Annotated in this window: 42 protein-coding genes; 16 read left to right on the top strand and 26 right to left on the bottom strand. The window is 70.7% G+C overall.

From position 1 onward, the window contains the following. The first annotated feature begins 511 nt into the window (after positions 1-511). On the top strand, positions 512-1,033 hold the full coding sequence (locus KGQ19_RS20625) for an AAA family ATPase (protein ID WP_212010834.1): 522 nt from the start codon (positions 512-514) through the stop codon (positions 1,031-1,033). A 41-nt stretch (positions 1,034-1,074) separates the two neighbouring features. Here the strand turns inward: KGQ19_RS20625 and KGQ19_RS20620 are convergent, their stop codons facing one another. From KGQ19_RS20620 to KGQ19_RS20605, 4 genes are all read right to left on the bottom strand, one after another. After that, positions 1,075-2,136 (bottom strand): threonine aldolase family protein, encoded by a 1,062-nt coding sequence (locus KGQ19_RS20620; protein WP_212010833.1) that lies wholly within the window; start codon positions 2,134-2,136, stop codon positions 1,075-1,077. A 90-nt stretch (positions 2,137-2,226) separates the two neighbouring features. Further along, positions 2,227-2,940, bottom strand: a complete 714-nt coding sequence (locus tag KGQ19_RS20615) for an SDR family oxidoreductase (RefSeq protein ID WP_194892569.1) — start codon at positions 2,938-2,940, stop codon at positions 2,227-2,229. A gap of 69 nt (positions 2,941-3,009) precedes the next feature. Then, positions 3,010-5,148, bottom strand: a complete 2,139-nt coding sequence (locus tag KGQ19_RS20610; protein ID WP_212010832.1) for a DUF6421 family protein — start codon at positions 5,146-5,148, stop codon at positions 3,010-3,012. Positions 5,149-5,384: 236 nt separating this feature from the next. Next, positions 5,385-6,368 carry an NADP-dependent oxidoreductase gene (locus KGQ19_RS20605; protein ID WP_212010831.1) on the bottom strand — a complete coding sequence of 328 codons (984 nt, stop codon included), beginning with the start codon at positions 6,366-6,368 and terminating at the stop codon, positions 5,385-5,387. A 71-nt stretch (positions 6,369-6,439) separates the two neighbouring features. Between KGQ19_RS20605 and KGQ19_RS20600 the strand changes: the two genes are divergently transcribed. Then, the gene (locus KGQ19_RS20600; protein ID WP_212010830.1) at positions 6,440-7,477 is read left to right on the top strand and encodes a GlxA family transcriptional regulator; all 1,038 of its coding nucleotides are present in this window, start codon (positions 6,440-6,442) and stop codon (positions 7,475-7,477) included. Positions 7,478-7,497: 20 nt separating this feature from the next. Here the strand turns inward: KGQ19_RS20600 and KGQ19_RS20595 are convergent, their stop codons facing one another. The 3 genes from KGQ19_RS20595 to KGQ19_RS20585 all read right to left on the bottom strand — a co-directional run bounded on the left by KGQ19_RS20595 (position 7,498) and on the right by KGQ19_RS20585 (position 12,080). Continuing rightward, entirely contained in the window at positions 7,498-9,297 is a 1,800-nt protein-coding gene (locus tag KGQ19_RS20595; RefSeq protein ID WP_212010829.1) for an ABC transporter ATP-binding protein, read from the bottom strand. Position 9,298: 1 nt separating this feature from the next. After that, entirely contained in the window at positions 9,299-11,008 is a 1,710-nt protein-coding gene (locus tag KGQ19_RS20590) for an ABC transporter transmembrane domain-containing protein (RefSeq protein WP_212010828.1), read from the bottom strand. Between the two features lie 127 nt (positions 11,009-11,135). Continuing rightward, positions 11,136-12,080, bottom strand: coding sequence for a hypothetical protein (locus tag KGQ19_RS20585; protein WP_212010827.1), 945 nt, complete (start codon positions 12,078-12,080; stop codon positions 11,136-11,138). A 342-nt stretch (positions 12,081-12,422) separates the two neighbouring features. Between KGQ19_RS20585 and KGQ19_RS20580 the strand changes: the two genes are divergently transcribed. The 5 genes from KGQ19_RS20580 to KGQ19_RS20560 are packed head-to-tail and all read left to right on the top strand — an operon-like array spanning position 12,423 to position 18,539. Continuing rightward, a complete protein-coding gene (locus tag KGQ19_RS20580; protein WP_212010826.1) occupies positions 12,423-14,948 on the top strand; it encodes a sensor histidine kinase in 2,526 nt (841 codons plus the stop codon). 45 nt (positions 14,949-14,993) lie between these two features. Then, a complete protein-coding gene (locus KGQ19_RS20575; protein WP_212010825.1) occupies positions 14,994-15,431 on the top strand; it encodes a roadblock/LC7 domain-containing protein in 438 nt (145 codons plus the stop codon). Then, on the top strand, positions 15,431-16,018 hold the full coding sequence (locus KGQ19_RS20570) for a GTP-binding protein (protein ID WP_212010824.1): 588 nt from the start codon (positions 15,431-15,433) through the stop codon (positions 16,016-16,018). The genes KGQ19_RS20575 and KGQ19_RS20570 overlap by 1 nt, the downstream gene beginning before the upstream one ends. Continuing rightward, on the top strand, positions 16,018-17,286 hold the full coding sequence (locus tag KGQ19_RS20565; RefSeq protein WP_212010823.1) for an ABC transporter substrate-binding protein: 1,269 nt from the start codon (positions 16,018-16,020) through the stop codon (positions 17,284-17,286). The genes KGQ19_RS20570 and KGQ19_RS20565 overlap by 1 nt, the downstream gene beginning before the upstream one ends. A 38-nt stretch (positions 17,287-17,324) precedes the next feature. After that, positions 17,325-18,539: an FAD-dependent monooxygenase gene (locus tag KGQ19_RS20560; protein WP_212010822.1), complete on the top strand. Its 1,215-nt coding sequence runs from the start codon at positions 17,325-17,327 to the stop codon at positions 18,537-18,539. Positions 18,540-18,566: 27 nt separating this feature from the next. Here the strand turns inward: KGQ19_RS20560 and KGQ19_RS20555 are convergent, their stop codons facing one another. From KGQ19_RS20555 to KGQ19_RS20545, 3 genes are all read right to left on the bottom strand, one after another. Beyond that, positions 18,567-19,505 (bottom strand): beta-ketoacyl-ACP synthase III, encoded by a 939-nt coding sequence (locus tag KGQ19_RS20555; RefSeq protein WP_212010821.1) that lies wholly within the window; start codon positions 19,503-19,505, stop codon positions 18,567-18,569. 215 nt (positions 19,506-19,720) lie between these two features. After that, complete coding sequence (locus KGQ19_RS20550) at positions 19,721-20,545, bottom strand: tetratricopeptide repeat protein (protein ID WP_212010820.1); 825 nt, start codon at positions 20,543-20,545, stop codon at positions 19,721-19,723. Between the two features lie 169 nt (positions 20,546-20,714). Beyond that, positions 20,715-21,302 carry a PadR family transcriptional regulator gene (locus KGQ19_RS20545; protein WP_212010819.1) on the bottom strand — a complete coding sequence of 196 codons (588 nt, stop codon included), beginning with the start codon at positions 21,300-21,302 and terminating at the stop codon, positions 20,715-20,717. A 107-nt stretch (positions 21,303-21,409) separates the two neighbouring features. On the opposite strand from KGQ19_RS20545, the gene KGQ19_RS20540 reads away from it, so the two are divergent. Further along, positions 21,410-22,321, top strand: a complete 912-nt coding sequence (locus KGQ19_RS20540; protein WP_212010818.1) for an alpha/beta fold hydrolase — start codon at positions 21,410-21,412, stop codon at positions 22,319-22,321. A 68-nt stretch (positions 22,322-22,389) separates the two neighbouring features. On the opposite strand, the gene KGQ19_RS20535 is transcribed toward KGQ19_RS20540, so the two are convergent. Both KGQ19_RS20535 and KGQ19_RS20530 read right to left on the bottom strand, forming a co-directional pair. After that, complete coding sequence (locus KGQ19_RS20535; RefSeq protein ID WP_212010817.1) at positions 22,390-23,091, bottom strand: SIMPL domain-containing protein; 702 nt, start codon at positions 23,089-23,091, stop codon at positions 22,390-22,392. Between the two features lie 36 nt (positions 23,092-23,127). Then, a complete protein-coding gene (locus tag KGQ19_RS20530; RefSeq protein WP_194892553.1) occupies positions 23,128-23,409 on the bottom strand; it encodes a metal-sensitive transcriptional regulator in 282 nt (93 codons plus the stop codon). A 135-nt stretch (positions 23,410-23,544) separates the two neighbouring features. On the opposite strand from KGQ19_RS20530, the gene def reads away from it, so the two are divergent. After that, the gene (gene def, locus KGQ19_RS20525) at positions 23,545-24,144 is read left to right on the top strand and encodes a peptide deformylase (protein WP_212010816.1); all 600 of its coding nucleotides are present in this window, start codon (positions 23,545-23,547) and stop codon (positions 24,142-24,144) included. 62 nt (positions 24,145-24,206) lie between these two features. On the opposite strand, the gene KGQ19_RS20520 is transcribed toward def, so the two are convergent. Continuing rightward, a complete protein-coding gene (locus KGQ19_RS20520; protein WP_212010815.1) occupies positions 24,207-26,501 on the bottom strand; it encodes a transglycosylase domain-containing protein in 2,295 nt (764 codons plus the stop codon). Between the two features lie 287 nt (positions 26,502-26,788). Here KGQ19_RS20520 and nicT point away from each other — a divergent pair, with 287 nt between their 5' ends. Together nicT and KGQ19_RS20510 are read left to right on the top strand one after the other, a co-directional pair. Beyond that, a complete protein-coding gene (gene nicT / locus KGQ19_RS20515; protein WP_230419036.1) occupies positions 26,789-27,985 on the top strand; it encodes a Nickel transporter NicT in 1,197 nt (398 codons plus the stop codon). A 9-nt stretch (positions 27,986-27,994) separates the two neighbouring features. Further along, positions 27,995-28,459 (top strand): DUF4442 domain-containing protein, encoded by a 465-nt coding sequence (locus KGQ19_RS20510; RefSeq protein WP_212010814.1) that lies wholly within the window; start codon positions 27,995-27,997, stop codon positions 28,457-28,459. A 207-nt stretch (positions 28,460-28,666) separates the two neighbouring features. On the opposite strand, the gene KGQ19_RS20505 is transcribed toward KGQ19_RS20510, so the two are convergent. Both KGQ19_RS20505 and KGQ19_RS20500 read right to left on the bottom strand, forming a co-directional pair. Then, the gene (locus KGQ19_RS20505; RefSeq protein WP_212010813.1) at positions 28,667-29,080 is read right to left on the bottom strand and encodes a PaaI family thioesterase; all 414 of its coding nucleotides are present in this window, start codon (positions 29,078-29,080) and stop codon (positions 28,667-28,669) included. A 40-nt stretch (positions 29,081-29,120) separates the two neighbouring features. After that, the gene (locus KGQ19_RS20500; RefSeq protein ID WP_212010812.1) at positions 29,121-29,546 is read right to left on the bottom strand and encodes a DUF1801 domain-containing protein; all 426 of its coding nucleotides are present in this window, start codon (positions 29,544-29,546) and stop codon (positions 29,121-29,123) included. Between the two features lie 77 nt (positions 29,547-29,623). Between KGQ19_RS20500 and KGQ19_RS20495 the strand changes: the two genes are divergently transcribed. Beyond that, positions 29,624-30,265 carry a TetR/AcrR family transcriptional regulator gene (locus KGQ19_RS20495; RefSeq protein WP_212010811.1) on the top strand — a complete coding sequence of 214 codons (642 nt, stop codon included), beginning with the start codon at positions 29,624-29,626 and terminating at the stop codon, positions 30,263-30,265. Positions 30,266-30,422: 157 nt separating this feature from the next. On the opposite strand, the gene KGQ19_RS20490 is transcribed toward KGQ19_RS20495, so the two are convergent. The 6 genes from KGQ19_RS20490 to KGQ19_RS20465 all read right to left on the bottom strand — a co-directional run bounded on the left by KGQ19_RS20490 (position 30,423) and on the right by KGQ19_RS20465 (position 35,230). Beyond that, the gene (locus KGQ19_RS20490; RefSeq protein WP_212010810.1) at positions 30,423-31,106 is read right to left on the bottom strand and encodes an ATP-binding protein; all 684 of its coding nucleotides are present in this window, start codon (positions 31,104-31,106) and stop codon (positions 30,423-30,425) included. 363 nt (positions 31,107-31,469) lie between these two features. Continuing rightward, a complete protein-coding gene (locus KGQ19_RS20485) occupies positions 31,470-32,318 on the bottom strand; it encodes a helix-turn-helix domain-containing protein (RefSeq protein ID WP_212010809.1) in 849 nt (282 codons plus the stop codon). Positions 32,319-32,337: 19 nt separating this feature from the next. Beyond that, positions 32,338-32,844 carry a DUF6879 family protein gene (locus KGQ19_RS20480; RefSeq protein ID WP_329956338.1) on the bottom strand — a complete coding sequence of 169 codons (507 nt, stop codon included), beginning with the start codon at positions 32,842-32,844 and terminating at the stop codon, positions 32,338-32,340. Between the two features lie 8 nt (positions 32,845-32,852). Then, entirely contained in the window at positions 32,853-32,999 is a 147-nt protein-coding gene (locus KGQ19_RS53460) for a hypothetical protein (RefSeq protein WP_212010807.1), read from the bottom strand. Between the two features lie 268 nt (positions 33,000-33,267). After that, positions 33,268-34,449 carry an S-adenosylmethionine:tRNA ribosyltransferase-isomerase gene (locus KGQ19_RS20470; RefSeq protein ID WP_212010806.1) on the bottom strand — a complete coding sequence of 394 codons (1,182 nt, stop codon included), beginning with the start codon at positions 34,447-34,449 and terminating at the stop codon, positions 33,268-33,270. Position 34,450: 1 nt separating this feature from the next. Then, a complete protein-coding gene (locus KGQ19_RS20465; RefSeq protein WP_212010805.1) occupies positions 34,451-35,230 on the bottom strand; it encodes an SDR family NAD(P)-dependent oxidoreductase in 780 nt (259 codons plus the stop codon). 169 nt (positions 35,231-35,399) lie between these two features. On the opposite strand from KGQ19_RS20465, the gene KGQ19_RS20460 reads away from it, so the two are divergent. Together KGQ19_RS20460 and KGQ19_RS20455 are read left to right on the top strand one after the other, a co-directional pair. After that, a complete protein-coding gene (locus KGQ19_RS20460; protein ID WP_212010804.1) occupies positions 35,400-36,593 on the top strand; it encodes a GAF domain-containing sensor histidine kinase in 1,194 nt (397 codons plus the stop codon). After that, positions 36,577-37,296, top strand: coding sequence for a response regulator (locus tag KGQ19_RS20455; RefSeq protein WP_212010803.1), 720 nt, complete (start codon positions 36,577-36,579; stop codon positions 37,294-37,296). The genes KGQ19_RS20460 and KGQ19_RS20455 overlap by 17 nt, the downstream gene beginning before the upstream one ends. 55 nt (positions 37,297-37,351) lie before the next feature. On the opposite strand, the gene KGQ19_RS20450 is transcribed toward KGQ19_RS20455, so the two are convergent. After that, positions 37,352-38,428: a glycoside hydrolase family 113 protein gene (locus KGQ19_RS20450; RefSeq protein WP_212010802.1), complete on the bottom strand. Its 1,077-nt coding sequence runs from the start codon at positions 38,426-38,428 to the stop codon at positions 37,352-37,354. A gap of 87 nt (positions 38,429-38,515) precedes the next feature. Between KGQ19_RS20450 and KGQ19_RS20445 the strand changes: the two genes are divergently transcribed. Then, positions 38,516-39,130, top strand: a complete 615-nt coding sequence (locus KGQ19_RS20445; protein WP_212010801.1) for a TetR/AcrR family transcriptional regulator — start codon at positions 38,516-38,518, stop codon at positions 39,128-39,130. A 19-nt stretch (positions 39,131-39,149) separates the two neighbouring features. On the opposite strand, the gene KGQ19_RS20440 is transcribed toward KGQ19_RS20445, so the two are convergent. From KGQ19_RS20440 to KGQ19_RS20425, 4 genes are all read right to left on the bottom strand, one after another. After that, entirely contained in the window at positions 39,150-39,737 is a 588-nt protein-coding gene (locus tag KGQ19_RS20440; protein WP_212010800.1) for a GNAT family N-acetyltransferase, read from the bottom strand. Continuing rightward, complete coding sequence (locus tag KGQ19_RS20435) at positions 39,734-42,115, bottom strand: acyltransferase family protein (RefSeq protein WP_212010799.1); 2,382 nt, start codon at positions 42,113-42,115, stop codon at positions 39,734-39,736. Before KGQ19_RS20435 ends, KGQ19_RS20440 begins: the two co-directional genes overlap by 4 nt. Positions 42,116-42,316: 201 nt before the next feature. After that, positions 42,317-42,760 (bottom strand): glycosyltransferase family 2 protein, encoded by a 444-nt coding sequence (locus KGQ19_RS20430; RefSeq protein WP_212010798.1) that lies wholly within the window; start codon positions 42,758-42,760, stop codon positions 42,317-42,319. Between the two features lie 44 nt (positions 42,761-42,804). Then, positions 42,805-43,590 (bottom strand): hypothetical protein, encoded by a 786-nt coding sequence (locus tag KGQ19_RS20425; RefSeq protein ID WP_307856462.1) that lies wholly within the window; start codon positions 43,588-43,590, stop codon positions 42,805-42,807. Between the two features lie 215 nt (positions 43,591-43,805). Between KGQ19_RS20425 and KGQ19_RS20420 the strand changes: the two genes are divergently transcribed. After that, a partial coding sequence (locus KGQ19_RS20420) for an MFS transporter (protein WP_212010835.1) occupies positions 43,806-44,351 on the top strand: 546 nt, incomplete at its 3' end.

The following is a 44,351-nucleotide window of genomic DNA, read 5'->3' as shown; positions in this document are numbered from 1 at the left end:
CGTCCCCCTCACCGAAGCAGCCTGACCCAGCCCCCACCCGCCACAACCACAAACCTTCCGGGCAGCCGGAACACTCCACCCTGCCATCGGCACCTCCATTTTCCGGCTAGCCCTTGACCTTGACCTTGACCTTCAGCTCTTGACCTTCAGCTCTTGATCTGGCCTGTGGCTGTTGATCTTGTCTGTGCCCGTGCTCTGACTTGCTGGAGTTGAAGAGGCCTGAGGTGCGGCGGGGTTGTGAACGCGCGAACCGGCAGCCGACACACAGACTCGCCGACCCGAACCCCGAACCGGCACAACTATGACCGAAGGCCGTAAAAAGCTTTGAAACCCACACCCCAACCGCAACCCGGCCCGCAAACTCCAGCCCCCAACAAGCTCCACCCGACAACGGATCCCGCCCGCCGACCGACACGTCACGGACCACGTCGCAAACCACCTCACGAACCACCTCACGAACCACGTCGCAAACTCCCGGCAAGATTGCCTGACACGGCATTAAGTTCAGCAAGTGGAAAACATCGATGTACTGTTCCTGCACGGATCGCCGGGTTCCGGAAAGACGACCCTGGCCCGGGCCGTCTCCGAAGTCCTTCGGGAGGCCGACGTGCCCCACGGGGTGATCGATCTGGATGAGATCTCCCTGGTGTTCCCGGGCCAGGATCATTCTTTCGCGCGCGCGAATCTTAAGGCGATCTATCCTCACTACGCCGCGATTCCCGGTCTCAGGCTCCTGCTGTCCGGCGTCATCGAGGACGAGAAGGAGTTGGCGCTTCTGCGCGAAGCGGTGCCTGGCGCGAGCCTCGCCGTGTGCGAGTTGACCGCGCCGGAGGCCGTTCTCAAGCAGCGGGTGGCGGCGCGTGAGCCGAACGAGTTCTGGCGGGAACGGCTGCGCCGCTGGGTCGACGTCTTCCGGGCGCGGACCGACCTCGACAGGATCCGGGACTTCGTCGTCTCCACGCACAACCGCTCGGAGGGGGACTCGGCTCGCGAGATCATCGAGAAGGCCGGTTGGCTCGCCCCGCGGCGATAGCCTCGGGTGAGCCGACCGGCCTGGAAGGCGCGCCTTAGGCCTTAGCTCCCGTGGCTCATCTCCTCGCGCACCGCGGCCGCGAACGCGTCGATGTCCGCCTCCGTGGTGTCGAAGGAGCACATCCAGCGGACCTCGCCGGTGTGCTCGTTCCAGGTGTAGAAGCGGAAGCGTTTCTGGAGGCGCTCGGTGACGTCGCGTGGGAGGAGCGCGAATACCGCGTTCGCCTGTACCTGCTGGGTGACGGTCACGCCCGGGACGTCGCGGACCGCCGTGGCGAGGCGCTGGGCCATCGCGTTGGCGTGGGAGGCGTTGCGCAGCCACAGGTCGCCGGAGAGCAGGGCTTCGAACTGGGCCGAGATGAAGCGCATCTTGGAGGCCAGCTGCATCGACATCTTGCGCAGGTACTGCACGCCGTGTGCGGCGTCGGGGTTGAGTACCACCACGCACTCGCCCAGCATCAGGCCGTTCTTGGTGCCGCCGAAGCTCAGGACGTCCACGCCGGCGTCGGTGGTGAACTCGCGGAAGGGGCGGCCCAGGGTGGCGGCGGCGTTGACCAGGCGGGAGCCGTCCAGGAAGACCTTCATGCCGTGCTGGTGCGCGTGGTCGCAGATCGCCTTGATCTCCTCGGGGGTGTAGCAGGTCCCGAGCTCGGTGGACTGGGTGATCGCGACCACCAGCGGCTGCGCGCGGTGCTGGTCGCCCCAGCCCCAGGCGTGGGTGTCGATCAGCTCCGGGGTGAGTTTGCCGTCCGGGGTGGCCACGGTCAGCAGCTTCAGGCCGCCGACCTTCTCCGGGGCGCCGCATTCGTCGACGTTGATGTGCGCGGTCGCCGCGGTGATCACCGAGCCCCAGCGCTCGATCATCGAGTCCATCGCGACCACGTTGGCGCCGGTGCCGTTGAACACCGGGAAGGCCTCGGCGCGCGGGCCGAAGTGGCCCTGGAAGATCTCCTGGAGGTGCTCGGTGTAGACGTCCTCGCCGTAGGAGATCTGGTGACCGCCGTTGGCGACGGCGATCGCCTCCAGGATCTCCGGGTGGATCCCGGCGTAGTTGTCGCTGGCGAAGCCGCGGTAGTCCAGGTCGTGGCGACGGGTGATGGTCACGGGTGGTTCCTTATGAGTCAAAGACGGATCAGGTCAAAGACGGATACAGATGTCAAAGACGGACAGGGATGTCAAAGACGGATACACAGCTCAGGGCGCGAGGCGGACGCGGGTGCCGTTGACCTCGGCGGCCGGCTGGGCGAACAGCTTCACGATCTCGGCGGCCAGGTCGTCCACGTGGGTGTAGCCGGGGAACTTGCCCTCCGGCTTGGCTTCCTTCATGGCGTCGGTCAGCAGTGCCTTGACCACCAGCACCACCGCGGCCGCGTTGTCGCCGCCCTTCTTGAAGTTGTCGGCCAGCGCCAGGGTCCAGGCCTCGGCGGCGGCCTTGGCCGCGCCGTAGGCGGCGTTGCCGGCGGTCGGGGCGGAGGCCGCGGTCGCCGAGATCAGCACGAAGCGGCCGTCCCCGGCGGCGTCCAGGGCGTCGTGGAAGGCCAGCGAGGTGTGCTGCAGGGTCTGGACCAGCAGCTTGTGCAGCAGGTCCCAGTCCGCCAGCTTGGTCTCGCCGAAGCTCTTCGAACCGCGCCAGCCGCCGACCAGGTGGATCACGCCGTCCACCCGGCCGTAGTCCTTCAGCACGCCCTCGGCGAACGCCTTGGTCGCCTCGGCGTCGAGCAGGTCCACCACGGCCGGGACGGCGCGGCCCGGTCCGACGGCGACCGCCGCGGCCCGCTCGGCGTTCTCGGTCGTGGTGTCGATGCCGATGACGGTCGCGCCGGCCGCGGTCAGGGCCCGCACCACGGCGCCGCCGGCCCCGCCGCCGGCGCCGGCCACCACGACCACGGACTGGTTGTTAAGGCTCATGGTGCTGCTGTCTCCATTCAGACTTCAGACCCGCGGATCAGTGTGCGGACAGGATATGGGGGCGCCGGATCAGGCCGTGACGCCCCGGGTCGCCTCGATCACCGGCTTCAGCTTCTTGTTCAGGGCCTCGTAGAACATCGACAGCGGGAACTCGTCCGGCAGCACCGCGTCGACCAGCCCCTTCGGCGGGCCGTCCAGCGGCAGTGCGGCGACGCCCTGGGCCCACACCGAGTTCGGGTTCGGGGCGACGTACCCGGCGACCAGTTGGTACGCGGCCATCCAGTGCGCGGGCTTGGGACGGTCGATGCCGTCCCGGTACAGCGTCTCCACCTCGGCGGCCAGCTCGATCACCGCGTCGGCGATCCGGGCCCAGTCCACGGCCAGCCGGTTGTCGGTCCAGTTGACCACGCCGTTGCGGTGCAGGTAGGCGAACAGCAGTTGGCCGCCCAGGCCGTCGTAGTTGCGGACCCGGCCGCCGGTGATCGGGAAGCGGAAGATGCGGTCGAACAGGATCGTGTACTGGACCAGGCGGGCGTGCGAGGCGCCGGCGCCGCCTTCGCGTTCCATCCGCACCGCGGCGCGGAACGTCGTCAGGTCGCAGCGCAGCTCTTCCAGCGAGTACAGGAAGTACGGCATCCGCTGCTTGATCATGAACGGGTCGAACGGCAGGTCGCCGTGGCTGTGCGTGCGGTCGTGGATCAGGTCCCAGAGCACGAACACCTCCTGCGTCAGCCGCTGGTCCTCCAGCAGCCGCGCGGCGTCCGGCGGCAGCGACATCTTCAGGGTGGCCGCGGCGGACGAGGTGACCATCCGGAACCGCGCGGCCTCGCGGTCCTGCATGATGGCGCCCCAGGTGAACACCGGCGTCTCGCGAACGGCGACGGTCTCCGGGAACAGCACCGCGCTGTTGGTGTCGTAGCCGGCGGTGAAGGCGTCGGCCGAGACGAACTCGATCGGCACGAACTGCGGGTTCGGGTACTTGTCCCGCTCAAGCTCGGCGATCCAGTCCGGCCACACCGTACGGATGATCAGCGCCTCGAAGTTGCGGTCCAGGTTGCCGTTCTGGGTGTACATCGGGAACACCACGAGGTGTTCGCGGCCGTCCTCGCGCTGCGCGGCCGGGTGGAACGCGCTCAGCGTGTCCAGGAAGTCCGGCACGCCGAAGCCGTCCTCGGCCCAGCGGCGCAGGTCCTTGCCGAACGCGTCGAGGTAGTCGGCGTCGTGCGGGTACTCCGGCGCCAGAGCCTCCACGGCGGCGCCGATCCGCCTGGCCAGGCCCTCGGCCTGAGCGCGGTCATGTCCGGCCTCGAAGTCGATCGAGCCGTCCTTGGACTGGAGCGGACGCAGCTCCTCGATGGCGGCCTTCAGCTCGCCGAAGGCCGCCGAGGACGCGACCGGGTGCGGCTCGGCGTCGGCTCCGGCGTTCTGCTTCGGCCGGCGCGAGGCCCAGGTGACGGCGTTGATCCAGAGCGCGCGGTGGTCGTAGTCGGCGATCGAGTCGTCGCCGAACATGTCGGAGTCGGCGAACACCGCGACCCGGCCCTTGCCGAACCGGACGCCGACGGCCAGCGGCCGGTCGGCGGGGTCGGCGGTGGGCGAGGAGTTCAGCAGCGGCAGGATGTCGGCGTCCTGGGCGGTGAACAAGGTGCCGGAGCGGTAGAAGCAGACCTCGGCGATACCGGCCAGCACGTCCTCCGGCTCGATCCGGCTCTCCGGCAGCGCGGCCCGCTCGGCCAGCACCCAGCGGGCGTTGCCGTTGTGCCGGCGCGCGGCGTCCTGGACCGTGAAGTGGTCCATGCCGACGCCGAACCGGCCGAGCAGCGCGGCCAGGTTGGAGCCGTTGTCCTGCTCGCTGTCGGCCAGCAGCACCAGACCGCCGCCGGCGGCCACGTAGGTCTGCAGGACGTCCAGCTCGGCAGCGGTGAACACCGGGCTGCCGACGCCGGTGGTGCGCTCGCGGGCCGGATCGGCCGGGTGCGCGATCACCAGGACGTCGGAGCCGGCCAGGCCCTCGGGGGCGAACGCGCCGTCGCGGAAAGCGTGGACCTCGTAGCCCCGTCCGCGCAGGAGATCAGCGGCATGCGTGTACCCGGCGTCGGCCGGATTCACCGGATTCATGGCCAGGGCCCTGGCCGGATCGATGGTCCAGGCCTCGCTGTGCGCCTCGTCGAACAAGACTCGCAGGATTCCCGTGTGCTGCTGCCGCATGTGTCACCTCGCCTGATCGTCTGATGAGCAGTGGAAGAAATAGTGTACGACCAGTCTACCGATGAAAATCCTTCGGATTCAATCCTTGATCGCCGGATTACCTTGCGTTCGCCGCGGGTAATGGGGCCGATCGGCCTCGCGATCGAAGACGAGCGTGCCCCCGACCAGCAGTATGGTCCGGGGCACGCTCGTGAGCAGATCGTCAGCGGCCGATCAGTCGTCCACGACGGTCAGGATCAGTCGTCCACGACGGTCAGGACGATCTTGCCGCTGGCCCGGTTGGTCTCGCCGATCTCGTGCGCCTTCGCGGCCTCGGCCAACGGCAGCGTGGTGTCGATCACCGGGCGCAGCCGGCCGTCCGCCACCAGGGCCCGGATCGCGGTCAGGCCGCCGAGGTCCGGCTCGACCAGCAGGAAGTCGGAGGTAACGCCGCGCTCTGCGGCGCGCGCCCGCATCGCGGCGTCCACGTCGTAGTTCAGCGCAACCAGCGTGCCGCCGGGGTTCAAGGTGCGCAGCGAGCGGTCGAAGTAGTCGCCGCCGATCGTGTCGATGACGACGTCGACGCCGCTCACCGCCTCGGCGAAGTCCACCTCGCGGTAGTCGATCACCTCGTCGGCGCCCAGACCGCGCACGAAGTCGTGCTTGGCGGCGCTGGCGGTGCCGATGACGTGCGCGCCGAGCGCCTTGGCGATCTGCACGGCGAAGTGGCCGACGCCGCCGGCCGCGGCGTGGATGAGCACCTTCTGGCCCGGCTGCACGTTCGCGAAGTCGTGCAGCGCCTGGTAGGCGGTGAGCGAGGCCAGCGGCAGCGCGGCGGCCTGGACGTGGGTCAGGCCTTCGGGCTTGCGGGCGAAGTGGCGGGCCGGGGCGGTGACGTACTCGCTGTAGCCGCCGGCGAAGGTCGGGAACAGCGGCATGCCGAAGACCTCGTCGCCGGGCTGGAAGAGGGTGACGCCGCGGCCGACTGCCTCGACCACCCCGGAGACGTCCCAGCCGAGGATGACGCCCTCTTCGATGGCGCCGCGGCGGCCCGCCCAGCCGTTGGCACGGGTCTTCCAATCGGTCGGGTTGATGGCGGCGGCGTGTACTCGGACCAGCACTTCGGTGAGGCCGGGCTGGGGCTTGGGGACGCGGATCTCCTTGAGCACGGCGGCCGGGCCGGGCTCGGCGGCGACGATCGCGCGCATGGTCTGTGTGGTGTTCAAAGGCTGGTCGGTCATGGCTCTACGGTCCCGGATCGGGCCCGGGCCACGACAGTGGCCCGATGGCCAACATGTGAAAGAATCGGGCCATGGCCAGTACCTGCTCCCCGCGTCAGTCCGACTCGCCGCCGCGCTCTGACTCGCTGCCGCACTCCGGCCCGCCGCGCCACCGCGTCGTGGTCCTCGCGCTGGACGGCGTGATCCCGTTCGACCTCGGCATCCCGGCCCGGCTGTTCGGCGCGGCGCGGGACCAGGACGGGCAGCCCCTGTACGACGTGGTGACCTGCGGGTTGTCGGCCGGGCCGGTGGCGACCACCGAGGACTACCGGCTGTATGTCGAGCACGGTGCCGAGGCGCTGGCCACGGCCGACACGGTGATCGTGCCGCCGGCCTACCCGATCGTGGACGAGATCGCCGACGGCGCCGCGCTGTCGCCGGAGCTGGCGGCCGCGCTGGCCGGCATCCGTCCGGAAGCGCGCAAGGTCGCGCTGTGCACCGGCGCCTACGTCTTCGCCGCCGCGGGCCTGCTCGACGGCCGCATGGTGACGACGCACTGGAATCAGGCCGAGCACATGGAGGAGCAGTTCCCGGCGCTGTCCGTGGACCCCAATGTGCTGTTCATCGACGACGGCGACATCCTCACCTCCGCCGGCGTCGCCGCCGCGATCGACCTGTGCCTGCACCTGATCCGCACCGACCACGGCAGCTCGGTGGCGAACTTCGCCGCGCGGGCCTGCGTGGTGCCGCCCTCGCGCGACGGCGGGCAGGCGCAGTACATCGAGCGTCCGATGCCCGCCCCGACCGCGGCCGGGACCGGACCGGCGCGCGCCTGGGCACTGGAGCGGCTGCACGAGCCGCTGACGTTGCAGGACCTGGCCGGGCAGGCGCGGATGAGTATCAGGACCTTCACCCGCCAGTTCCGCACCGAGACCGGGCAGAGCCCGGGGCAGTGGCTGACCCGGCAGCGCGTGGATCTGGCGCGGCATCTGCTGGAGGCGACGGATCTGCCGATCGACCGGGTCGCGGAGCGGGCCGGGTTCGGGACGGCCACGTCGATGCGGCAGCACCTGCGGGCTTCGGTGGGGGTGTCGCCGCAGGCTTATCGGCGGACGTTCGCGCGGGTGTGAGGGCTGCTCACACCCGCGCGCTACTCTCCCGCGCTCCCCCGCCCATGCCAGGACTCCCACAGCCCGGCGTAAGCGCCGCCGGTCGCGACCAGTTCCTCGTGGCTCCCCAGCTCGGCGATCATCCCGTCCTCGACCACCGCCACCCGGTCCGCGTCGTGCGCGGTGTGCAGCCGGTGCGCGATGGCGATCACCGTCCGGCCCTCCAGCACTGCCGCAAGGGAGCGTTCCAGGTGCCGTGCGGCGCGGGGGTCGATCAGCGAGGTCGCCTCGTCGAGCACCAGCGTGTGCGGGTCGGCCAGGACCAGGCGGGCCAGCGCCAGCTGCTGCGCCTGGGCCGGGGACAAGGTGTGGCCCTCGGCGCCGATCGCCGTCTGGAGGCCCTCGGGCAGCGCCTCGACCCAGGCCAGCGCGTCCACCGCGGCCAGGGCGTCGCGGACCTCGGCCTCGGTGGATTCCGGACGGGGCAGCACCACGTTCTCGCGCACGGTGCCGGCGAACACGTGGTGTTCCTGGTTCACCAGCGCCACTTGGCCGCGCAGGTCCGCGAGCGGCAGTTCCACCAGCGGGACGCCGCCGACCGCGACCGAGCCCGCGCTGGGGCCGTGGATGCCGGCCAGCAGGCGGCCGAGGGTGGACTTGCCCGCGCCGGAGGGGCCGACCATGGCCAGGCGTTCGCCGGCGTGCAGGGTCAGGTCCACACCGTGCAGGACTTCGCGGCCCGGGATGTAGGAGTAGCGCACGTCGCGGGCCAGCATGTCCTCGCCGTCGGGCTGTTCGCCGGAGGCCTCGCGGTCGGCCGGGACGCCGGCCACGCCGAGCAGCCGGGCCAGCGAGGCGCCGCCCACCTGGAGCTGGTCGGCCCAGGCCAGCATGTCGTCGATCGGGCCCATGATCTGCTGCATGTACAAGGTGGCCGCGGTGACCTGGCCGAGGCTGAACCAGCCGTGGATGTAGCCCAGGCCGCCGAACAGCAGGGTCAGCGCCACCGGCACGATGTAGCAGGACTCCGCGGTCGGCCAGAACCCGCAGCGCAGGCGCAGGGTGTAGCGCTCGGCCGCGAACTGGGCCCGGATGTCGTCGTCGGTGCGCTCGATCCGCTGCCGCTGCCGGCCCAGGGCCTCCACGGTGCGGGCGCCGTCCACGGTCTCGGCCAGGCCGTCGGTCATGTCCGCGTAGCGCGCGCTCTCGGCCAGGTAGCCGGCCGGCGCGCGCTTGAGGTACCAGCGGAACACCGCCGCGATCGGCGGCACGATGACCAGCAGCGGCAGCACCGCCCACGGGCTGACCAGGGCCAGGGCGCCGATGGTGAGCAGCACGGTGACGATGGCGACCAGCGTGGTGGGCAGGCCGTAGCGGGCGGCCATGCTCAGGCTGTCCACGTCCCGCGAGGACCGCGACAGCAGGTCGCCGCTGCCGGCCCGCTCCACCACGGACAGCGGCAGCTCCAGCACCCGGGAGACGAAGTTCTCGCGCAGCTCGGCCAGCACGCCCTCGCCGAATTTGCCGGCCGCCAGCCGCGCATAGCGGGTCAGCACTGTCTGCAGGACGAGGAAGAAGGCGATCAGGCCGACGATGGTGTCCACGTGCCCGGAGGTGGTGCCGTGCTGCACACCGTCGATGAGCGAGCCGAGCAGCCGTGGCCCGAACAGCCCGGCCAACGCGGCCAGCGCGAACAGGCCGATGGTCAGTACCAGGTCGCGGCGGCGCTTGCGGGCGATCTGGCCGGCGTAGCGGCGCACCTCGGGATAGGTCGCCACCGGCAGCGCCTCGCGGCCGGCGGACGTGGTCGGTGCCGCAGGCGGGGTGGGAGACAGCGCCATCTCAGTCCTCTTCCCTGGTCACGGTGGCCCGGTAGGCGGGCACGGTCGCCAGAAGTTCGCGGTGCCGGCCCTCGGCCGCGGCCCGGCCGCCGGCCAGGAACACCACGCGCTCGGCCCGGTCGAGCATCAGGGGGCTGGTGGTGAACACCACGGTGGTGCGGCCGGCGCGGGCCGCGGCCAGCCGCTCGGCGATGCGCGCCTCGGTGTGCGCGTCCACGGCGCTGGTCGGCTCGACCAGCAGCAGCACCTCGGGGTCGGCGAGCAGCGCGCGGGCCAGGCGCAGCCGCTGCTGCTGGCCGCCGGAGAAGGAGCGGCCGCGTTCGGCGACCACGGCGTCCAGGCCCTCGGGCAGGGCCTCGATGATGTCCTCGGCCGCGGCGGTGTGCAGCGCTGAGGTGAGGGCGCCGTCGGCGTCGGCGCCGCCGGGCCCGGCCAGTTCGTCGGCCAGGCGCCCGGCGAACAGCCGCGCGTCGTTGTCCGCCACGAGGACCCGCTGCCGCACTCGGTCCAGGGGCAGGGTCTCCAGCGGTACGCCGTCCAGCGTGACCCCTTCGGCGGCCCGGTAGCGGCCCAGCCGATCGGCCAGCTCCATCGCCTCGGCGGAGTCCGCGGCGGCCACCGCGGTGAACGAGCCGGGCTTGAGGCGCAGGCCGGAGTGCTCGTCGGCGAGCGCGCCGGTGCCCTCGGCGTCCCCCGCCGAGCCCGAGTCCTCGGCCAGCGGATGCTGGAGGGCCAGCACCCGGACCACCTTGCCGGCCGCCACGTGCGCCCGCAGGAACCGGCCCCAGGCCTCGGTGATGGTCTGCAACGGCACCACCAGGAACGCGGCGTAGCCGTAGAAGGCCACCAGCTGCCCGGCGGTGATGTCATGGGACAGCGCCAGCCGGGCCGCGAGCCAGGTCACGCCGACCACGAACAGCCCGGGCAGCAACACCTGCGCCGAGTCCAGCACCGACTCCACCCGGGCCACGCGCACGCCGGCGAAGCGCAGCGACTGGGACTGGGTCCGGTAGCGGTCGGCGAACTCCGGCTCGCCGCCGATGCCGCGCAGCACCCGCAGCCCGGCCACGATGTCGTTGGCCCGGCCGGTCAGCTTGCCCTGGAGGGCGCGCACCTCGCTCTGCCGCCGGTGCATGGGCTTCAGGAGCGGGCCGACCAGCGCCATGATCAGCGGCACGCCGATCAGCACCGTGAGCCCGATCCGCAGCTCGGAGCGCAGCAGCAGCACGGCCACCACCACGATGGACACCACCGCGCCGACGAACCGCGCGCTGACGTCCATCGTGGCGCCGATGCTGGAGGCGTCGGCGGTGCCGATGGCGACCACGTCGCCGGTGCCGATCCGGCCGGGCAGGGTGGCGCCGAGTTCGGTGGCGCGCTGGGCGGTGAGCTGCACGGTGCGGTAGCCGGCGGCCAGCCAGTTGGTGACCGCGCAGCGGTGCCGCAGGATCCCGGCCAGGCCGGTCAGGCAGCCCAGCCCGAACACCACCAGGGACCAGTGCCACAGCTCGCGGGAGTCCTTCGCGCTCACCCCGACGTCGATGGCCTTGCCGATCGCGGCCGGCATCAGCGCCTGGCTGAGCATCCACACCACGCCCCAGAAGGCGCCGAGCGTCATGCTCGTCCACTGCTTGCGGACGAGCCAGAACAAGTACCGGGTCGCCGATCTGGTGTCGGGGAGGCCGGGGTCCGGTTCGGGGAGGCGCCGCATGATCGCCACGGTAATAGGCGCTCCCGGGAGCAGCCACTGGTTTTAGAGGGCGGAAAGCGACTATTCGCGGCGCATTGAACGCAGTTGCCGCACAGTGAACGTATATGGCCGCGGAACCGCGTGGCCCCTACAGCTGGACGTTGCAGCCGTTGAGCGTGCCGGCGCCATCCGTGCCGGCCCAGAAGATCGCCAGTGCGTCGAGGAGCGGCCGGTAGAGCAGCGTGGGCGCGGCGATACTGGTCTCAGGCAGGGTGTACACGGCGCCGATCGGGTCTGTGCCGTTCCGGATCGCGTCCGGGTTCACCGGTGCGACATTGAGTTCTCCCGCGCCGTCGATCCCGGTCCAGGCGATGCACAGCGGGCCGCCCGGGTAGGCCTGCTCGATCGAGGAGGGTCCGAATCCGCTGCTCTGCGGCGACTTGACCACCGCCGCGGGCAACGGAAAACCCTGTCTCACCAAGGCGAAGGTGAGAGCGCCGTCCGAGGCGGTCCAGGCCCACAGCGTCTCGCCGTCATCGGTGTCGCGCGCCTGCGCCGGTCCCCGGGCGTCGAAGATGAACTCCGACGTGCTGGGCGCGCCGAAGACCAGATCCCCGGTCTCCTCGATGAGGACGGACCGGCTGTTCTGGTCCAGGACGCCGAGCTGGTTGACGTCGCTGTGGCCGGCGCCGGTCCAGACCGGCCCGGACGTGGCCGACACGCTGTCCCCGGCCACCAGGGCACGGCCGACGATGTGGCCGGTGAGCTGCCAGTCGCTGGTGTCCACGCCGAGGTCGGCGACGTTGAGCGAGTGCGCGCCGTTGATTCCGGCCCAGGCGAGCTGGGCCGTATAGCCGGTTGTCAGGGTCCTGCTGAGAGCGGGTGCGTGGTCCGATGAGTCCGACAGGACCGTCGATCGCAGTGCCGTCCCCGCCAAACCGCCGGACGAGCCGGTCACGTTCGCGACCGTCAGGTTCCGGCTGTTCTGATTGCCGCGCCAGGCGATGATCAGGTTGCCGGCCAGCTCCGCGACGGCCGGTCCGGCCGTGCTCGTGGCGTCCCACCAGGTGACTTTGTTCGATACCGATGACATGGCTTCCCCCCTGGTCTGTCACCATCACACCGCCGGGGCGGGCTGTCCAGGAGGGATTGCCCGGTGAAGCAGATATCTGAGACCGTTCACAGCCTGCGTGGTCGGCCGGCGGTTCGGCATACCGCGAATCGTCGCACTTCGCGCTCTTAGCCGTGCAAACCGCCCCATCACCACCGACGGGAATCGAACACGTTATTCGAGGCTTGACTCAGGTCCCCGGCTCCCGGTTGGATGAGCCCAGCCATGGCGCCACCCGTGGCGCCACCTGCGGTCGCACCATCACAGCACACACCTTGCAAACCGTCCGCCCATACCCTGTCAGCCTTGTCGCGAGGGGCCGTCTTGAGGATCACGCGCAGGCTCGGCGTCCTGGTCGCCGTCCCGCTCGCCGCGGTGTCCGGCTTCGGCGCCGTGGCGTTGACCGCCTCGGCCGGGCAGGCCTGGCGCAGCGAGCGGCTGTGGTCCCTGATGCACACCTCGGACGCCGCCGGGAAGCTGTTGTGCCGGTTACAGGACGAGCGCACCGCGATGGCGCTGCTGCTGACCTCCCGCCCGGCCCGGATGTCCCCGGACGTCGACAGCCGGATCGCCGAGACCGACGCCGCGCTGGCCGTCTACCGGCAGCAGATCCGGTCGATGCCGCGGATCTCCCCGGGGACCCGCAATCTGCTCTCCCGCATCGACATGGACCTGTCCCAGCTGACCACGCTGCGCGCGCAGATCAAGGCGCAGGCCGCGCCGGCGCTGTCCACGGTGGTGTTCCAGTACCGCATCGCGATCGCCGACCTGGACCAGCTGCGGACCTCGGTGATCGGCGACGGCGGCGCCTCGCAGCCGGTCGCGACCCGGCTGCAGGCCGCGGACCTGCTGTATCAGGCCTCTGAGGCGACCGGCCAGGAGGAGTCGGACGTGCTGCGGGCGGCGGTCGGAGGGCCGCTGACCCCGGCCGCGTTCGCCGCGATCGCGCACGACCGGCAGTCCTACAGCGACGCGATGGAGGCCTTCGACGACCAGGCCCCGCCCGGCTGGAGCGAGCGTCCGGACCAGGCGATGACCAGCTCGGCGATCCTGACGGCGCAGCAGTTCGAGGACCAGATATCCCGGCTGTCCCCCGGCGATCTGCTGGATCCGGACAAGAACCTGTGGGTGCAGACCATGGGCGCCCGGCGGGCCGCGCTGGACTCGGTCCGCGAGGAGATGGACCTGGCCTCGATGGCCGCGGTGGCCCGGCTGCGGGACCGGGCCGAGCACATCGCCGAGGTGGAGGCCGCGGCGGTGGCCGGCACCGCGCTGCTGGTGGTGATGATCAGCCTGCGGCTGGGCCGGCCGATGATCAGGGGCCTGCGACAGCTGCGGGACGCCGCGAACGCCGTCGCCTTCCAGGGCCTGCCGGCCGCGGTCGAGGAGTTGCGCACCACCGAGTCGCTGACCGGCCGCACCCCCGAGGAGTTCGCCGACCACGCCGGCGACGCGCTGCCGCTGGGCACCGGCCGGGGCGACGCGCTGAACGCGAACGACCCGAAGGACGAGCTGGCCGCGGTCGCGCGGGCCTTCAACTCGGTACACCGCGAGGCTTTGCGCACCGCCGCCGAACAGGTGCTCCTGCGCGCCGGCGTGGGCGCCACCTTCGTGGCGCTAGCCCGCCGCGGCGAGCGCCTGACCGGCGCGCTGACCAGCGAACTGGACCGGGCCGAGCGCTCCGAGCAGGACCCGGACCGGCTGGCCCGGCTGTTCGTGCTGGACCACCTGGCGGCGCGGATGGCCCGGAACAACGAGAGCCTGCTGGTGCTCGGCGGCGAGGGCTCCTCGCGGGTGCGCGAGCGGGCGGTGACGCTGCTGGACGTGGTGCGGGCCGCGCTGGGCCGAATAGAGCGGTACACGCGCGTGGATCTGGAGAGCGTCGACTCCGCGATCGTCATCGCCCCGCACGCCGTGGACCACCTGGTCCATCTGTGTGCTGAGTTGCTGGACAACGCGACCGCCTTCTCCGCGCCGGACAGCCGGGTCACGGTCGAGGGCCACCGGATGACCGACCGGGTGATCATCCAGATCGCCGACCGGGGCCTGGGCATGACCCCGGACCGGCGCGCGGAGCTGAACGCCCAGTTGGCCGCGCCGCGCCAGGTGGACAGCTCGACGGTGCGGGCGATGGGCCTGACCGTGGTCGCGCACCTGGCCGCCTGGTACGGGGTCGAGGTCGGGCTGCGGGCCCGGCCCGGCGGCGGGACCGTGGCCGAGGTGGGGCTGCCGTGGACGGTGGTCTCCGAACACAGTGGTTCTGGGCTAGCCGATGGTGGCCTTGAGGCCGATCCGGTGCGGGCCGAGGCGGAGGCCGGGGCCGACTGGCCGGAACTCCCGTTCCCGGACCTGGAACCGGACGATGCGCGAGCGGACGCCGAAGACGTGCCGGTCGCCGGTCTCGCGGGGACCGGCTCAGGGCTCATCTCAGGGCTCATCTCAGGGCCCTTCTCAGGGCCCGCAGAAGCCATCGCGCCGATCGTGGTGGCCGCCAACGGCGGTGGCCATGTCAATGGTGTGATCCACGCCAACGGCGGCGGCGAAGTCAACGGCAACGCCGCGCCGGACCCCGCCGCGGTCGTAGAATCACAGGACACTGCCAACGCCACGACCCTGAACGGCCTGCCCGTCCGCCGTCCCAAGGAGAACCTGCCGGCCAAGGCCCGGCGGAACCCGGCGCCGCCGGCACCGGCCCCGTCCCCAGCATCCGCACCGTCCGGCGAGCCCGGCAGCCACCCCGAGCCCGCGCAGAAGAAGCCCCGCATCGACCGGGACCCCGAACACGTCGCGGCCACCATGGCCGCCTACGCGCGCGGGCTGACCGGCCGCAGCGGGCCGAAATCGCAGTGACGCACACCCTCACGCCGTCCCCTAGCCCCACAGGAACCCTCCCCCATGAACGAACCCGCACCTGATCTGCACGGCAGTCTCGACTGGCTGCTCAACGACTTCGCCCACGGCACCCCCGGGGTCCGGCACGCGCTGGCGGTCTCCGCCGACGGCATCGTGGTGGCCACCTCCCGGGACCTGGACGAGGAGCAGGGCGAGCAACTGGCCGCGGTGGCCGCCGGCCTGGTCAGCCTGCTGGCCGGCGCCGCGCGGCTGCTGGACTCCGAGCCGGTGCGCAACAACCTGACCGAACTCGGGGACGGATTCCTGTTCTCGATGGCGGTCAGCGACGGCGCCTCACTGCTGGTCTACACCGAGCGCGAGTGCGACATCGGCCAGGTCACCTACGCCATGGCCGAGCTGATCAACCAGGTCGGGGACTCGCTGACGCCCACCGCGCGGGCCCGGATGCTCTCCGACGGACACCGGCCGGGGGCGCGCTGATGGCGGCGCCCACGATCGCGGCGAAGATCGTCGTCGCCGGCGGCTTCGGGGTCGGGAAGACCACGCTGGTCGGCGCGGTCTCCGAGATCCAGCCGCTGACCACCGAGGCCGAGATGACGCAGGCCGGGATGGGGCTGGACGACGTCCACCTGATACCGGCCAAGCGCAGCACCACGGTGGCGATGGACTTCGGCCGCATCACCATCGCCGAGGACCTGATCCTGTACCTGTTCGGCACGCCCGGCCAGGAACGCTTCTGGTTCTTCTGGGAGGAGCTGTCCCGCGGCGCCCTGGGCGCGGTGGTGCTGGCCGACGTGCGCCGGCTCGGCGACGCCTTCGCGGTCATCGACTTCTTCGAGGACCGCCGGATCCCGCACGTGATAGCGGTGAACCAGTTCGACGGCGCGCAGGTGTACGGGCACGAGGAACTGCGGCAGGCGCTGGCCCTGGAGGACGACACCCCGTTGCTGATCTGCGACGCCCGGCGCCGGGACTCGGCCAAGGGGGTGCTGGTGACGCTGCTGGAGCACGCGATCACCCAGCAGCGGGGGCGCGAGGAGCCGCCGGCCGACGACCGGATGAACTGATGGCCGCGGCCCGGGTCGTGGCCCGTCAGGGCTCTGATTTCCGCCAGGACCGCCCGCCGTACCGCCGGCGGGCCTTCGCGGCGCTGCTGCTGGCCGCCGCCACGGCCGCCACCGCCGGCTGCGGGTTCGGCGGCGGGTTCGGCGCCGTCGCCTACGGCGACCCCGAGGGCCGCCCGGACAGCCGCACGCCGATCCCGGTGGGGCTGCTGCTGGCCTCCTCCGGACCCAACGGCCCGGCCGGCAGCGACGTCCGGGACGGGTTCGGGCTCTACGTCGCCCAGCACGGCGGCCGCCTCGGCGGGCGTCCGGCCCGGGTGACGGTCTCCGACGAGGGCCCGGACCCGGAGACCACCGCGACCGCGATGAGCTCGATGCTGTCACACGGCGCGCAGGCGATCGTCGGCCCGATCGACTACGCCGGCTACGAGGGCGTGGCGCCGCTGGCCGACGCCGCGCACGTGCCGCTGATCGGCGTGGTGCCGCAGCCGGACGTGACCGACATCAGCTACATCTGGAACGTGGCGTTCCTGTCCACCGAACCGGGCACCGCGATCGCGCCGTTCATCAACGCGCACGTGAAGACCCCGGTCTTCGCGATCGGCGGCAACTACCCCGGCGAATGGGAGCAGGTGCGTGGGTTCACCGACGCCTTCACCGCGATCGGCGGCAGACTGGCCAACCCGCAGGGCCAGGCGACGTTCACCCCGGCCTCCGGGACCACCGACTTCACGCCGTATCTGGCGGCCATCAAGGAATCCGGCGCGAAGGCGGTGTACTGCGCGTTCACCGGCGCCGAGGCGGTGCGCTTCGTGCAGCAGTACGCGCGCTCGGCGGTGAAGGACGTGCCGCTGTTCGCCGTCGGCCTGGTCACCGACGGTCCGCTGCTGAAGCAGGAGGGGCCGGCGGCCACGAACATCACCTCGGTGCTGAACTACTCCCCCGACGTCGACACCGCGGCCAACCGCACGTTCGTGTCGGCCTGGGCCGCCGGGCACGACGGCCAGGAGCCCAGCGTCTACGCGCTGACCGGCTACGACGCCGCGGCACTGCTGGACGAGGCGGTGGCCACGGCCGGGCCGAACGCCGGGGCCGCGGCCATCAACGCGGCGATCGGGTCGCTGGGGCGGATCGACAGCCCGCGGGGGGCCTGGCAGCTGGCCTCCACGACGCATGCGCCGATTCAGAAGTGGTACCTGCGGCGGGTGCAGGTGGACGGGACGTCGCTGGCGAATGTGGAGATCGAGGAGTTGGCGACGCTGCCGGATTGATCGGCGGCATGTGCGGACTCTGATTTTAGGGGACTGAGATGGTCGGCGGGATACGGATCGGCGTGGTCGGCGGGAGCATCGCCGGGTGCGCCGGGGCACTGGCCGCGGCGCGAGCGGTGCCGGATGCCTCAGTAGTCGTCTTCGAACGCTCCTCCGGCGAGCTGCGCGACCGCGGGGTCGGGATCGGGATCCAGCAAGAGCGGTTCCGCGAACTGGTCGAGGCCGGGTTCCTGGATCCTTCGCTGCCGTCGACGATCAACAAGGCCCGGCAGTGGTACGCGCTCGACAAGCCCGGCCCGGACTCCGGGCTCGGCAAGCTGATCGCCTCGCATCCCTTCCCGTTCAAGGCCTACAACTGGGGCCACCTGTACCGGTTGCTGCATGATCGGCTGCCGTCACAGGTCGACTACCGCGAAGACACGCGCGTCGTCTCGGCGGCGGCGAGCGAATCCGGCGCCTCGGTGACACTGGCCGACGGCAGCATCGAACACTTCGATCTGCTCCTCGGCGCCGACGGCTACCGCTCGGTGGTCCGCGAGGCCATGTTCCCCGGCGTCGTCCCCGACTACGCGGGCTACCTGTGCTGGCGCGGCATATCAGACTTCGCACAGGTCGAGAAGCTGCTGCCGCCGGAGGCGTTCTTCACGATCGGCTTCCCGCACGGGCACCTGGTCTCCTACCCGATCCCCGCCGACGACGGCCGCGTGCTCTACAACTGGGTGCTGTACTCGATGATCCCGCCGGATCTGGCCGACCTGCGCACCGCGACGAGCATCCCGCCCGGCGCCGTCTCGGACACCCTGCTGGACTTCATGGACGCCCTGCTCACCCGCGAACTCCCGCCGGTCTGGGCCGAGACCGTCCGCAAAACGGCGCGCGAGGACGTCTTCATCCAGCCCATCTACGACTTCGAAGCCCCCGCCCACGCCGAGCACCGCATGCTCCTGCTCGGCGACGCGGGCGCCGTCAGCCGCCCGCACGCCGGCGCCGGCGCGGTGAAGGCGATGCAGGACGCGGCCACCCTGCTGCGCCTGTGGCCCGCCGCCACCGGCCTGGACGACCTCGCCGCCCGCTACGACGCGGCCCGACGCCCCGCCGACCACGCCGTCGTCGCCCTGGCCCGCCGCATCGGCCAGGCCCAGGTGCTGGACGCGGTGGACTGGGCGGCGTTCGAGCAGGAGACCTTCATGCCCTGGCTCACCGCGCAGATGGAGCTGCCGGACGGGACGGAGATCGGCGGCCGGGGGCTGTGAGGCCCACCGCCACGCGGTAGCCGAGCCTCAGGGGCTCGTCACCACCTGCCCCGCGTAAGACAGGTTCCCGCCGAACCCGAACAGCAGCACCGGCGCCCCGGCCGGGATCTCCCGCCGCTCGACCAGCTTCGCCAGCGCTATCGGGATCGAGGCGGCGGAGGTGTTGCCGGAGTCGATGACGTCCTTGGCGATCACCGCGTTGACCGCGCCGAGCTTGGCCGCCAGCGGTTCGATGATGCGCAGGTTGGCCTGGTGGAAGACGACGCCGGCCAGGTCCTCGGGGGCGATCCCGGCCCGGTCGCAGACCCGGCGCGCCACGGCCGGCAGTTCGGTGGTGGTCCAGCGGAAGACCGTCTGTCCTTCTTGGGAGAAGCGGTTCGGACTGCCCTCGATCACCACCGCCCGGCCGCGTTCGGGGACCGAGCCCCACAGCACGGGGCTGATGCCCGGTTCGTCGGCGGCGGTGACGACCGCGGCGCCGGCCCCGTCGCCGACCAGGACGCAGGTGCCGCGGTCGGTCCAGTCGGTGACCCGGCTCATGAAGTCGGCGCCGATGACCAGGGCGGTGCGGGCCTGGCCGCAGCGGATGGCCTGGTCGGCCAGCGCCAGGGCGTGCGGGAAGCCGGAGCAGACCACGTTGACGTCGATGGTGGCCGGTGCCTTCAGGCCCAGGCGGGCGGCCACCCGCGCCGCGGTGTTGGGGCTGGCCGCGCCGGCGGTGCTGGTGGCGACCAGGACCAGGTCCACGTCGGCGGCCTCGGTGCCGGCCCCGGCCAGCGCCTTGGCGGCGGCCGCGGCGGCGAACTCGTCCACGGTCTGCCCGGGCTCGGCGATCCGGCGGGTACGGACCCCGACCCGGCTGGTGATCCACTCATCGCTGGTGTCGACCATCTCCGCCAGGTCGGCGTTGGTCACGACACGATCGGGTTGGCTGTGGCCGAGGGCGGCGATCCGGGAACCGGGCACGCGACGCTCCTTGTCTGCTCGCGGGACGGTTGTTCCCTACTGATCCTCGCGTGCTGAGATCGGTCACCCCGGTCACGGAAGCTCCAAGCGCTTCGTGTCGGCTCTGGGGGGTTCCCCCATAGGCACGGCAAGAAGCGGCGAGAAGCCCGGCACCCCGCGCCGCAAAGCGCGAGGTGCCGGGCTTGGCAGGCCTATACGGCAGGCTTATGCGGGCTCTACGCGTATTCCGGGGTCATGGCCGCGGCCAGCCGCCGGTGCTTCTCCGCCTCGCCGGCGAGCCCCTGCCGCTCCAACGTCCGACCGAGCATCAGCCGAGCATACGAGTCAGCCGGATAGTCGTCGAGCGTCGCCTCCAGCACCTTCCTGGCCCGCCCCAATTGTGCGGACGCGAAGTACGCCGAGGCCGACACGCGGCGGATGTTCGGGTCCTGACCGTGCTCGGCCAGCAGCGGCTCCAGCAGGACCAGCGCGCCGAGCGGATCAGACAGTGCGATCAGCTCCTCGGCCCAGCGCAGCCGCTCGACCTCGGCCGGCAGGTCGAGCACCCGGACGGTCGCGCCTGAGGCGGAGTCACCGGAGTCAGCCGAGTCACCGGCCTCGCGCAGGAACTCGCCGATCGTCGCCGGGGACATCGCGAACTCCAGCAGCTCGCCCCCGACGGCCAGCGTCGGCGAGATCGTGATCCCGCGCGCCTTGCCGATCAGCAGCAGCTCGCGCAGCCGCGCGCGCCCCGCGTCCGAAGCCAGTGCCGCCCCGCCCCCGGGGAACCCGGAACGCTCCGCGACAGCCGCCAGCTCGGCCCGGTCCCGCACGTCGTGCGAGGCCAGCAGCTCGGCCGCGACCCGGCCCTGCAACGCCGCGCCGCCGTGCTCCTCGGCGAGCACCAGCAGCCGCAGCGCGTCGCGCGCGGCATCGGGGTCGGCGGGCTCGGTCAGCAGCGGACGCCACACGATTTCGGCGGCGACGCCGGTCCCGGCCAAAGCCACGCGCAGCCGCTCGGCCGCGACGTGGGTCCACGGGTTGGCGACGTCGGCCCACATCTCAATTCGCATAGCGAACTAAACAGCGGCCGAGGCGGGATTCATTCCCGCCGCCGACCGACTGCCGGCTGAGCGCGCTTCCAGACGCGAGCAGGTCGCAACCCGATCAGGTCCCAACCGGATCAGGTCTTCCCGACCACGGCGCGCTTCAGCGGACAACCGGCCGCGTTCAGGCCGACTCCGAGGCCTGCCGATCGGCGCTGTCGGCATCGTCCTGCCGATCGGCGCTCTCGGCATCGAGCTCCGCGATGGTCTTCTCCAGCCAGGCCCGGTCCGCCTTGCTACTCGCCGCCGCCAGCTGCAACATCCCGCGGCGGAACCGATCGGTCATGTCGCGCACCCGCAGCGGCCGGCCGTCGTCGTCGTAGAAGAAGCTGCCCGGCGCGTCCATGAACGCCAGCCGGCGGCGCAGCACCCGCGCCTGGTCCGCCGGGTCCGGCAGGCTGCTGAGGAAGGCCAGCAGGATGAAGAACGAGTGCCGGTCGGTGATCTCCACGTCGGCCGGCGCGCGCAGCCGGCTCAGCAGTTCGGCGCGTCCGGCGTCGGTGAGGCTGAGGACCTGGCGCGGCGCGCCGCGCTCACCGGGTTCGGCCCGGCGGCTCAGGTACCCGGCGGCCTGGAGCCGCTTGATCGCCGGATGCAGCGCGCCGTCGCTGACCGGGCGGACGTGGCCGCTCAGGCCGGAGATGCGGGCCTTGAGGTCGTAGGCGTGCAGCGGCTCCGCGAACAGGAAACCGAGGATGCACAGTTCGAGCACGGGCCCTCCGAACCGGTACAGCTCACCGCCGCGGCGGTCGCGACGCCGCCAATCATACCTCGATCAGAGTTGACACGAATAGAGTTAACTCTTATAGAGTTATAGTCATGACGAGCACCCAGTACTTCCGCACCCACGACGGCATCCGACTCGCCTACCTCGACACCGGCGGCGCCGGCCGTCCGGTCCTGGCGCTGCACGGCGCCTACGGCCGTGGCCGCTCCATGCTCGGGCTGGCCGACCACCTCGGCCCGGACCAGCGCGGCCCCGGCTACCGGGTCATCGCCCTGGACCAACGCGGCCACGGCTTGTCCGATCACGCCTCGGACTACGGCCGCCAGGCCTTCATCGGCGACATCACCGCCCTGATCGAGCACCTGGACCTGGGCCCGGTGGCGATGGTCGGCCACTCCCTGGGCGGCATGAACGCCTACCAGGTCGCCGCACGCCACCCGGAGCTGACCTCGGCCGTGATCTCGGTCGACGCGCCGGTCTCGTTCCACGCCCCGGCCAACACCGCGTTCAACAACTTCCCGGCACGCTTCCCCAGCCTGCGGGCCCTGATCGCGGCCCTGGACTTCATCGACGAGCCCCGGCACTTCCTGGAGAGCGTCGTGGAGGAGCCGGACGGCTGGCGCTTCCTGTGGCAGGCCGCCGACATAGCGGCGGTCAAGGAAGGAATCATCGGGGACTGGTGGGACGAGTTCGCCGCCGTCCAGCAGCCGATGGTGGTGATCCGCGGCGGCCGCAGCCCGATCATCCCGCCGGAACAGGCAGCGGAGATGGCCCGGCGCCGGCCGCAGACCGAGCTCGCCGTCGTCGACGGGCACCACGACTTCTACATCACGCACGCCGCCGAACTCGGCGCCATGGTGCGGGAGTTCCTGGACCGGAACATCGGCGGGGCGGGTTCGCCAGCTCAGCAGCCGCAGGCCGCAGCCGGCACCGCTGCGACTGCGACCGCGACAACTGCTGCGACTTCGGCGGCCGTGACCGCGACCGCGACCGCCACCGTCTGATCCGCGCCGAGCGCGTCAGTGCCGCCGCGCCCGCTGCGATTCCTACAACTCCTCCAAGCCCCGGGGTCCTACAAACCCTTGGGCTGCGTCCCCGAGAACCGGGCCTCGACCGCCGCGTACACGCTCTGCCGCGTCGGCTCCAAGTCCAGTTCCGGCAGCCCCTCCTCCGGCGCCCGTCCGGCGAAGGCCGTCGCGTACATGGCCCGCCCCTGCGGCGCCGGGGCCCCGCCGGTCGACAGCCCGGTGTCGGCCAGCTCCAACAACGCCGTGAGCTGCGAACCCAGCGCGTCCGCGTACTCGCGGGCGCGCCGGATCGCCTCGCCGACCGCCTCGGTACGGGCCTGGCGGTAGACCTCGGAATCGCGGCGCATGCTCCAGATGGGGCCGTCCAGGGACCGGCCGGGGCCGTCGGCGAGGTTGGTGATCATCTCGCCCAGGACGTTGAAGTCCTTCACCACGACCCGGACCCGCACCGAGCCCTGATACGGCCCGATCTTGTCAGTGCGCTTGCTGCGGTGCTCCGGGTACACCGCGATGCGGCCGGTCTCCAGCTTCTCCAAGGCCTCGCCGTAAGTGCCCTTGAGCTGGGCCAGGAGTTCCTTGTTGCGCTGGGTGAGCTGTTCCAGGGTGGTGCGGCGGTCCTTGTCCCGGGCGCTGACCGTGACGGCGATCTCGCACAGTTCCGGGTCCGCCTCGATGGACGCCTCGCCGCGGACGCTGACGATGATGGGGGTGGTGCTCGCGGTGGTGCTGGGGGCTGCTTCCGGCATGCCCCCAGTCTGCCGCAGCGGCGCCGGATCGGCGTCTCAGGACCGCACCAGCCGGGCGATCGCCTCGTTCGCCTCCTTGACCTTGGCGTCCGCCTCCGGCCCGCCGGTGGCCAGCGCGTCGGCCACACAGTGCGCGACGTGCTGCTCCAGCAGCCCGAGCGCGACCGACTGCAGGGCCTTGGTGGCCGCGGAGATCTGGGTGAGGATGTCTATGCAGTACTTGTCCTCGTCGACCATCCGCTGCAGGCCCCGCACCTGCCCCTCGATGCGGCGCAGCCGCTTGTTGTAGTCGTCCTTGCGGTCGGTGTAGCCGTGCATGACCCGCATCCCCATCCGTCGTCGTCGCCCTGGAATCATACCCCCATGGGGTAACCGGTCAGCCGGCTCCGGTGTTCCCACCGCCTTCTACCCACAGTAACGGGCTGAACTGCGCCGACCCGTAAGATTAACGCCATGAGCCACACCGATTCGGGCACCGTCCGGCCCATCACCATTGTCGGCAATCCGGTGCTGCACCACCCCTGCGCCCCGGTGGAGGAGTTCGGCGACGAGCTCGCGACGCTGATCGATGACATGTTCGCCTCGATGTACGCCGCCGAGGGCGTGGGCCTGGCCGCGAACCAGATCGGGGTGGCGCTGCGGGTGTTCGTCTACGACTGCAACGACGACGACGGCGTCCAGCACGTCGGCCACATGGTGAACCCGGTCCTGGTCGAACTGCCGGCCGACCGCCGCCAGTTGGACGACTCCCCCGAGGGCTGCCTGTCGGTCCCCGGCCCGCACCACGAACTGGCCCGCCCCGACTACGCCGTGGTGACCGGCGTGGACCTCAAGGGCGAGCCGATCACCGTGGAGGGCACCGGCTACTTCGCCCGCTGCCTCCAACACGAGTTCGACCACCTGGAGGGCCGGCTCTACATCGACCGGCTCGGCAAGCGACAGCGCAAGAACGTGCTGGCCGAGATGGAGCGGATGCAGGCGGAGAAGGCTGAGAAGGCGCAGAAGGCGGCGGTCGCCGAGGCCGCGACACCGGCCTCGACCGCCGCCAACTGAACTGCGCAGACCACGTCGAAGGGCCCGCTTCTGCGGGCCCTTCATTCATGCTGTCAGCAGTTTCAACCCCCGCCACGCGCGGACTTGGAGTTCCCGTTCGCCTGCGGCAGCGGACCGCCGATCGTCCCGCCGGTGGGCAGCGAGAGTGAGGGCACCGAGGGCTCGGACTGCGACGTGCTCGGCACCGAACTCGGCGTGCTCTGCGGGCTCGACGGTTTCGAAGTGGTCGACGACGTCGCGCCGCCGCCGGAGGACGTGGTCGAGGTCGGGTTCGACGGCAGGTAGCCGTTGGTCGGGGCCGGCGGCGAGGGCTGGCCGGTGCCGCTCTGGGTCGGCGTCGTGCCGTCGCCGGACGTGGTCGCCCCCGAGGACGGGCTCACCGGATTCATCGGCGAGGCCTGGCCGTTCTGCGCGCTGAACGTGAACGGCTGCGCGGTCGTACCGGCCACCGCCTTGTTCATGTAGGCCGACCACAGCGGCGCGGCCACCGCGCCGCCGCCGACGGTGTCCTTGCCGGCCATCCCGTTGATCGTGGTCAGCGCGCCGCCGGGGGTCTGACCCCAGACCGCGACCGCGGTGGACAGCGTCGGGGTGTAGCCGACGAACCAGACCGAGCCCAGCTTGGTCCCGTCGCCCGGCAGGTCGGTGGTGCCGGTCTTGCCGGCCACGTCGCGGCCGTCGGACAGCTGCGCGCCGGTGCCGGAGCCGTTGGTCACCACGCCCTGCAGGGCCTGGGTCACCTCGTCGGCGATACCCGGGGTGAAGGCCTGCTTGGCCAGGCTCTGGTGTTTGTAGACCGTCTTGTCGCCCTGCACGACGCTGGTCACCGTATACGGGTCCACCTGCTGGCCGTGCGCGGCGAAGGTGCCGTAGGCCGCGGCCATCGTCTCGGGGTTGGTGGCCACCACCCCCAGCGGCAGGGCGGGCAGCGACTGCTCCTGGGCGGTCACCGGGACGCCGGCGGCGCGCGCCGCGTCGGCCACCTTGCTCATCCCGATCTGCTGGCCCATCTTGACGAACACCGTGTTGATCGACTGGTTCAGCGCGTCCTGCACCGAGACCTGGCCGTAGCTGGTGCCGCCCTCGTTCGGGATCACCGCGTCGGAGTTCGGGACCTGGTAGGGCGAGTCGCCGTCGAAGGTGTCGCCGACGGTGCCGCCGTTTTGCAGGTAGGCGGCCAGGGCGAAGGTCTTGAACGACGAGCCCGGGGACAGCGTGCCCTGCCAGGAGGCGTTGAAGGCCTGCTTGGCGTAATCGTCGCCGCCGTACAGGACGCGCACCGCGCCGTCGCCGGGGACGACGGTGGCGATCGAGGTGTGCACGTTGGCGTCCACCGCGCGGGTACCCGGCTTGAGCTGGCTGGTGATCTGCGCCTGCACCGCGGCCGCCGCGTCGTCCTGCATCTTGGCGTCGAAGGTGGTGTAGATGGTGTAGCCGCCGGTGACCAGCTGGTCCCGGGTCAGACCGGTCTTCTGCTCGGCCTCGCTGATCGCCGCCTCGACCAGGTACGGGGACTGGTCGTCGGTCTGGCTGCTGGGCCGGGGCCACAGCGCCAGGGCCGGGAACTGCTGCGCGGCGCGGTCGGCCGGGCTCAGTTTGCCCATCTTGACCAGGCCGTCGAGCACGTAGTTCCAGCGGGCCTGGAGCTTGGCCATCACGGTCGGGTCCTTGGGCGCCAGCTCATAGTAGGACGGCGCGTTCACCAGCGCGGCCATCACCGCGCCCTCGGCCACGCTCAGCTGGCCGACGTCCTTGTTGAACCAGGCCCGGGCGCCCATCTCGACGCCGGAGGCGCCGCGGCCGAAGTACACGGTGTTGAGGTAGCCCTGAAGGATCTGGGACTTGGACTGCTGCTGGGAGATCTTCAGGGCTATGACCGCTTCCTTGGCCTTGCGGGTCAGGGTGCGCTCGTCGGTGAGGTAGGCGTTCTTCACGTACTGCTGGGTGATCGTGGAGCCGCCCTGCGTGGAGCCGCCGCCGAGGTCGTTGACCAGGGCGCGGGCCGTGCCGGTGACCGAGATCGCGCCGTCGGACCAGAAGTTGCGGTCCTCGGCCGACAGGAACGAGTCCTGCACCGGGACCGGGACCTGGGCCAGCGGGACGTCCTGGCGGATCTCCGGACCGCGGCGGCCGAGCACCACGCCGTGGTCGTCGAGCACGGTCAGGTGCTGCTGGGTCACCGCCTCGTTCATCGGCGGGATCTGGACCGACGCGTAGACCGCCCAGGCACCGCCGGTGACCAGCAGCACGAACGCGATCAGCGTGGAGGCCACCAGCCGCCAGGACGGCAGCCAGCGGCGCACCCCGGTCTTGCCGCGGCGGGGATAGTCGATCACTCGTTTCCCACCCAGGGCCATGGAAGACGGCTCCTTGTCCAGGCACCTGCCGAGCCGGCCGATCCCTTGCGGTCATTGTCGTCGAACGTCAACACATCAGAACATCGCGATCTGAAGAAAGCGAAAATATCGGGGGGAATCGGACGTGATCCATCTCTCGTCACCGTCCGCCACCTCGCGCTTCCCCGACGACTAGTTGCGAACTCTTCGCAACTGCAAAATAATCGCAACCGGGGCGGGCGGGTGTCCTCCCCGGCCGCCGACCCCGGCGGCGTACCGCTTTTCGACCCCAGGGAGCGTCCAGCGCCATGACCGCGACCACAGCAGGTGGCACTGAAGGCACCGGCGCGGGCCCCGCGACCCCGGGTACCGGCGGCGCGGGCGGCACCGCGGCCGGCGGCTCCCGGCTGGCCCGGATCCGGGCCAGCCTGACCCCGGCCGAGTGGGGCCGGATGGGCGGGATGTTCGGCTTCATCGCGCTGCTGCACGTGGTCGGCTGGGGCATCCTGGCCGCGATCGTGGTGCCGGGCCACTACAAGCTGCAGGGCGGGCTGTTCGGCTTCGGCACCGGCCTGACCGCCTACACCCTGGGCATGCGGCACGCCTTCGACGCCGACCACATCGCGGCCATCGACAACACCACCCGCAAGCTGATGGCCGAGGGCAAGCGCCCGCTGTCGGTCGGCTTCTGGTTCTCCCTGGGCCACTCCACGATCGTGGTCCTGCTGACGCTGCTGCTGGGCCTGGGCCTGAAGGGCCTGGGCGTGCAGCTGTCCGACGACAAGTCCGAGCTGCACAACTTCGGCGGACTGATCGGGACCGCGGTCTCCGGCTCGTTCCTGTACCTGATCGCGATCATCAACCTGGTCGTGCTGGTCGGGATCCTGAAGGTGTTCCGGCAGATGCGCCGGGGCCAGTTCGACGAGGCCACGCTCGAGGAACACCTCAACAACCGCGGCCTGATGAACCGGTTCCTGGGCCGGGCGATGAAGGCGGTCAACAAGCCGTGGCAGATCTACCCGGTCGGGGTGCTGTTCGGACTGGGCTTCGACACCGTGACCGAGGTCGGCCTGCTGGTCCTGGCCGGCACCTCGGTGGCCTCCGGCCTGCCCTGGTACGCGGTGATGTGCCTGCCGGTCCTGTTCGCCGCCGGCATGTCGCTGCTGGACACCATCGACGGCTCGTTCATGAACTTCGCCTACGGCTGGGCCTTCTCCAAGCCGGTCCGCAAGGTCTTCTACAACCTGACGATCACCGGGCTGTCGGTGGCCGTGGCGCTGATCATCGGCACCATCGAGCTGCTGAGCATCCTGCAGGACAAGCTGAACCTGACCGGCGGCTTCTGGGACTGGATCGCCACCGTCGACCTGAACAGCATCGGGTTCGCCATCGTCGGGATGTTCCTGCTGGTCTGGCTGGCCGCGATGGCCGTGTGGAAGTTCGGCCGGATCGAGGACAAGTGGACCGCCGCGCTGCCGGTGGCCGAGGAAGTTACCGACCAGTAGGATCATGGCATGACCGCAGCAGAACAAGAGCCCTTCGACGTCGGCGCCTTCCTGACCGCCGCCGTCCCCATGGTCGGCACGCTGGCGCTGGAGTACGTCGAGACCACCGCGCAGCGCGCCGTGCTGAAGTTCCGCGACCAGGCCGCGTACCGGAACCACGTCGGCGGACCGCACGCCGGCGCGATGTTCACGCTGGCCGAGTCCGCCTCCGGCGCGATCGTCACCGCCGCGTTCGGCCACCTCATGGCTGAAGCCACCCCCCTGCCCACCACCGCCACCATCGACTTCAAGAAGGTCGCGCGCGGTGACGTCACAGCCACCGCCACGCTCGGCCGCCCCGTGGACGACATCGTGGCCGAGCTCAAGGGCGGCACCCGCCCCGAGTTCCCGATCCACGTCGCCATCCAGCGCGACGTCGACGACGCCGTGACCGGCGAGATGACCATCGTCTGGACGCTGCGGCCCAACAGCTAGCACTTACTCGACAACTAGCACTCACTCATAGAACGCCGCAGCCGCTGATTAAGTTGCTTTTCCTCGGTACGCGGGCCCGCCGGACGATCTTACGGTCCGGCGGACCCGGGCGCGATTCAGGGTCCGGAAACGCTCCGGACCCGCGGAATCGTCAGGACTCTTCAAACCTCGTCAGGGCATGGACAACTCTCAGGACCCGCAGAGCCGTCAGGACACGCAGAGCACAGAGCCCTGAGCCACCGCGCTGAGCACCTGTGCGCCGTCCTCCGCCACGGCGTACAGGTCGCACCGGCACACGGCCTGGCGGCGTCCGGTATACGTCACCTCGGCCTCGGCCAGCAGCGTGGTCCCGGACGCGGGGCGCACGTAGCTGATGGTGACGCCGCTGGTGAGCACTTCCGGGCCCAGCGTCGTACCGGCGGCGAAGGTGATGGCGTTGTCGGCGGCGTAGGCGAGCACGCCGCCGTGCAGAAACCCGTTCTGCTGCTTCAGATCCTCGCGGATGGGGACCGCCAGGATCGCGCGTCCCTTCTCGAAGACCTCCACCCGAGCCCCTAGGAGAACGCTGAACGGTTGGGCGGCGAGCACCTTGCGCGCCGTGTCGATGTCGAGGGTGACCATGGACGACCATTGAGCGGTGCGCGGGGCCCGGCGTCAAGTTTCAGGCCGGGGACCCCTCCCCGCCGGCGCCGGTGGCCTGGGCTTTGAGTTTGCGCCAGCCGCCGGCCCGGTTGTTCGCGACGATCTGCGCGAACATGGCGGCCAGCGGCCCGGCCGGGAGGTCTTCGCCCTCGTACACGGCGACGCAGCGCGCGGTCTTGTTGTCATGGCCGCCGGTGATGATGCCGTCGGGGTCCGGCACGATCGCCCCGTCGTAGAGGAAGACGTTGACGTGGTCCTTGGTCCCCAGCAGCGCGCAGACGTTCCCCTTGAGCACGAAATAGGGCTGCACGGTGCGCTTGACGGTCTCCTCGACTTCCGGGTCGGCCGCGTGGACGAGGTCGCGCACCTGGTGGCAGACGTCCCGCTGCCACCCGGGCAGGGCGTCGATGTAGGCATCGACACGGGGATCCTTGGCATAAGGCATGCCGCCATTGTGGGCACGCGGCCGGGACCGCGCGCCCCGAAACCCACAGAGGCCCCCGGGTGCCGTAGATTCCAGACGTGGATCCCGACACCCTGCCCACCCCGTTACCCCGCGGCAACCACGGCCTGAGCCGCGAGGACGTCAGCGCGGCGCAGCGCGGGCGGCTGCTGACCGGGATGCTGGAGGTCGTCGCCGAGCGCGGATACGCCGCCGCGACCGTCGGGGCGGTGCTGTCCCGCGCGCACATCTCGCGGCAGACCTTCTACGAGCACTTCGCGGACAAACAGGACTGCTTCCTGGCCGCCTTCGACCGCTCGGCGGACAACTTCGCCCGGCTGATCGAGCAATCCCTCGGCTCACCGGCGGATCCACCCCTGTCCCGCCTGGACCGGATCCTGGAGGCCTACCTGGGCGCCCTGGCCGGAAACCCGACCAACGCCCGGGTCTTCATGATCGAGATCTACGCGGCCGGCTACCCGGCGGTCTCCCGCCGCCTGGCGCGCGCCGAGACCTTCGCGATGGTCCTGGCCGAAGCCGTCACGATCGGCCGGCACTGGCGCGGCGGCCTGGACCCGCTGTTCGTGGCCCGGTCGGTCACCGGCGCGGTGAGCGGCCTGGTGACCGAGCAGATCAACTCCGGCGACATCGCCGGGCTGCCGGAGCTGCGCCCGCGGATCGTGGCTTTGGTGGCGGCGCTGCTGGAAGGCGAGGACGCCTGACCGGGCCGGGCCGCCCCTCCGCGACCCGACCCGGCCCGAACCGGGCTGGAGTTGTCCAGCCCGGTCGACTCAGTGCCGCAGCAGCAGGTTCACGTCAGTGAATTCCTAGTTACGCACAGTTATATACTGTATAATCGTGACGTAAGGGACATAGCGTTCAACCATCACAGAGCCCGCAGTCCAGCCTGGACACGTTCAATGAGGCGTGCACCGGTCGAGCTGGCGGCGGTACCTCTGTCCGCTTCCGCTTCGGTAGCGTTCCGGGTTTCGGTAGGATCGCCAGCTCCGCCCACACCCACTTGCCACCGCTCTGTGCACGGTAGAAGTTCCACCGTCGGCTCAAGGCCTCCACGATGAACAGTCCTCGACCGCTTTCATCGAGGTCTTCCGCACCGTTAACCACCGGCGCGGTGGTGTCTGAATCCCATACCTCAACGATCAGGCCATCACGCAGGACGGCTAGCCGCAGCTGGAGCATGGCGAGACCTGTCAACTCTGGGAAGCGAGGCGACGGTTCGATGATGCCGGTCATCTTCACGGCATTCGTCACCAGCTCGGAGGCGATGAGTTCAGCATCGTCGATCAGGTGCGGGAGGGCCCACGCCTTCAAGGTGGAACGGACGAACAACCGACCACACCCGACTGCTGTTGCCACGGCTGCCAGGTTGATCGAGCTCGTCATAGGCGGCCGCGGACTACCCATGGCCGGCTGCTGTTTGGTCGCGTTGTTCATGGTGTTTGCCGACGGACGATTGATCGTTGTAGTCATCAGGGTTGGTCCCGTCCGCGTCCATGCCTTGGGGGTGGCGCGCTCGATCTCGGATCGTTGCTGCGCAGTCAAGGAGCTGATCCGCGAACCTGAGCTCTTCTTCGCGGCTGATGTCGCCCCAGAGGATGCCCACGGCGTACCGGCCCGTGGTTGCCGCAATGGCTCTGAGCTGGACGAAAATCAGCTCATCGTGATCACTCACTAGAGGCCGCCCGATGTGGCGTGGGGGTTGGCCTCTAGTCGCGTGTGGTCATGGACGAAAGGCTGGTCGCCCGTTCCTTGAACGAACACGGCCGCTCCGGTTGCGATGGGAGGCAGGGCAAGCGGACGCGCGTTTCATCGTCCGTCTCTGGAGAGTAAAGAGAGACGACGATGTTGACCAGAAAGTTTCTCGGTATTTCTAGAAGCACCACGAAGGAGTGAGGGCAGGGGAAATCACTCGCTACCCTCTGCGTCTTCGGGGACAAGATCCTCGATCACTCGGTTGATGATCGCTCGGGCTGCTCGCCCGTAGCTGGCGGCTCCGGCCAGCGACTCAAAGATGCCGCTATACAGGGAAATCTCTTGCGGCTGAGCAAGGTTCAGTTCCGCCGAGAACGTCTCGACCATCACGCGGTCGTTGTCGAGAATCCAGAAGCCGTGAGCCGGTGCGACTACGTACGTGCTCTCAAACCCGATGATCCCGAGCTTCATGTTTGGCAGGGACGTCAGGGAGGTGAGTCGATCCAATTGCCCGATCATCACCTCGGGCGGACACAGCCGGTACCTGAGCGCCGCCTCCGTTAGAACCAGGTGAAACCGCTTGTCGGGCCGATACAGGATCTCTTGCCGCTGGACCCGAGCGGCTACCGCCTCGTTGATGTCGTTGCGCACCTTGAAGACCGTGATGCTCTGGGCGAAGCGGAACCGCGCGTACTCAGCGGTCTGAAGAAGCCCAGGGATAAAGGTGGACTCGAACGCCCGGAAGAGTCGTGTCCGTGCATCAAGTTCTGCGATCGCTTGTTGGTGCGGCTTCAGTCCTGTCTTGAGCTGCCGTTGCCACTCGGCATGCTGGATTTCGAGGGTGTGCAGTGAGGCAAGCAGCGCCTCAGTCTCTCCGTCGCTGGTGGTAGCTCTAGTCCAACTGCGGATGTCGTTATCGGTCGGTGTCTGTCGGCCGTTCTCCAGCTTGGAGACCTTAGACGATGGCCATGACAAAGACTCCGCGAGCTGCCGACCACTCATGCTGGCCTGTTGGCGTAGCTCGCGGAGTCGCTTGCCCAGTGCGTCACGTGCTTCATGCACGTTGGTGACACCGGTCGGTCTATTCGGTGGCAAAGTCATCCCGTCGTACGGCGCGGTGCCAGGCGGCATCTCGCCAGTAGTTGTGTCTTACGATCACGGCGGGGTCTTCGATGAGTTCACCGCCAAGGAAGTTCTCCTCGTCATCGAAGTGCATGCGCACCAGCTTGTTCGAGTCGAACAACCAGTAGTCGTAGTCCGGCAGGCCGGCCGCGTCATCCCGACTCAGGTAGCGGATGTCCTCACCGGCGTCGTTGGTGTACTTGGAACAGAACACGCCGAAGCGGCTGTAGTCGGTGAGCGGCAAGCTCACTACCCGGACGCGCATGAAGCGACGGCCCTCGGCCGTTGCCTGCTGAATCATGGTCAGCCAGTTCTGGAACCAGCCCATCTCAACCGGCTCGCCCTGGGTGAACTGACGCAATGCCTCCGACTCGTTCGCGGACTTGTAGTGGTCGCGCGTTTCCAGCCGAAAGGCAGTGTGTTCGAAGGTGCGGAAGAGCTGGCCGAACTCTGGGCCGGGCTTGATGATCCGGCTCAGTTGCCTTCCTCCATGTAGCGGCGGGCGTACATCTTGAGCACGTCCTCCGGGATCTCGATCAGGGTTTCGTGGTCGGGAACATCACCGATGTCGGCCAGCGCCTGGGGGTCGGTCACCTTCCACCCCTGAGCGATGTAAGTCACGCGGTCAGTGCGGTCGGTCGCGAACAGGGTAGGCGACTGGCCTTCTTGAGAGTTGGGGTCTTTGCCGAGGAACCGAGCATGCATGGTGCCCTCAATTGCTAGAAATTTGGCGAACCGTTCTCGGTCATGGTGCGGCAGGAAGCCGCCTCGGTCAAGGAGGGTGGTCGCGGTTCCGGAACCGCGATCACCCCCGCACGCTTCGCACGTGCCTACCAGAAGCCTCACAGGCACGCTACCCCTGGTCAGCGGCTTGCGGTATCCTTGTCTCTTACTTGCGTAGAAGAAGATTCACATCCCCGAACTCGTGCCACAGATACCGCGCCGCCAGCGCCGCGTCGTAGCTGGCGCGGATCAGCCGGGGTCCGGCGATCGCCGTCAGCATCAGCAGATGCGATGCCTGCGGCTCGTGGAATCCGGTCAGCAGGCCGTCCACGGCGCGTACGCCGCGCTCCGGAGTGATGATCAGCTCGGTCCATCCCTGTCCGGGGTGGACCGTCCCCTCCTCATCGGCCACCGACTCCAGTGCCCGCACCGCGGTGGTGCCGATCGCGATCACCCGGCCGCCGCGGGAGCGGACGTGGTTGACCAGCTCGGCCGTGGCCGCCGGGACCGAGTACCACTCGGCGTAGGGCTTCTCGTGCGCCTCGGGTGAGGCCACGCCGGTGTGCAGCGTGATCGGCGCGATGTAGACGCCCTTGGCCACCAGGCGCGCCACCACGTCGGCCGAGAACGGGCGGGCCGCGCTCGGCATCTCGGCGCTGCCCGGGACGGCCGCGAAGACTGTCTGGTACGCGGCGAGCGGCCAGTCCCGGTCGACGTAGTCGTAGCGGATCGCGCGGCCGTGCCGGGTCAGGTAGTCGGCCACCGAGGCGCCGAGGTCCAGGCGGGCCACCCACAGCCGCCGGGTGTAGGGCCGCAGCAGCGTGACCGTCGCGCCGCCGGTGACCCGCAGCCGCAGGCCGGGGGCCGCCGGGCTGTCCGGGTCCGGCGAATCCGGTTCCAGGGCGAACGGCTTGGTCGACCCGTCGCCCATCGGCCGCCGCAGCTCGATGATCCACGCGTCCGGGTCCTGCGGCGTCCCGGTCGAGACGTGCAGCACCAGCGGCGCGCCGGTGTCCAGGTCCACGGCGTCCAGCGCCGCCGGCAGCGTCCCGGAGTTGTTCACGACCAGCAGGTCCCCGGGCTCCAGCACGTCCGGCAGATCGGTGAACACGTAGTGCCCGACCTCGGGATCGTCGGCCCCGCGACCGCGCGCGACCAGCAGCCGCACGCCGTCCCGCTCCAGGCCGCGGGCCTCGGCGGGCTTGTGGGCCAGCAGGTCCGGGCAGATGCTGAACCCGGGATCCAGCGGCCCGAAGGCCGGTCCGGCCGACGGTGTCGACGTCGACTCCGACGTCGACTCGCACGAGGCCGCGCACACGACAGTGGGCTCATGCAGCAGGATCGTCATGTCAGGCCACCTCCGCATCGGCCGCCGTGCGCCGGGATCCGACCAGGTCGAGCGCCTGGTAGCGGCCGGACGGGCGGCGCTCGTCGAGCAGCCGCAGGAAGGCCGGCACCACGGTCTGCGGCAACGGCAGCCCGCTGATGTCCTCGCCGGGGAAGGCGTCCTGGTGCATCTGCGTCTGCAAGTCGCCCGGGTCCACGGCCCAGACCCGGATCGTGGTCTCCTCCAGCGCCAGGATCGCCGAGGCGTGGTCCAGCGCGGCCTTGGAGGCGCCGTAACCGCCCCAGCCCTCGTAGGGTTCCACGGCGGCGTCGGAGGAGATGTTGACCAGCTCCCCGCCGTGCTCGCGCAGCTGCGGCAGCAGCAGTTGGGCCAGGGCCAGCGGCGCCACCACGTTCACCGCGAACGTCTCCACCAGCGCGTCCAGCGGGAAGCCGGCGAGCGTGGGCATCGGGGAGGCGCCGAGGCTGGAGGCGTTGTTCACCAGCAGGCTGGCCCCGCCGAGGTTGGACGCGGCCTCGGTGAGGTCGGCGCGGTGCGCCTCGTCGGTGACGTCCCCGGCCAGCGCGACGACCGTGGTCAGCTTGGACAGCTCGTAGTCGGCGGCGGCCAGGCGCTCCGGCGTCCGGGCGTCGATCACCAGCGACCAGCCGCGTTCGGCCAGGCCGCGGGCCAGCGCCAGGCCCAGGCCCTGTGAGGCGCCGGTGATGACGGCCACCGGGTTGCTGCCGTTCCAGGCGCCGGCCGGGCCGGCCGTCTCGGTCTGCTTCGTAGTCGTGTTCATGCCCTTCACCCTGCTCCGCGCCCCGGCCGCCGGGATCGGGCCGGGGACCGGAATCCGCCACGGCCCTTGGTCCTAGGTCCAGCGGCCTAGGCCCGACCGGTCCCGCGCCCGATGGGGCCGGGCGATCATCGGCGCTACGGTGTCGATATGAGGTCGAGATGAGGTCCGGATGAGTCCCCAGAACGCGCTGGACACGATGCGCCGGCTGTCCGCGGCCGTCCTGGCGGTCAGCCGGCACCTGGCCACCGACGAGGTACTCCAGACCATCGTGGCCACCGCCCGGGAGCTGATCGGCGCCGAATACGCCGCCCTGGGCATCCCGGACGGCGCCGGCAGCTTCGCGCAGTTCCTGGTGGACGGCGTCACCGACGAGCAGTGGGCGGCGATCGGCCCGCTCCCCCGCCAGCACGGCATGCTCGCCGTGATGCTCCACGACCCGGCCCCGCAGCGGCTGGCGGACATCCGCCAGGACCCGCGCTTCGGCTGGTGGCCCAAGGCGCATCCGGTGATGAGCGCCTTCCTGGGCCAGCAGATCCGCGACGGCGAGGAGATCCTGGGCGCGCTGTTCCTGGCCAACAAGCCCGGCGGCTTCACCGCCGACGACGAGGAACTGCTCGGCGTCCTGGCCGGCCACGCCGCGATCGCCCTGCGCCACGCCCGCCTGTACGAGCGCGAGCGCGAACTGGCCATCACCCGCGAGCGCAACCGCCTGGCCCGCGAACTGCACGACGCCGTGGCCCAGAAGCTGTTCGCCCTGCGCCTGACCTCCCAGGCCGCCGCCGACCTCCTGGACGCCGCCGACGCCGACGACTCCGACAAGGCCCGGGCCCGAGCCCGCGCCGAACTCGACCAAGTCGCCGCCCTGGCCCGCGAAGCCGCCGAGGAACTGCGCTCGGTGGTCGTGGAACTGCGGCCCGCCGAACTGGAGGAGGACGGCCTCGCGGTGACCCTGCGCAAGCACGTCGAGGTCCTGGACCGGGTGAACCTGACCGCCGGCGGCCCCCGCGTCGCCTTCGAGGGCGCCGACGTCAAGGGCCTGTCACCGGCCGCCGAAGAGGTGCTGCTGCGGGTGGCGCAGGAGGCACTGCACAACGCCTTGCGCCACGCCGAGGCGAGCACCATCGACGTCCGCCTGTCCGAGCGCTGCCCGGGCGGCACCGACGCCTGCGGCGGCGCCTTCCTGGAAGTGGACGACGACGGCATCGGCTTCGACCCGACCGCGGTCCGCCGCGCCGGCCGCAGCCTGGGCCTGGTGTCGATGCGGGACCGCGCCAAATCAGTACGCGGGCGCCTGGACGTCACCTCGGCGCCCGGGCAGGGAACGAAGATCCGGCTGGAGGTGGACCGTGGCCGCGCGGGCTGAGGTCATCAGGGTATTGATCGCGGACGACCACCGCATGGTCCGCCAGGGCCTGCGCACCTTCCTGGAACTCCAGGACGGCATCGAGGTGGTCGGGGAAGCGGCGGACGGCGCCGAATGCGCCCAGACCGCGGCCGAGCTGAAGCCCGACGTGATCCTCCTGGACCTGGTGATGCCCGGCGTGGACGGCGTCGCCGCGATGGAGCTGCTGCGCGACGCCGGCTCCACGGCCCGGGTCCTGGTCGTGACCAGCTTCACCGACCGCCGCATGATCATCCCCGCGATCAGGGCCGGGGCCCGCGGCTACGTCTACAAGGACGTGGACCCGTCGGCACTGGCCGCGGCGGTGCGCTCGGTCCACGCCGGCCACGTGCTGCTGGAACCCGAAGTGGCCGCGGCGCTCCTGGACTCGGGAAGCAGCGGCAGCGCAGCGGACAGCGGCTCAACGGCCCCGGCCCTGACCGCCCGCGAGCGCGAAGTCCTGATACTGATCGCGCGGGGACGCTCCAACCGTGAGATCGCCCGAACGCTGGTCCTGGCCGAGAAAACGGTCAAGACACACGTCTCCAACATCCTGATGAAGCTCGGCGTCGCCGACCGCACGCAGGCCGCGCTGTGGGCGGTGCGGCACGGGATAGCGCCGGAGGACGAGGTGCCGTCGCCTCCGGTGGGACGCGGGGCTGCTTCGGGTACGCAGCAGACATAATTCCGCCACGCTCGGCCCACGGCCTCGGCCCATGGCCCACGCCCAGCCCGAGGCCTCAGCCGACTCCGGCGGCCTCGGCGGCCTCCGCGGCCCGGGCCGCCCGCGCCGCCCCGAACTCCGCCACCGCCCCGAACGCGGCCTTGGGCTCCCAGCCCAACTCCGCGTAGTCCCCCTCGGCGACCCCCGGCGGCAGCACCCTGACAATGCCGAAGCTGGCGATGTCGAAGTCCCGCTCCGGCTCGTTCTCGCGGTCGCCGAGTGTCTGTTCGTCCCAGCGCGCGAAGGTATAGACGAAGGCCGCCTCCACCCCGCCTTCGTCATACAGGCCAAGCATTTCTCGCAGATACGCGGCCTGTTCCTGCTCATCCCGGATCTTCCCCTCAGCCATCCGGACCGGCCGCCCGTCCTCGCCCCACTCGGCGACCGCGTCTTCGCGCCCCGCGACGGCGGCGGCGCCGCGGAAGGCGCCGCAGCCGAACTCGGTGACGGCGAACGGCTTGCCCTGCGCGACTTGAGCACGCAACGTGTCAGCGAAGGCGGCCTCGTTGGTGGCGTTGCGGTAGCCGGCATCGGAGGCGATGAGGTCGAAGGGCGTCCAGTCCACCATTTCGAAGGCGACCGAGCAGTAGCCGACCCGGCCCCGGAATCGGGCCCTGACTCCGGCCAGGACCCGCGCCAGGAACGCGTTGAGGTCCGCGTTCAGCTGCGGCAGCAAAGCCCGGAACCGCGCCGGATCGCCCAGAACCGCCGCGCGTTCCTGGAAATCGGCACCCGGCAGGAAGCCGTCGGTGAACAGCGAGATCTCCGACCCGGTGAGGAACACGACGCGCGCCCCGGCCGCTCGCAGCCGCTCGGCGCGCTCGGCCGCGTCGAGCAGGAAGGTCAGCAGCTCGTCCTGCGTCAGGCCGTTGGTGAACGGCGCGTACCAGACCTCCAGCCCGGCCTCGGCCGCGGCCCGAGCCGCGATCTCCAGCCGGTCCGCGACGCCGCCGGTGATCCGCACCGCGTCGCAGTGCAGCACCTCGCGGATGACGCGCATCTCACGCTGGACAATGTCTGGCAGGAACGGTTCGTGGTTGGTGGTGCCGGCGCTGGTGAAGCCGGTGTCGTAGGTGACGCCGAAGGCGCGCATCGCTGTCTCCGATCCATGGACCGACAGGGTCCGATTAAGGCAACTTAGGGTACGGAGCGTACCCTATTTTCGAGAGGATGATCCGCGATGACCCCCGACCAGCAGCGCGACACCCCGACCAGGCGCCGAGGCCCGGCGTTGGAGGACGCGATCCTGCGCGCCGCGGCCGGAGAGCTCAGCGAGTCCGGGTACGCGGGCATGACGATGGACCGCGTGGCGCAGCGCGCCGGGACCAACAAGAACGCGATCTACCGACGCTGGCCGACCCGCGCCGCCCTCGGCATCGCCGCGTACCGGCGCATCGCCGACACCGAACTCCAGGTCCCGGACACCGGCGCGCTGCGCACCGACGCGCTGGCGCTGCTGCGGGCAGCGAACGCCACGTGGTCCTCACCGCAGGGTGCTGTGTTACGGGCCCTGCTCACGGCGGTCGCCGACGACCCCGACCTGCTCACCCTGCTGCGCACGCAGACCGGCGGCAACGCCATGGACACGGCGTGGGTGACGCTGCTGGAACGCGCCGTGGCCCGGGGCGAGGCGCCCCCGGAGGCCGTCCATCCGCGAGTGGCGTCGGTGCCGGTCACGGTGCTGCGCGGCGAGTACGCGCTGCGCGGTCTGCCGGAGGTGCCGGACGACGTGCTGGTCGAGATCGTGGAAGAGATCTTCCTGCCTCTGGTGCGCGGTCGGGCACCACGCACCTGACCATCGGTGCCCTGACAGCTCAGAAGTCGATCCGCATGACGACCCGCCGCAGCGTGGGCCGACTGACCTCGACGAACCCGCAGTCCTCGAACATCGTCTTGGTCCCGACGTGCGTCTCACCCCAAGGCACCGAATCCCCCGGCTCGACCACCATCGGATAAGCCTCCAACGCCTTGGCGCCCCGCTCCCGAGCGAACGGCACCGTGGCCTTGGCCAACTCCCCGGCGACTCCCTGCTTCCGATGCCCCGGCCGGGTGTGGAAGCAGGTCACGGCCCAGACCCCGGAGTCGTCCTTGTCCTCATCCCGCCCCTGCCACGGCACCCGGCTCCGGCGCAACGCACCGAACCCGGTCCGAGGCTCGACCGAGACCCACCCGACCGGTTCGCCGTCCCGGTAGGCGACCAGACCGCTGGTCGTCCGCGCCTTCGGATCCCCGCACGAGGTCTGCGCCTGCAACCGGAAGGCCCGCTCCTCGTCGGAAACGGTGCGCCAGTCGCTTCCCGGGCTCTTGAACCGCTGGCAATAGCACCGGCAGCCGTGGCAGTTGGCGGACTTGAGAATCGCCTGCAAGTCCGACCAGCTCGCCTCGTTCGCCGGAACGATCACGACGTCTTCGCCTCCAGCAGTTGGGGGATCGCGTTTCGCAAATATAGCCGCGCCCCCGGCTTGTAGTAGTGCACACCGTCCCAGCGGTAGGAGCGGCTGGCGGCGATGGCCGGGTCCTGGCAGAACTGCGCCGGCGGGTACACGGCGCGGACATGATGCGCCGGGTCGTGAGCGTAGGCCGCCAGCAGCGCGTTGACGTGCGCGACGCGCGAGTCGTCGCCGCGCTCCGGCCACAGGCCGCCGCCGCTACCGGAGGTGTGGACGGGCCGGTAGCACGGCAGCAGCGCGAGATCGAGCTGCGGCAGGCCGGTGGCCTTCAAAGTGCTGACCGTCTGCGCCAGCCGACCCGTGAAGTACGCGTCCCAGCCGGCGCTGCCGAACGGCAGCGCGGTCCCGTTCACCTGCTCGTCGAACAGGTCCCAGGCCCCGACCATCAGCAGCGCGGCGGCGGCCCGGTCGCGGGAGATCCGGGAGGCCCACTTCGCCACCGTGCCACCGCATTCGGCGTCCAGATCGCGCCGGTCCCCCGCCCCGCTGCTGATCCGCCCGCCGAGGAAGTCGCAGCCCTCGGTGGTGTCGTCGAAGAGCCGCAGGTATTCGGCGGTGTCCGGCGGCCGGTTGAGGTAGAGGGTCATCCCCTGCGAGTCGCCGATCAGCGCCACCCGCGGCGGATGCGCCGGACGCGGCGGCATCGCGGTCGGGTAGTTCGGGATCGCGTTGCCGACCGCCCCGGTGGTCGCGGCATGCGGTTCGGGCTGCGGCGCGGCGCCGCGCAGCCCGTCGAGGGCGGCGTCCGGGCGGTTGTCGACCGCGACGGCCCGCGCGTCGGCGGGGTGCGCGGCGGCGGTCGTGACCAGCGTGTCGGCGAGCATGGCGGCCGCGGCGAGGACGGCCAGCGCCGATCCGGCGGTCGCCAGCGGCACGCCGAGTTCGCGTCGGCCGAACGCCTCCCGAGCGCGGGCGACAGCCCGGCCGAGGGCACCGTGACGGACCGGCGTCTCGATGAAGCGGTAGGTCAGGTCGGCGAACAGCAGGGAGAGGACGACACGCACCAGGAAGACCGTCTGCGCAGGCCAGGCGACGTCGGCTCCGGGACGGGTGACGTCGAAGATCGGCCAGTGCCACAGGTAGAGCGCATAGGAGCGTTCGCCGAGCCAGACGAACATCCGGCGGGACAGCAGGTTGGACACCGCGGTGCCCGCGACCAGGGTCCTGATGAGGACGGCCGACGCGACGGACACCGCGGCCAGGCCGAACGGGTAAAGCGCGGGCGAGGACGCCGGCACGGCCGCGAAGGCCCACACGATGCCGGCCAGGGTGAGGAAGGATGCGGATTCGGTGGCGATGCGGCGCCAAGAGAGCGCGGTCGACCGGTCTTCGGCGGCAGCGGCGGCAGCGGCAGCCGCCTGCCGGGGCTTCTCGCGGGCGATCTGCACGAGCGCGGCGAGCACGCCGATCAACAGCTCGAACGCGCGGGTGTCGGTGCCGTAGTAGACGCGGGAGGGGTCGCGCCAGGGCGAGTAGAGCATGACGCACAGGCCGATCGAGCAGGCGCTCAGCAAGGTGGCCCAGCCGACGGCGCGCCACAAAGCCCTGATCCGCTCAAGGCGCTCCATGCGCTCGCCTTGCGGTGACCGTCCGAGCGCGACCAGCAGGAACGCCGGCCAGACCACGTAGAACTGCTCCTCGACCGCCAGCGACCACAGGTGCAGCAGCAGGCTCGGGCGGCCGGTCCCGCCGAAATAGGACTGGCCCTTGGCGACGAACCACCAGTTGGTGACGTAGAACAGCGAGGCGGTGGCGTCGCTGCGGAAGCCCGCGGCCTCGCTCGGCAGACACAGGACCACGTAGGCGCAGACGCCGGCCAGGACGACGAACAACCCGGGCAGCAGGCGGCGCGCGCGGCGCTGGTAGAACCGGCCCAGAGCGACGGCGCCGGTCGCGAGGTATTCGCGGGCGAGCAGGCCGGTGATGAGGTAGCCGGACAGCACGAAGAAGACGTCGACGCCGAGGAAGCCGCCTCGGGCGTGGGAGAAGCCGGCGTGGTAGAGGAGGACGGCGGCGACGGCTAGGGCTCGGAGTCCGTCGAGGGCGGGGATGCGGGAGGACTTCGGCGCCGCTCTCTCGGCGTCGTGGCGCGGCGCCGGTTCCGATTCCAGCTCTAGATCCGATCCCGGTCCGGGTCCCTGTTCCGGCCCCTGTTCCGGCTCGCTGCGCCGCGGCGCCGTGTCGTCCGGCGCGATCCCGGCGATCGTCCGCAGCTCGGCGATCTGGTCGGCCCGCACCGCACCCCCGGTCCGCCCCGATGCCGTCCCGAACACCGGCAACTCGACGAAACGATGACGCGGAAGCGGCCGCGTCCCCTCCTCAGGCTCCATGGTGTCCGCCAAACTCAGTCTTCGGATCGGGCGGACCCGGAGGAACGCCGCACCCCTGGCTCCGGGGCACACCCGCTTATGCACCAATTGTCGCCGGGCATTAACGCGGTTCGGAGAGGCTTCGGAGCCGAATCACCCGTCCAGCGGAGGGTGCACCCCATAAGGATGCTTATACGATGGGTGATTCCTCGCGGAACCTGGTCAGGAGCTCCCGGTAGCGCTGATCCGCGCCGGGGACCTCGGCGTAGTGTTCTGCCTGGCGGTTTCGACGGCGGCCGAGAGCGCGTCGGGGCGGGTGGCCACGACGTCGGAGTCCAGGATCCAGATCCATTCCGGACGCGGGCCGGGGCGGCTGGCCAGGTGGGAGATTCCCTGGTTGAGGCCCGGGCCGTGCTGGCGGTTGTCGTCGTTGGCGAGCAGCGTGCAGACGCCGTCGTCAGCGGCCTGGGCCAGCATGCGGGCCGATCCGTCGCGGGAGCCGTTGTCCACGACCACGATCTCCAGGTTCGGCCAGGTCACGATCGTGCGCAGGGACCAGAGCAGGAAGGCGGTCAGCTCGCGGGTGTTGTAGGAGACGGTCAGGGCCGCGACCCGGCCGGCGTCGATCTCTGGATCTTCCGGCCACCACGCCACGTCGCTCGTCACGGGCAGAAGACTGTCACGCGCGGGGGTCTGGCGACCTGTGGCTTTCAGCCGCGTCGCAGTTGCCGCAGGGTCCATCCGCGCCCCGCGGTGTCAAGCCCCTGCGTCGCCGCGGTGAACAGCTCCGCCGCGCGCCGGTATGACAGTCGTCCGCGGCCGGTCACCATGCACCGGTCGCGGGCCGGGGTGCCGGCCGGCGCGCGCCGGCCGGTGAGGAACAGCGGGCCTGAGGGGCGGCCCGCGGCGAGCAGGGCCAGCAGGTTCCCGGTCGTCGGGCGCCAGTGCAGGGGGTCGCCGGGGACGCGCGGGTGGGTGCGGCGGCCGCTCGGGTCCAGGTCGGGGACGTCCAGGGTGAGAATGCGCTCGATGCCGCCGCCGCTGTCATAGACGGCGTGCCACAGGGCTTGCTCGCGTAGCGGGGCGCGGAGGCGGAGTACGGCGCGCGCCTGGTCGTCGCTGAGCGGTTCGACGCCGGACGCCGTCGCGGCGCGGCGGCGGATTCCGGCGGTCGGGTCGGTGACCACCCACTCCCGGGCGCGCCACCAGGCCAGGGCGCTGCGAAGGATCGCCAGTTCGCGGTTCGCCGTGCGGGCGCCGACCGCTGCTTCCCGGGCGGCGAAACCGGCTGCCAGCCGGGCGGGGGCCGTCGCGTTGTCGAGCAGGCTCAGCGGCACCACCGGCGCCGGGGCGCCTCGGCGGGCGGCTCCGACCGGGGATTCGCGGTCGACCAGCAGCCAGGCCCAGGTGGTGAGGGCGATTCGGTAGATCCGCTGTGAGGCCGCGCTCAGGCCCGCGGAGCCGAGGAAGCGTTCTACCGCGACCGCGTACTCCACGGGCGGCGCGAACTCCTCCGAAATTACCGCAGTAAACACTACGCTCTGCCTTCCCCTCATCGCTTCCCAGGGAAGTGTAATACGCCGGGCAACAGATGGTATTTACTGCGGTAAAAAGTGCCACCGATAAAGTTCAGGCAAAGAGACTCAACTTTGACGCAGAAAACTCTTGAGCGCCCGGTTGTCCGCGGGTCACGCTCCCCCACGTGTCTCGAATGTTCAGTGCTCTGGCCGACAAAGACTTCCGTTGGTTCTTCACCGGCTATCTCACTTCCAAGCTCGGCAGCGCCATGGCCCCGGTCGCCACCGCGTTCGCCGTCCTGCACACCGGGGTCGGGGCCGGCGGCCTGGGGTGGGTGATGGCCGCGCGCATCGTGCCGGTGATCCTGCTCCTGCTGCTCGGCGGGGTGTTCGCGGACCGGCTCGGCGGGCGGCTGGTGATGATCGCCTCCGATCTGCTGCGGTGCGGGGCGCAGGTCGCGTTCGGCGTGCTGCTGCTCACCGGGCACGCCACGCTCGTCGCGATGACCGTCACCGCCGCACTGTCCGGGATCGGCGAGGGCATCTTCAGCCCGTCGCTCCAGGCGCTGATCCCGCGGCTCATCCCGGACCACCGGCGCGGCGACGCCAACGCGCTGCTCAGCGTGGCCGTGTCCAGCGCCGGGGTGGCGGGGCCGGCGCTCGGCGGGATGGTCGCCGCGGTGTGGGGCCTGTCTCTGACTCTCCTCTCCCTGCCGACGATACTTAAGGTCTCCTCGCAT

It is taken from the genome of Catenulispora pinistramenti (genome assembly GCF_018274385.1).
GTDB classification, from domain to species: Bacteria; Actinomycetota; Actinomycetes; order Streptomycetales; family Catenulisporaceae; genus Catenulispora; species Catenulispora pinistramenti.
This window is presented reverse-complemented; position numbering and strand designations above follow the sequence as displayed.

What these genes read in the sequence shown, in the direction of transcription:
- KGQ19_RS20615 (WP_194892569.1), bottom strand. Translation starts at nt 2,940, where the DNA reads ATGAGCCTTAACAACCAGTCCGTGGTCGTGGTGGCCGGCGCCGGCGGC.
- KGQ19_RS20610 (WP_212010832.1), bottom strand. Translation starts at nt 5,148, where the DNA reads ATGCGGCAGCAGCACACGGGAATCCTGCGAGTCTTGTTCGACGAGGCG.
- KGQ19_RS20605 (WP_212010831.1), bottom strand. Translation starts at nt 6,368, where the DNA reads ATGACCGACCAGCCTTTGAACACCACACAGACCATGCGCGCGATCGTC.
- KGQ19_RS20600 (WP_212010830.1), top strand. Translation starts at nt 6,440, where the DNA reads ATGGCCAGTACCTGCTCCCCGCGTCAGTCCGACTCGCCGCCGCGCTCT.
- KGQ19_RS20595 (WP_212010829.1), bottom strand. Translation starts at nt 9,297, where the DNA reads ATGGCGCTGTCTCCCACCCCGCCTGCGGCACCGACCACGTCCGCCGGC.
- KGQ19_RS20590 (WP_212010828.1), bottom strand. Translation starts at nt 11,008, where the DNA reads ATGCGGCGCCTCCCCGAACCGGACCCCGGCCTCCCCGACACCAGATCG.
- KGQ19_RS20585 (WP_212010827.1), bottom strand. Translation starts at nt 12,080, where the DNA reads ATGTCATCGGTATCGAACAAAGTCACCTGGTGGGACGCCACGAGCACG.
- KGQ19_RS20575 (WP_212010825.1), top strand. Translation starts at nt 14,994, where the DNA reads ATGAACGAACCCGCACCTGATCTGCACGGCAGTCTCGACTGGCTGCTC.
- KGQ19_RS20570 (WP_212010824.1), top strand. Translation starts at nt 15,431, where the DNA reads ATGGCGGCGCCCACGATCGCGGCGAAGATCGTCGTCGCCGGCGGCTTC.
- KGQ19_RS20565 (WP_212010823.1), top strand. Translation starts at nt 16,018, where the DNA reads ATGGCCGCGGCCCGGGTCGTGGCCCGTCAGGGCTCTGATTTCCGCCAG.
- KGQ19_RS20560 (WP_212010822.1), top strand. Translation starts at nt 17,325, where the DNA reads ATGGTCGGCGGGATACGGATCGGCGTGGTCGGCGGGAGCATCGCCGGG.
- KGQ19_RS20550 (WP_212010820.1), bottom strand. Translation starts at nt 20,545, where the DNA reads ATGTGGGCCGACGTCGCCAACCCGTGGACCCACGTCGCGGCCGAGCGG.
- KGQ19_RS20540 (WP_212010818.1), top strand. Translation starts at nt 21,410, where the DNA reads ATGACGAGCACCCAGTACTTCCGCACCCACGACGGCATCCGACTCGCC.
- KGQ19_RS20535 (WP_212010817.1), bottom strand. Translation starts at nt 23,091, where the DNA reads ATGCCGGAAGCAGCCCCCAGCACCACCGCGAGCACCACCCCCATCATC.
- KGQ19_RS20530 (WP_194892553.1), bottom strand. Translation starts at nt 23,409, where the DNA reads ATGCACGGCTACACCGACCGCAAGGACGACTACAACAAGCGGCTGCGC.
- def (WP_212010816.1), top strand. Translation starts at nt 23,545, where the DNA reads ATGAGCCACACCGATTCGGGCACCGTCCGGCCCATCACCATTGTCGGC.
- KGQ19_RS20520 (WP_212010815.1), bottom strand. Translation starts at nt 26,501, where the DNA reads ATGGCCCTGGGTGGGAAACGAGTGATCGACTATCCCCGCCGCGGCAAG.
- nicT (WP_230419036.1), top strand. Translation starts at nt 26,789, where the DNA reads ATGACCGCGACCACAGCAGGTGGCACTGAAGGCACCGGCGCGGGCCCC.
- KGQ19_RS20510 (WP_212010814.1), top strand. Translation starts at nt 27,995, where the DNA reads ATGACCGCAGCAGAACAAGAGCCCTTCGACGTCGGCGCCTTCCTGACC.
- KGQ19_RS20505 (WP_212010813.1), bottom strand. Translation starts at nt 29,080, where the DNA reads ATGGTCACCCTCGACATCGACACGGCGCGCAAGGTGCTCGCCGCCCAA.
- KGQ19_RS20500 (WP_212010812.1), bottom strand. Translation starts at nt 29,546, where the DNA reads ATGCCTTATGCCAAGGATCCCCGTGTCGATGCCTACATCGACGCCCTG.
- KGQ19_RS20470 (WP_212010806.1), bottom strand. Translation starts at nt 34,449, where the DNA reads ATGACGATCCTGCTGCATGAGCCCACTGTCGTGTGCGCGGCCTCGTGC.
- KGQ19_RS20465 (WP_212010805.1), bottom strand. Translation starts at nt 35,230, where the DNA reads ATGAACACGACTACGAAGCAGACCGAGACGGCCGGCCCGGCCGGCGCC.
- KGQ19_RS20460 (WP_212010804.1), top strand. Translation starts at nt 35,400, where the DNA reads ATGAGTCCCCAGAACGCGCTGGACACGATGCGCCGGCTGTCCGCGGCC.
- KGQ19_RS20450 (WP_212010802.1), bottom strand. Translation starts at nt 38,428, where the DNA reads ATGCGCGCCTTCGGCGTCACCTACGACACCGGCTTCACCAGCGCCGGC.
- KGQ19_RS20445 (WP_212010801.1), top strand. Translation starts at nt 38,516, where the DNA reads ATGACCCCCGACCAGCAGCGCGACACCCCGACCAGGCGCCGAGGCCCG.
- KGQ19_RS20435 (WP_212010799.1), bottom strand. Translation starts at nt 42,115, where the DNA reads ATGGAGCCTGAGGAGGGGACGCGGCCGCTTCCGCGTCATCGTTTCGTC.